This is a genomic window from Aquisalinus luteolus, from assembly GCF_009712425.2.
Lineage (GTDB): Bacteria > Pseudomonadota > Alphaproteobacteria > Caulobacterales > Parvularculaceae > Aquisalinus > Aquisalinus luteolus.
The window spans coordinates 342,143-399,336 of the sequence record NZ_VCJR02000001.1 but is presented as its reverse complement, the minus strand read 5'-3'; the positions used below and the strand labels follow the sequence as shown (position 1 = coordinate 399,336).

The window sequence follows — 57,194 nt, the reverse complement described above, 5'->3', positions numbered from 1 at the left end:
GCCTGATGGCATCCTCCGGGCGGTTCATCGCCAGAAGAATGGTATTCCTGCCCGGCCCGGATGCAAGGTCCAGCGCCTTGTCATACTCACCGAGCGTTGCCCAGATGAACGGCAGGAAATTGGAAAACCTATCGGTAAACGGGCCGTCGCCATCCTTTTCGAGCATATCGACCAGCGCTGCATAATTGCCTGTGACGACATGGTACCGGGCATAGCAGAATTGCAGTGATGGGCTGTCGGGTGAAATCCGCGACCAACGATCCAAGGCTGCCTTGGCCTTTTCGAACTCGCCATTGCCCAGATAGATCGCGAAGACATTATTGTTGGCATCGTCGAGCGCCGGGTCATGCTCCAGCGCGATCTCGAACTGTTCCATTGCCTTCTCGAGTTCACCCTGCCTCATATAGAGATAGCCGAGATCGTTACGGGCATAGGGGAAATTCGGGCGCTGAACGAGGGCCAGCCGATAGAACCGTTCTGCTTCTGCAAAATTATCCTCGAACAGATAGAGCCCGGCCCGGGCGAACAGCGCATCCGGCGATTTGGGATCAAGCTCGATTGCACGTGCGATGAGGGGACGCGCTGTCGCGCTTGCCTTATCGAATGGCGTTGTACCCGTGGCACCTTGTGCATCGGACATCATCAACTCGTAGTAGCTGCGCCAGGCGAGAGCCGGCACATAATCCGGGTCGATCCCGAGCGCCCGGTCCAGCGTCTCGGCGGCCTGGGCGAAAGTTTCCGTGATGGCGCCTTTTTCTTGCTGGCGAGCAAGCAGGTAAAGCTCATAGGCGTCGATATCGCTGGCGCGGGCAACCTGCACCGGTGCGTTTCCGGTCAGGCGCGGGACAAGCTCTGCCGTAATGGCAGCTGAAATCTCGTCCTGCACGGCGAAGATATCCGTCATGTCACGATCATAAGTCTCCGACCACAGATGATAGCCGCTATCCACCTCGATCAGCTGGGCCGTGATGCGCACCTTGTCGCCGGCCTTGCGCACCGAGCCTTCAAGGATATGCGCGACCTTCAGGATATCACCGATCTCTCTCAGATCCTTGTTCTGGCCCTTGAAGGCAAAAGCGGAGGTCCGCCCGGCCACCTGGAGGTCAGGCACCTGGGCCAGCACATTGAGCAATTCCTCGGCAATGCCGTCGGAGAAATATTCCTGGTCGCCGGTGGCGCTCATATCGGCAAATGGGAGGACGGCGATGGATGCCTCGCCCGGTGCCGTGGCGCCGGCCTGTTCTGAAACACCGGAGGGTGATGCAATCATCTGAAAGCCGACAAGCCCGATGACGAGAACCAGACCGGCGATGATGACATAGTCGAGCCGCTGGCCGGTCTTGGCCGTGATCGACTGGTCCGCAGGCACGGATTTGGTCGGCTTCATGCCCTCCGCCGTCATTTCAAACGCCCATGCGAGCAGCATGGCGACCGGGAAGCCGAGCAGCAGCAAGGTGACGACCACTGCGTCGAACCAGTCGGGCAGGCTGAGCGAGCTTTCAAGGACGGAGCTGATCTGGGCAATAAGCCAGCCAACGACGGCATAGACGCCTGCGACGCGGAAGACGTTACGCCGTCTCAATTCCCTGAAAAAATTATACAATCTACCGGCCCCCCGGGATATCCTGGAAGTTCCAGCCTATCACGCTTTCCGGTATTGCCAAACGCCAAGCTGTCAGGCCTTTTCGGCCTCGAAGTCGCGCCATTCGGGCTTGCGGCGCATTTCGGCGGCCACATAGGAGCAGGACGGCACGATTTTCCAGTCGCGCTCCTTCGCATCCGCCATCAGCTGCTCCAGCAGCTTGTAGGCAAGGCCCTTGCCGCGCTTACGATGGGGTACATAGGTATGGTCGGCAGTGATGGTGCCGTCATCATTGTAATGATAGGTCAGCTCGGCGACATCCTGGCTGCCGAACTCCGGGATATAATACCGCCCGCCTGTCTCGCATTCCTCGAACTTGATCTTCATCGGGCACCTCCTGCCCTTTCGAGCCTATTTGCTCAACACGTCATGCCATTCCGGATGCTTCTGGAACTGGGCCTTCACGAAGGGACAAAGGGGCACGATCTTGAAGCCCTTTTCGCGCGCGTCCGCTATAAGCCTGTCGACCAGCTGCTTGCCGACGCCCTGACCACGATAACGATCCGGCACGTAGGTATGATCTACAATGATCAATTTATCACTGGCACGGGAGAAGGTCATCTCGGCAATGTCGTCACCCGCCTCGGCATCCGGCAGGTAATACTGGCCGCCTGATCCGGTCTCTTTCAGCTCGACGCTCATGCCGGTCTCCTCTCTCGCTGCTTGGCTATTGTGCCGATTGCAGCAGGAGCAGGCAAGCGGCAAGCACACCGGACAACATGATGCGCCTCACCCCGAACGGTTCGCGCAGCAGGAAAGTTGCAAGCAGTGCCCCGAAAACGACGCTGGTCTCGCGCAGGGCCACCAGCGGTGCGACGGGGGCCAGCGAAAAGGCATAAAGCGCCAGCCCGAAGGAGGTAATGCCGATGAAGGAGGTCGGGAGTGCAACCTTCGCCTCGCGCCAGAGATTCGCCCGCAGGCGCTTGCGGGACAGCGTCATCGCCACGATGGAAATGGGCAACGATACGAAAGCAAAGAACCAGATGATATAGGCAAAGGCCGATGGCGCGGTGCGCGTGCCCGCCGCATCGTTGACGCTGTAGCCGGCAATCAGTACGGCGGAGATGAGCGCATAGACAAGAGCGCTGGACGAGACCGGCGCCCGGCGGTTCGGCCAGGCAAAGGCGATGAGCACCATGCAGATACCGGCGAGTGCCAGAAGCTGCCATGGGCCCAGAACTTCCCCGAGGAACAGGAAAGCGATAACGCCCGCCAGAGCCGGGGCAAGGCCGCGCATGATTGGATAGACGACGCCCATATCCGCGCGCTCAAATGCCGCGATGGTAGTATAGAAGTAAGCCCCATGGATGAAGACCGAGACGAAGAGAAACCGGTATGTCTCCCATGACGGCAGGCCAACGAGAGGCAATAGTGTCAAAGCCATCAGGCCGGAGGCCCCGAGGAAGGTGGCACGAAACAGTACCTTGTCCTTGCTGCGCTTGGTCAGGGCGTTGAACAGGGCGTGGGAGAAGGCAGAGACGAGCATCAGCCCTGCCGCGAGAAACATCGTATTCATCACCTTGCCCTTTCACGCAGGCATTAGGCGCATTTCGCCCAGACCACAAGGATACGACTGTGCGATCCCGCGCAAATGGATCGTACACTTACTGTTTCTGGTGGTTTCGCGCAATTAGAGAGAGCAGTGCGACAGCAAGCTTGTCGACTCGGCGCCTGGAAGGGTGATAGAAAAAGCCTGAGAAGATACGGGTTCAATGGAGGGTTGCATGAAGAAACGGATTTCACTGCACACAGGCGCGGCTGTTTTCGCGGGGCTTGCAGCACTGGCCGGCGCCGCGAATGCACAATGGACCAATCATTACCCGAAGCTCGATGATTTCGGTCACCAGGTCTATCTTGAGCAATATGAGCTGCCCTTCCTGTCTGCCGGGCCGACGGCGCCTGCCCCCTCCCCCGATGGCCGCAATATCGCTTTTGCGGCAAAGGGCTGGATCTGGCTGCTGGACATCGAGAGCGGTGTCGCCGAGCGCCTGACCTATGGCGCGGCCATGGACAGCCGCCCGCGCTGGTCGCGCGATGGCGACCGGCTCGCCTTCGTGCGCGACAGCGGCAGCGACACGGCGGTCATCATCCGCGACATGGCCGACGGCCGCGAGAGCGTGATTGATTCCCCCGGCATCGAGCTCGACCCGGAATTCTCCGCCGACGGTACCTATCTCTATTACACCTCGGCGCAGGATGGCGTGCTGAGTATCTGGAAGCGTCATATCAATGCGGGGACGGAAGAAAAGCTGACCGATTTGCGACAGGTCGAGCGCAACGCCCGCCTGCTGGCGGACGGCTCGGGCCTCGTCTATCTGCACAGCGCCTATCCGGTGAGCAGCCTGCGCCTGCGAGACTTCATGGCGGGTACGGATGAAGCCCTGACGGAGATCAACCTGCCGCCGCTTCTGGCTGCCGATGTGCACCCGAGCGAGCGAACCCTCGTCTATACCGCACCGCAGGCGGACGATCATCACCTGATGCTGGCCGATCTCGACAGACCGGGCATCACCCGCCAGCTGACCAGTGGCGAGACATACGCGCTGATGCCGGCCTTCAGCGCCGATGGCACGATGATCTATTTCGTCATGCCGGACGAGGAGCAGCAATTCGGCCTGATGCGCATCCCCACCGCCGGTGGCAAGCCGGAGGCTGTCGAGATCACCGAATGGGATTACGGCCAGCCGACCGGCGACATGGTGGTGACGACCACGGATGAAGACGGCAATCCGATGCCAGCGCGCCTGTCGATCACCGACGCCAATGGCCACCCGGTCGCAAACCCGGAGGGGCCGACCTATTTCGATCCACAGCATGGCCGCGTCTATTTCTACTCCGATGGCAGCGTCGACCTAGGTGCTGTCCTGCCCGGCCGGTATGAGATCACTGCCGTGCACGGTCCGATGTCAACGCCGGTAACGAGCACTGCTCGCGTCAATCGAGGCAGCGCGGCTGAACCGAGCCTGAGTATCGAAACGATCTGGGATGCAGAGGCGGCAGGCTATGTCTCCGCCGATCATCACATCCATCTCAATGCCGATGGCCCGCACCGCATGGCACCGACAGACCTGCTGCCGCTGATGGCGGGAGAGGATCTCGACCAGGTCGCGCCGATGGCGTGGAACCGATACAGCCGCCAGGTTGACGAGTTCATGGTCGGCGAGCGTGCTACGCAAGGTGATATGACTGTGGCGATGTCGCAGGAAGTGCGCTCCAACTTCCATGGTCATGTCGGGCTGATCGGCGTGGGCGAGCCATTCTACCCCTGGTATTTCGGGCCTGATACGCCGCGCTTCGGCTCCCCCGACCGGACAAATGGCGATGTCATCGCCTATGCGACGGAAACCGGCGCGCTGCCGACCTATGTCCATTCCGTCGGCAGCCATGACGATCCGTTTGCGGAGGATGTACCGCGCGGCATCCCGCTGGAGATGATTTCCGATACGGTATTGTCGCCTGAGACAGGCATCGAGCTTGTCTGCATGTGGACGAGCCCGCTGGGCACAGCCGAGGTCTGGTATCGCCTGCTCAATATCGGCCAGCCGACACCGGCGACGTCGGGCACGGACATGATGTCCGACTTTGCCCGCGCCCCGGCGATCGGCACGGCGCGGGTCTATGCCCGCGCCGAAGAGGGCACGGATTTCGATGCGGTGCTGGATCAGGTGCGCGCCGGCAAGACCTTCCTGTCGACCGGCCCTGCCCTGTTGTTCGAGATCGCTGGCGCTGAACCGGGCGAAACGGTCGCGAGCGGCGAGCAGGACTGGAAAGTCACGCTGGCGAGCGCTGCGGCGGTCGAGAAACTGGAGATCATCGTCAATGGCGAGATCGTCGAGACGCTGGACGGCGTCGGCGCAGGCGAGACCCGTGTCTATGAGGGCAGCATCACCCTGCCGGAAGGCGGATGGGTCGCGGCACGCGCCCATGGCGGTGAGCCCGCCTGGCCGACCATGGCAGTGACGCGCTTTGCCCATTCCTCACCTGTCTGGATCGGCGAGATCGGCAGCACTGATCCCGCGGCACAAGCGGCGGCAGCCTCCGACCTGCTCCGTGCGCTGAATGGTGCAGAGGAGCGCGCGAAGCGAGCCTATGACGATACACCGACGCCGAAGCTGATGGCCCGTTTTGAAGAGGCCCGCCAGAAGCTGCAGGGGATGACGGGCGCAGAATGATCGAATTCCCGACATAGCCGTCCCGGAGAACCAGTTTCGCCATAATTGTGCGGTCATATGCTCCCGGAACGACAGAACGAGGGAATTTTCATATGGCACGCAAGCTGCTGATCGGCGCGGCACTGATTATCGGTGCGCTCTGGCTCAATAACAACTCATTGTTCTCCAGGCCTGCCGCAGGGACGGAGCCGAAACTGATCGCTCATCGCGGGGTCGCGCAGACATATCACCGAGAAGGACTGACAGATAAAACCTGCACGGCGGAGCGCATCGACCCGCCGACCCATCCCTATCAAGAAAACACCATCGCCTCGATGCAGGCGGCGTTCGAGGCTGGCGCAGCCGTGGTCGAGATCGATATTCATCCGACCCCTGATGGCCACTGGGCCGTCTTCCATGACTGGACACTGGATTGCCGCACCGAAGCGAACGGCGTGACACGACAGACCCCGATGAGCGTGCTGAAGACCCTCGATATCGGCTATGGCTATACCGCCGATGGTGGGCAGACCTATCCCTTCCGCGGCAAGCATGTTGGCGAGATGCCAACGCTGGCCGAAGTGATGGATGCCCTGCCGGAGGGACGCTTCCTGATCAACTTCAAGGGCGGGCCAGCCGATGATGGCCTGTTGCTCGCCCGGGCTGTCGCACAGAACCCTGCATGGGCGGATCGCATCTGGGGCTATTATGGCGCTGCAGGCCCGACAATCGCAGCGGCCACGGCAACCGACCTGCCCGGCGGTACCAAGCCGGTGATGAAGGAATGCCTGCTGCGCTACATCGCGACCGGCTGGAGCGGGCACATGCCGGAGGCCTGTCGAGACACGATCGTTTTCGTCCCGCAGAACTATACCCCACTGCTCTGGGGCTGGCCGCACAAATTCACCGCGCGGATGGAAAAGGCGGGCACGGCCGTGGTGCTGCTCGGCGCTCATGAAAAAGGCGACCCGGGCACGACAGGCATCGATTCGGCAGAACAGCTGGGTGATGTGCCCGACCGCTTCGGCGGCTATGTCTGGACCAACCGGATCGAGATGATCGGTCTGTTGTCACGGGATGTATCGAGAGAAGAATAATCGGTCAAAAAGCCTTTGAGTACGCCACTGCAAACCATTGCAACATTGGCGGGCCGGGGCTTGCCTGTAATGTACCCCTGACCAAAAAGAGAAACGTCAGGGAAACTCAATGTTCAGAAATTCTATCGCCGCGCTTGCCGCGTTCGCCACCATGTCCGCCGCAGGCGCCCTCTCCGTCGCCGCGGCACAGACAGACATCAAGATCGACCGCGATGCACCGATCGGCACGATCCAGCCGGAGGTCTATGGCCAGTTCCTGGAGCATCTGGGCACTCAGGTCTATGATGGCATCTGGGTCGGCGAGGACAGCGACATTCCGAATACGGATGGCATTCGCAACGACGTGTATGGCGCGCTGGACAGGCTGGACATTCCGGTCATCCGCTGGCCCGGCGGCTGTTATGCCGACATGTATCACTGGCGCGATGGTATCGGCGATGAGAGAACCCCGCGTGTGAACATGAGCTGGGGCGGCACGCCGGAACCGAACGGCTTCGGCACCCATGAATTCTTCAACCTTGCCGAAAAGCTTGGCGCGAAAACCTATCTCAACGTCAATCTCGGCTCAGGTACGATCACCGAGGCCGCCGACTGGCTGGAATATATCACAGCGACCGGCGACTCCGCGCTGGCGCAGGAGCGCCGCGCCAATGGCCGCGAGAACCCGTGGAAAATCGATTACCTGTCCATCGGCAACGAGACATGGGGCTGTGGCGGGAACATGCGCCCGGCCTATTACGCCGATCTCTATGCCCAATGGGCGACGCTGCTGAAGGTCGAGGGCGAGATGCCGGTGCGCATCATCTCCGGCTCGCACGAAGGCAATATCGATTATTCCGACGAGATCCTAGACCACCCGGCCATGGGCAATCTCAGCGACGGCATCTCCGTCCATTACTACACCCTGCCGACCGGCGACTGGGGTGAGAAAGGCGATGCGCTGGACTTCCCCGAAGAAGAATGGATCTCGACGCTTTCGCGCACGATCAAGATGGACGGCATCATCGAGGAACAGCTCGCCATGATCGACAGCCATGATCTGGGCGAGGAGAAGCTGGGCCTTTATGTCGATGAATGGGGCATGTGGGTCGATGGCGAGGAAGGCGCGCCGGCGCTGAACCAGCAGAACACGATCCGCGACGCCGTCGTTGCCGCGCTGAACTTCGACATCTTCCACAAGTATGCAGACCGGGTGCCGATGACCAATATCGCCCAGATGGTCAACGTGCTGCAGGCGATGATCCTGACTGACGGGCCGGAGATGATCCTGACACCGACATACCATGTCTATGAAATGTATGTCCCGTTCCAGGGCGCAACGGCGCTGCCAGTCAGCTTCGACAGCCCGGATTACAGCCATGGCGGCGAGACCATCCCCGCCCTGAGCGTTTCGGCGGCGATTGCCGAAAATGGAGACATCCTTATCTCGGTGGTGAATGCCGATGCCAGTGACGCCCATGACGTAACCCTGCCGGCCTTCGGCGCCGCTAGCGCGACCGTGCGCCAGCTGACCGGTGACAGCATGGATGCTCACAACTCGTTCGATGATCCGGACGCGGTGACACCGGTTCAGTTCGACGTGCCGGTCACCAGTGGCAAGCTGCGCATGCGGCTGGAGCCGCGCTCGGTCAGCGTTCTGCGTATCGAGCAATAGTCATCTTCGAAGCGTCAGGAAGGGCTGCACTCTGTCGTGCCTGACGCTTCAAATGATCCATTGCGCTGAAAACATCACAAAGCCAGCGATAGCTAGCCACAGTCCGGCCTCAACACCGTTATAGTAGAGGATCAATCCCGCAGCGATTACGAACAAGTATACCAAGTTTAAAACAACACGTCGCATGGGTGACCTTTGCATTATCTCTCTACAGAAAATAGTCTGAGCGATCGCTATCGATAGCGATGCCGAAAACCAAATCAGGATTCTCCGCGTCGCCCCATTCCTCGCCCTCGCGCAAGTGCCTTGACGATGCCGCGCATCAACTGGGTATCGGCGCGGGTGAAGCCCGCCCGCTTGATCGTCGTGCGGATGTTCCGCTCCATGACCTCGCGTTTCTCGGGCGGAAAGAAAAAGCCTGACGGTTCCAGTTCGGCGAACAGATGGTTGATCAGCCCGTCCGTGTCGGCCTGGGTGGGGACCTCTGCTGCGTCCATCCTGGAGTCAAAGCGCTCGCCCTTGCCCGCGACCTTCGACCATTCCCATGCAGCGAGCAGCACGGCCTGACCGAGATTGAGGGAGGAGAAATCCGGGTTCAACGGCACGGTCAGGATGCCGTGGCACAGGGAGATGTCATTGGTGTTGAGGCCGGATTTCTCGCCACCGAACAGGATGGCGCAGGTCTGGCCCGAATCGATGCGCGGCTTGACCTCGGCCATCGCGTCCTCCGGTTCATAGACCGGCAGGTACAGCTCTCGCTGGCGAGCTGTGGTAGCCAGAACATAGGTGCAATCAGCGGTCGCGTCCTCGACGCTGTCGAAGACCCGCGCATTGTCGACGACACTGGACGCACCGGCGGCCATCGCGCCGGCCTTCGGGTTGGGCCAGCCATCGCGCGGACGCACCAGCCGCAGGCCGGTCAGCCCGAAATTCAGCATCGCCCGGGCCGCTGCGCCGATATTCTCGCCCATCTGAGGGTCGACCAGGACGATCACCGGACCGGGACCAAGCCCGTATTTTCTCTTGTCTGTCATAATGCATGTCCGCCCGCGCCGGGCGCCTTATGTCGTCGGTATGTCTGACGGTTGTAGCCCCTGCCCCTTGTGCATCAAAGAGGGCCAATGCTATAGCCCTGCCGTAATCACCGAATTCAAGATCCGTCAAACCTCAGGGGTTAGAAATTTCCATGGATAAAATCAAAGTGAAAAACCCGGTCGTCGAACTCGACGGCGACGAGATGACCCGCATCATCTGGCAGATGATCAAGGACAAGCTCATCCACCCTTACCTCGATATCGACCTGCATTACTACGATCTCGGCATAGAGGAGCGCGACCGCACCGAAGACCAGATCACGGTCGATGCGGCAAACGCGATCAAGGAACATGGCGTCGGCGTCAAATGCGCGACCATCACCCCGGACGAAGCCCGCGTCGAGGAATTCGGCCTGAAGAAAATGTGGCGTTCGCCGAACGGCACGATCCGCAACATCCTTGGCGGCGTTGTCTTCCGCGAGCCGATCATCATCAAGAACGTGCCGCGCCTCGTACCAGGCTGGACCCAGCCGATCATCATCGGCCGTCACGCATTCGGCGACCAATATCGTGCAACCGACATGCTGTTCCCGGGACCGGGCAAGCTGACCCTGAAATGGGAAGGCGAGAACGGCCAGGTCGAAGAGCACGAGGTCTATGACGCGCCGTCCTCCGGCGTTTACATGGGCATGTACAACCTCGATGAGTCGATCAAGGACTTCGCCCGCGCCAGCTTCAACTACGGTCTGCAGCGCGAATACCCGGTCTACCTGTCGACCAAGAACACCATCATGAAAAAATATGATGGCCGCTTCAAAGACATCTTCATGGAAATCTTCGAGGCCGAGTTCAAGGACAAGTTCGACGAGAAGGGCCTGACCTATGAGCACCGCCTGATCGACGACATGGTCGCGGCCTGCATGAAATGGTCCGGCGGCTATGTCTGGGCGTGCAAGAACTATGATGGCGACGTTCAGTCCGACACGGTTGCGCAAGGCTTCGGCTCGCTCGGCCTGATGACCTCCGTCCTGCTGACGCCGGATGGGAAGACAGCCGAGGCGGAAGCAGCCCACGGCACCGTCACCCGCCACTATCGCGCCCACCAGCGCGGCGAGGAAACCTCGACAAACTCAATCGCGTCTATCTTTGCCTGGACGCGCGGCCTCGCCCGCCGCGGCAAGATGGACGACACGCCGAAGGTCGTGGAGTTCGCCGACAAGCTGGAGCAGACCGTCATCAAGACTGTCGAGAATGGCGACATGACCAAGGACCTGGCACTGCTGATCGGCGCCGACCAGGGCTGGCAGACGACGACCGGCTTCCTCGACAAGGTCGACGAGAACTTCCAGAAGGCAATGGGCTAAGTCTGAGGCCTTTCCGTCTTCATACAGACAAATAAAAAGCCGCCGGTCATTCCGGCGGCTTTTCTGTACCATCTGATATCAGGCCAGTAATCAGGATTGGGCAGCGAGTACCGTGGTCTCGGCAGCGGCGGCTGCTTCCTCTGCGCTTTCGTCAGCGTCAGTCTCTTCAGCCTCCCCGGCCTCTTCATCTTCAGGATCGGGTTCCTGAATGCCTGCCTGAGGGTCGTCTTCGATCTCATCTTCGTCCGGCATGGCCCCCTCCGGCAGCGCACCTTCCGGCAGCGCATCGACCAGCAGGGCGAGCGCATCCCGCTCTGCTCTCAGGCCCGGAAGCACCTCCTGAAAAAAAGTTTTGGTTTCCACACTGATCGCCGGGTCAGCGAGATAACCACGCAGGGTTTCGACAAGATAGCTTTCGCCGCTCAGCGCTTCGGCCAGCACAAGCTCGGCCCCCCCCTGCAGGGCATCGGAGATATTGACGATAGCGAAAAATCCATCCCCCTCTGCCGAAGCTGTAGTGCGTGCTTCCCCATCCAGATCGGCCACGCGTACCTGAACTTCCCTTGCGAGAGAGTTACGGGCATCGCCGAGCGTTTCATACAGTGACGGCGCCTCGCCGGCCCGAACGAGGTCTGCTGCAGCCTCGTTCCCGGCCGCAGCGTCATAAGACTGAGAGGCGGCGAGCAGGATAGCCGTCAGCTCGTCCAGCGCACGAAGGTCTGCCTCGCGCTGGTCGGCGGCACTGATCTGGTTTTCGGGGGCGTTGTCTGCCGTGGCAGGGCCTGCCTGATCGGCAGGGACTGTGGCGCAGCTGGTCGCAAGGACTGCTGCAGCGATGAGGGTAAATACTGTACGAACCATTCCACCGCCTGTTCTGATGAGAAGGGTGTCCCGGCCAAGCCGGAACACCCATCATATTTTAAAGCCGATCCGGATCTTCCATCTCGTCTTCGATGTCGTCACCGACTTCTTCCATCTCGTCGCCGGCATCTTCAACTGCGTCTTCGGTATCTTCAATCGCTTCTTCTACAGCATCGCCTGCATCGTCAGCGGAATCGTCCCCACAAGATACAGCAAAGAAACTGCCGAACATAATTACTAACAGCGCAAAAAGTTTCTGCATCGTCATTCTCCTTTGACGGTTGCTTCAGTGCTCCGGCACCTGCCGGCATACTGCTACAATCCCACACAAATACATTGCGTCGCAGCAAAGTTCCACTGTTTCTGTAATTTCCGTAACATTTACTTCATCTATTACTGATGGATAGCAATAGCCGCGCTGCATTGAGAACCGCACCATGAGCGGTTGTCTCCCGATTGGAATGATAATTCCAGGTTGGTATTTGCAGCGTGGCTCCCGTAAACTGACCTTGTGAGAGGGTGACAAGGCGGCCAAGCTCCGTGATCCCGAGCCCCTGTTCCGGTTCCCCTGCGGCTCTTGCCTTTTCGTTCGCCGCTTCGATGAAGGCATCCTTGAACAGGACTGGAATGCCAAGCTCTTCTGCGCCATTTGACAGCTGCGCCACCATGGCTTCATCGAAAGCCCCGTTGGCATCCTTGCGGCGCAGGACGACCGTGCCCCTTGCGGCCTCTGCACCGTCGGCGAAGGGCGAGGTATCGATCACCAGAAACTCGCTGAAGGACGACATTCTCTCGCCTGCCCATTGCAGGATATGCCCGGCGGAGCGTCCGATTTCCTCCTCGGCGGCAAAGACGATCTTGCCTGTCAGGCCCGCCTCGGCAGCGACCCTCAGCAGCGCGGCTGACAACGGGTTATCCAGCTGGCCGGAGACGAGGTTTTCCCCTTCACGCTGAACGGTACGGGCAAAAGCGACGGGCGTTCCTTCGGGCAAGAGCGGCAGGCCCCTGAAATGAAACCGTACGCGCTCATTGTCCGTATCGAGAATAACATCCTCGACATCGCCGTAGGCAAGGCGCCCGCCAGTCTGCCGGTCATAGGCAAACATTTCCTCGCCCCGATAACGGCTGGCGATCTTGTCGAACAGGGATTGCGAGGGAGCGGCCATCTGTCCGTATTTCTCGGTCTTGACCGCGAAGGCAGCAAAATTGCCATGCCCCTGCCCGTCCATGATCACACCATGGCGGTCGACATGGGCGCAATGGATCGGCCCCGCCGTGCCTGTCTCCACGATGGTCAGGTTACGGCGACGCGTGACGGCAAACCCGGCTGCGGAAAAATCACGCTCCAGATAGTCGAGGAATGGCGTCTCATGCCCGACGACACTCGGGAAATCGAGGTATTCAGCTGTCTTGGCGATAATCCTCGCCGTCAGGGTAAAATCATCCATCAGAAACCATCCATCGCGCCGTCCTTGCGGAAAGCACCATGAATAATTTGTGACGGCAGGGCGAGAGAAAAGTTGGGCGAGAGAAAAGTAGGCGAGACAATAATGGCGCGAGGTTACCCCCGCGCCATCAGCCTTCTGCCTAGTACTGGTTGACCAGGGCCGAGATGACCTGCGTTGCAGCCTCGATCAGCAGGATCTCGCCACTCGTCTCGGCGTAATAATAACCCTGCGGCGGACGGCGCAGGCCGTAGTCGCCATAGTCGCGCAGTACGCGATAGTCGCGGTCAAGACGGTCGCCGACACGCCATGCATTGCGCTGACCGTCGCGATAGCCCTGCTCATAGGCGTCACGCAGGCGGTCACGATCGCGCTGGCGATAATCGTCATTGACGTAATAGCCATAATCGGCGCTGCACCAGCCTTTCTTGGCATGGCCCGGCGGGCAATGTTTGGGATCGGCAGATGCCGGGGCGGCGAACAAAAGACCGCCAGCAATCGTGGACAGGAATAGTGCTCTTGTCAGCATGGGAACCTCCTTGTTGCCCTTGTTTAAACGGCTTTAACGCGGAGAAGTTCTGCTGGAGTCTGCGATTCCTTTTTCCTGCCTTATTTGGCTTGCCGAAACATCTCCAGTGGTCTTGTTCTCAGTGCGCCAAGGGGAGAACCCAGCTCCCCGGCGACCATGCCACCAAGCATCCATTGCACCGGTGCCAGACGAGAGACGGGCGACAGAAGGTGATCGCGCAAGGCTGCCACGATGCGGCTGTCTGATTGATAGAAGGGCGTAAAAACCAGGCTGATCAATTGATAGAGATGCACATGCAGCGCTCTCATGCGGGCATATTCACCGAGGGCTGTATCGAGATCGGGCTGCGCGGCCAGGGCTGTATCAACAGCCAGCGCATCGAGGAGCGCCATATTTGCCCCCTGTCCCAGCTGCGGGCTCGTTGCATGAAAACTGTCACCCATGTGGACAATCCGTCCACTGACGGGATTGCCGAGTGTCCGGTGGCGATAGCGTGCCATGACAAGATCATCATGCGCCGTAATCTGGTCGACAAAAGCAATTGCCTGGGGCCAGACCCTCAGCACCGCCTCTTTCCACTGATCTAAGGGCGAGCGATACCAGAGATCGTAGTCGTCCTGTTTCAGGCTCCAGAAAAAAGCTGTCTGCCTCGTATCGCGCCCTGCAGGCTGGCCGATCGGCAGCACACCGGCCATGCAGGAGGCATATTCATAGCGCTGTTCCAGCGTGTTCCCGTTGAAACCGCTGTCCGGCCAGTCCAGGCTGGCCCAGAGCGCACCGTAGGTCAGCTCGCGTCCACGGCCTGTGGAGAGTACGGACCGGGAGCCGAGGCAGTCGAGCACCAGGTCGAAAGGGCCATGGCGTTTGCCATCCACCATCTCCAGCCATTGGCCGCCCTTGCCATTCACTGCCGCAGCAATCGTCCTGTCATGGGTTATCGACACCCCTTGCACCTCGGCACTAGCGAGCAGAGCACGGAACAAGGTGTCTCGATGAACGGCGATGCCATGCTTGCCGGTACCGGGCGCACCGTAGCGCACATCGAGTACGATCCGGTTCGACGGCATGACGCGGCCAAACAGACGGTCGATCCGCGCGCCGTGATCCATAATGGCCGGAAGGCATCCAAGCTGGTCCAACACTGTCAGGCCGACAGGCTGCAGGATAAGCCCGGAGCCGACAGGTGCCGGTGCCGGCGACTTGTCGAATATCTCAACCCTGTGACCGCGCCGGGCCAGAAAAGCCGCAGCGGCAAGACCGGCGATGCCGGCTCCAGCAATCGCAACTGACAAAGTCATGACGTTCTGCCCCCGATAAGTGCGGTTCACTCTGGCGTGTTTCACCTGCTGCGCAAAGACCATGGAACGGGTCTGATCGTCGCAAAGGTAGCTGCTGTATTATCTTTTCTTGAACCGGTTGAACCAGATCACCCCGATCATAAACAAGACCTCTACACCGAACAGCACGTTGATCAGGATGACGTAATAGGTCGGGCTCATCGTGATCCTTGTCATGTGGGAGAGGAAGATGCACAGCTCGAAAACCATCATGTAGACAGGCCAGACCGGACCGCTGTTTTCACCCACGGGCCAGAAGTGAAGCTGGAAGAAGATATAGATCAGCGCGATGTTGATGATGATCTCGACCAGCAACGGGCTGTAATCATCGATCATCATGTGGATGACATTGCTTGTCACCCACGAAAATACGATGGCCAGCACCCCGATATGGATGCGCCTGTCCTTGACCAGCCACGCGCTGAGGATGAGAATCACCATCAGCGCGAGGAAGACGACTGTGATAAACGTCTTGAACACGATATCCCCGACCCGCAGCCCCCCGGTATCACATTCGATTCAAAAGGCCGGAATAGTCAAGGAAAACCGGGCGGTTAACCGTGGATTTGCGGTGAACGGACTAGCTTAGCCCGAGTGCGGAACCCAGGATACCGGAAAGCCGCATCAGGGTCTCTGGCTGCACAGTATCCTCCCCCCGCAGGGACAGGGGCACCAGCTCGCCAAAGGCGCTATGCGCCTCGGTCAGCGAGGCATAGAACTGCATCGCTGCTGCCATGATGGCTTCCTTGTCGCCGGAGCCGATTACGGCACTCAGGCCATCAAGACTGCCGGAAATATGCTGATAGGCGCCAGAAACTAGTTCATTTTCGCCAGTTGCCGCGATAAACTGATCCCTGGTAGTGTCCAGTTCCGCAAGTTGCTGCTGCCAGGTTGCAACAACCGCAACGGCGCCAGCACCTGCAAGTGCCTTGGCACCGGTGAATACCTTGCGCTCATAGGCGCGCAGGCTAGCTTTCATGGAAGATAGGGTCATACTCAGCCTCATTTCTGTTGACCAACCCGAAGTTGTTTCGAATTGAGGCTTTCAAATTTTGGTAAAAGGCTTTAAGAAACCGTGAATTGAGGGAATCAGCTGAACGATGTCCGATAGAGACGACAACGTTACTTATTTGCCGAAATGGCTGACGCATGGCCGCACCATCCGGGCGGACCAGAGCATTATCTATCGTGCGCTACGCAGCTATATGGATCGTCTCAACAAGACGTATCAGGAGAAGGAGGCTGTGTCTCTAGAGCCTCGAAAAGAGAACGAAGAGTAGACGACGGATCGTCGCGATACGACTTCAGAAACTCCATCAGTTTCAATAACTTGTCTGATTGAACTTCCCAATACTCATCGGGCAGGTCGTCATTTATCAGGTCGTCCAGCTTGCCCCTGCTTTTGAGGCTGGAGACGACGTCAGGCAGGTAAATCCGCAGGAGCGCTGACAAGGCCTCGGGCGTCATCGCCTCGCGCAGGCCATCCTTCTCGAAATGAACCGCCGGATGGGTGAACAGCCTGAACGCATCGATGTCGAAAATGCGCGCAAGACGATAGATCATCTCCGGCGTATATGGCGTTTCATTCTTCTCAAGGGCATCGAGCTGGTCGCGCGGGATATCCATCAACTCGGCAAGCTCTTCCTCTGTGAGGCCGCTTTCAAGTCGCCAGTCACGAATAAATATACGCGTAAAATCGCCCATTGGTCCAAACACTCCTGCCAGTTTTTCGAACAGGGCGGCTTTATTCTGCCCCAGGGATACGTTTCAAGGCAAGATGCCTTTGACAGTTCCCCAAGCCGGCTCCGGCCTTTCGTCAGCACTCGACTACATTTACGGCGAGTCCCCCCTCACTGGTTTCCTTGTATTTGCGATTCATGTCTACGCCGGTCTGCCGCATGGTCTCGATTACCTGATCGAGGGAGACCTTGTGCGGGCCATCGGATTGCAGGGCCAACCGTGCGGCGTTGACCGCTTTCACTGCACCGATGGCGTTGCGCTCGATGCACGGGATTTGCACAAGCCCGCCAACCGGGTCGCAGGTCAGGCCGAGATTATGCTCCATCCCGATCTCCGCAGCATGCTCGATCTGCTGTGGCGTCCCGCCCCAGACGGCGGCAAGACCGGCTGCAGCCATGGAGCAGGCAACGCCCACTTCGCCTTGGCAGCCCATCTCGGCGCCCGAGATCGAAGCGCGCTGCTTGTACAGGATACCGATGCCCCCAGCCGTCATCAGGAAGCGGCGGATCTTTTCCATTTCCGCCAGCCCGTCCATGGCACAATAGAACTTGATCACGGCCGGGATGATACCCGCAGCGCCATTGGTCGGCGCAGTAACGACCTGGCCGCCGGCGGCGTTCTCTTCGTTCACCGCCATGGCAAAGACGTTGAGCCAGTCGAACAGGGCCTCACGCTCGTTCAGGGGCCCGTGGCGGGTCAGCTTCGCATGAAGCGCTGGCGCCCGGCGATTGACGCGCAAGCCCCCCGGCAGGATGCCTTCGGTTCGCAGCCCCCTGTCGATACAGGCCGACATGACTTTCCAGATATTGTCGATCTTGCGCAGGGTCTGGGCGCGTGGCCGGAATGCGTCTTCATTGCGCGCGATCAGTCTGTAAACTGATATGTTATCCTTCCCGCATTGCTGGAGCAGTTCGGCGGCCGAGTTGAACGGGTACCGCACCTCAAGCGCATCGGCGATCTCGTCACGGCCCATCTCGCTCTCATGGCGAACGAAGCCCCCGCCGACAGAATACCACGTCTGCTCGAAAAGCTCTGATCCCTGATCGTCATGGGCGACAAGGCGCATGCCATTGGGATGCAATTCCGGCATGATATCGCCGCGCAGGTCGATATCACCCTTCACATCGAACATGATTTCCTTCTTGCCCAGCAAGCTGATGCGGCCTTCATCACGGATTTTATGCAGTTTGTCTTCGATGCCGAGCGTATCGATCTTTTCCGGTGTCTCACCGCAAAGCCCGAGCAGGACGGCCCGGTCCGTACCGTGACCGACGCCAGTCAGGGCAAGCGAGCCCTGAAGCTCGACCATCACCCGTGTCACAGCATCGAAATGCCCGGCTTCTTCGCAGGCCATCAGGAAACGCCGGGAAATGAGCATTGGCCCGACAGTATGGGAGGAGGATGGCCCGACGCCGATCTTGAAGATATCGAAAACGCTCAGCATGGGCGTCAGTCCTCATCCGTGACGGGCATGCCCTCGACCAGCTGTGGCTTCATTTCCTTTTGCTGCATGATCTCGTGCACCTTGAGGGCGACAGCATGGACGTCTTCCTTCACATAGCCGCGCAGCACGATAGCGACATTGCGCCCCTGCCCGGTCTTGCCCGGATAGCTGCCGATGGAAATGTCAGGGTGCGACGCCTGCAAGGCTTCAAGCGCTTCGGCGATCTCGCTTTCCTTCGCATTCCCGCGCACGGTGAAGGCGATGCGCGATGGCCCGCGCTCTATCTGGCCATCCACGGCATCCAGCATGGACTGGAAGATTTTGGGCACGCCAGCCATGACGAAAACATTCCCGATACGGAAGCCCGGCGCGCCGGAAACGGCATTGGCGATCAGGCTCGCGCCTTCGGGCACACGTGCCATGCGGCGGCGGGCGGGCGTAACCTCCTCACCGCGCGCATCATACCATTCCTTCAGGATCGCCAGCGCATCGTCGCGAACATCCGTATGCGCCTCGAATGCCTTGCCGATGGCAAGGGCGGTGATGTCATCATGGGTCGGGCCGATGCCGCCGGAGGTGAAAACATAATCCGCCCTGCCGCGCACATCGTTCACGGCACCGACGATCACTTCTTCGATATCCGGCACGATACGCACCTCGACCAGGTTGACGCCACGGGCGGTCAGCCAGTTGGCAAGGTAGTGCATATTGGCATCGCGGGTGCGCCCGGAAAGGATCTCGTCGCCGATGGCGACCATGGCGGCGGTGGGGTTGCGCTGTGTCATGTTCTCGTTCTCGCTCATGGAGCTACTCATAGACCGTCACTTAGAAGAATGCACCTTCTTGACAAAGGGTGGCTCGTCACACACCCCTGCCACATATCTCAGCAAGTCCAGTCACGACCGGAGACAGACCCCATGCGCTTTCCCTCTCCCCTGATCGAAGGCACTCTGTTGAAGCGATACAAGCGTTTCCTCGCCGATGTGCGCCTGAATACGGGCGAGGAAATCACCGTGCATTGCCCCAATCCGGGCGCGATGATGGGCGTTGCGCCTTCGGGTGCGCGCTGCTGGGTGTCGCTGAGCCCGAACAAGGCACGCAAGCTGCCCCACACGCTGGAACTGGTGGAGATCAGCGATTTTGGCAGGCCGGTCATCACCGGCATAAACACCGGCCATCCGAATAAAATCGCCGAGGAGGCGATCATGCGCGGCGTGATCCCGGAACTTGCCGGCTATGACAGCCTGCGCCGCGAGGTGAAATATGGCGAGAACTCGCGCATCGACCTGCTGCTGGAAAGCGAAAGGCGCAAGCCCTGCTATGTCGAGGTGAAAAACGTCCATCTGCGCCGGTCTGACACGCCGCTGGCGGAATTTCCGGACAGCGTCACCGCCCGCGGACTGAAGCACCTGAAGGAGCTGGAACAGGTCGTGCGTGACGGCAACAGGGCCGTGATGCTCTACATCGTCCAGCGCAGTGACTGTTTCACCCTGTCGCCGGCCTGGGATATAGACCCGAAATACGCAACGGGGCTGGTCGCGGCGGAAAAGGCCGGGGTCGAGCTGATCGCCTGGGACTGCGAGGTCACGACCAGCGAGATCGTGCTGCGCCGGGCGATGGAGATCGACCTGGACAACCGCCCCTGAAAAAGCCTCTGGTTCAAGGCCCGCTTGTTATCCCTCTGTTCAACCGCTAGATAGGCTGGATGACAGACGCAGCGATTACCGACACACCGCGCCGCACCGGCGAGATCCGCCAGCACGGGGAAGAAGGCTTTGAAGGCATGCGCAAGGCCGGTCGCCTTGCCGCCCGGTGCCTCGACCTGCTGGCAGAGCATGTGAACCCCGGTGTCTCGACCGAGGAAATAGACCGCATCGCGCGGGAATTCGTGCTCGACAACAACGCCCTGTCGGCGACGATCGGCTATCGCGGTTATCGCCATGCGACCTGCATCTCGCTGAACCATGTCGTTTGCCACGGCATTCCCGGCCCGAAACTGTTCAAGGATGGCGATATCGCCAATATCGACGTGACCGTGATCGTCGATGGCTGGCATGGCGACACCAGCCGCATGTATTACGCCGGTGAGCCGAAGGTCATCGCCCAGCGCCTGACCGATGTGACGTTTCAGGCCATGTGGAAAGGCATCGAACAGGTAAAGCCCGGCGCGACCCTCTATGACATCGGCAAGGCGATCCAGACCTATGCGGAGGCCGAGGGCTTCTCGGTCGTGCGCGATTTCTGCGGCCATGGCCTCGGCCAGGTTTTCCACGACGCGCCGAACGTTGTGCACTATGGCGAATATCGCGACCGCATGCTGCAGGTCCACAAGGCGCCGTCGATCCCGCTGAAGGAAGGCAATTTCTTCACCATCGAGCCGATGATCAATGTAGGCAAGCCGGATGTGAAGATTCTTAAGGATGGCTGGACCGCCGTGACCCGCGACAAGTCCCTGACCGCGCAGTTCGAGCATTCCATTGGCGTCACGAAGGATGGCTATGAGGTGTTCACCGCCTCCCCCAAGGGCCTCGACAAGCCGCCTTATTCCGCAGGCTGACGGCATGGCCGAGGGGGACGAGCTTTTTCCGGCCACGCCGGAAAAGAAAGCCAGAGTGGATGACCACCGCGCCGGCCACCGGGAACGCCTTCGCGCCCGTTTCGTCAAGGCCGGTGTCGATGGCGTGCAGGATTACGAACTGCTGGAGCTTGTCCTGTTCCGCGCCATTCCGCGCAAGGATGTGAAACCCCTTGCCAAGACCCTTCTTGATCGCTTCGGCTCTTTCGCCGATGTTCTCGCAGCCCCGCGCGAGCGGCTGAAGGAAGTCTCCGGCGTCTCCGACACGGTCGTGACCGAGATGAAGGTCGTGCAGGCGGCGGCGGTGAAGTTCGCGCAGGACAACATCCTTCATCGCACTGTGCTTTCCTCCTGGGCTGACCTTCTCTCCTACTGCCGCGCGGCAACCGCCTATGAGAAGATCGAACAGTTCCGTATCCTCTTCCTCGACAACAAGAACATTCTGATCGCGGACGAAAAGCAGCAGACCGGCACGATCAACCACACGCCGGTCTATCCGCGCGAGGTCGTCAAGCGGGCGCTGGAACTGGACGCTGCCTCGATTATCCTCGTCCACAACCACCCGTCCGGCGATCCGACGCCTTCACGCCCCGACATCGACATGACCAATCGCATTGTCGAAGCCGCCGGCGCCGTGGGCATCAAGGTCCACGATCATCTCGTCATCGGGCGGGGCCAGCACGTCTCCTTCAAGGGTCTGGGCCTGCTATAGACGCCGCTTGGGACGGTCCCATGACCTATCCTTCATGGTGTCTTTACCATTTTCAGGCTAATATCGGGCACGTTTTGCCTGCCCCATGGCGGGCGCCAGCGATTGCGGATCTGAACCATGACCGACAAACCATCCCATAGCCGCCTGCGGATCATGCTGGCGCAATTCCTGATCGAGAATCAAATCGACTTGGAAGATCTCTATGCAGCCCTTGGTGCCGACACCGAGGATTGCGACGAAGGTGCCCTGTCCCACATCGCCGGGGTGCTGGACGGGATGAATGTCGCCTCGACCCGTATCCGCCAACACGGTCTCGACCAGTGGACGAAGTCCTGAGCCTGAACCGGCATTATATGACCTGCCGAACGCGCCGTGACGGGCGCGTTTTGTGTTTTGGGCCGGCCACATGAAGAAACGCTCCGTCTCGATCTCCGGTCACCGAACCTCGATCTCCCTGGAAGAAGAATTCTGGGACCTGCTGAACGCAATCGCCCGGCAGCAGGATCGGCCACTCGCCCGCCTGATCGCGGAAGTCGACCGCAACCGGATCAAGTCAGCGGAGCCCGCAAACCTGTCATCGGCGCTGAGGGTCTATGTGCTGAAGCATGTGCTGGCCGAACACAGCGAAAAGTCGCCAGAAAAAGGCTGATTGCGCACGCCTTCAGGCTGTCTTGCCCAGCGAATAATGCTACGAGCGAAGCAGTGTCATGGTGAAACCGCATACAACGAGGGTCCGTCTGCTGCTCTGGCTGCGCCATGCGCGCCAACGGGCCTATCAGCTCGCCAATTACAAGGTCTGGATCCTCTCTGCGCTGATCGGCGTGGTCGTCGGTTACGGCGTGATCGGCTTTTCCCTCGCGATCGACTGGATGAGCGCCCTTGCCTATGGCGAAGGGCGGATCGCCATGGCGAGCGGCATCCGCGACCTGAACCCCGCTCGCGCCTGGATCGTGCCCGTCATCGGCGGCGTTGCCGTAGGCGCCCTTCTGTACATCGCCAAACATCTGAAATGGCTGCCTGAGGTCAAGTTCCAAGGCGTCGCCGAAGTGATCGAGGCACGCGCCGGACCGCCGGGCCATGTTTCCTTCCGTGCAGGGATGGTCAACACCGCCGCAGCAGTCGTCGCGCTCGGCTCTGGTGCCAGCGCGGGCCGTGAAGGCCCGGCCGTGCTGCTCGGCGGTGCAATCTCCACTGCGATGTCGGAACGCTGGGGCCTGTCCGGCAAGGATGCGCGCACGCTGTTGGGCTGTGGCGCGGCGGCGGCGGTCGCGGCAAGCTTCAACGCACCCATCGCCGGCATGTTGTTCGCGCTGGAAGTGATCCTTGGCAATTACGCCCTGTCGGTCTTCGGCCCCGTCGCCCTGTCGAGCATAACCGCCGCTGTAATCGCCCGTATCCACCTGAGCGATGTTCGCGCTTTCGTCATACCGCTCTATGGCGAGTCCGGGCCGTGGGACATCCCCTTCTCAGCAGCGCTGGGCATCGTCTGCGGCCTTGTCGCCTTCGGCTTCCTGCTGTTGACCTCTTCCCTCCAGCTATGGGTCCGGCGGCAGGTGGCCCGCTTCAAGGTCGAGCAAGCGTTACTCCCGCCGATCGCAGGAATGCTGATGGGCACGATCGCCCTGTTCTATCCGGAGGTGCTGGGTGTCGGCTATGAGGCGACGACCGAGGCAATCCAGGGCAGCTACACACTTGCCATGCTGACGATCCTGCTGATCATCAAGCTCGGCGCGACCGCCGTCTGTCTGTCCTGCCGGTTCGGTACAGGCGTTTTCTCAGGCGGTATCTTTTTTGGCGCGATCTCAGGCGCGGCATTCGGCGCGGTGCTGGGCATCTTCATTCCAGGCCTGTCGGCCGACCCGACCTTTTATGCCATGGTCGGCATGGGGGCCGTCTCCGGCGCCATTCTCGGCGCGCCGATCTCGACGACGCTGATCGTCTTCGAGCTGACTGGCGACTACCAGATGACCGTCGCGCTGATGATCGCCGTCGGCATCGCGACGCTGATCTCGCAGACCTTCTTCGGCTCGTCCTGGTTCCACTGGCAACTCGGACAGCGCGGCTATGACCTCTCCGAAGGGCCACAGGGGATGATCCTGCAAACGATCCGTGTACGCGATGTCATGCGATCAATGCCTGAGGACTCAAGTCCGCTGGAAGAGGGTGTGGCGCGGCTGCGGCCCGACCATTCCCTCGGCGAGGCTCTTGCCCGGATGCGCGACCATGACCGCGACGGAATGCCGGTGACGGATATAGACGACCGCTCGAAGGTGATCGGCTATATCACACAGGTCCGTGCCCTCGCCGTCTATAACCGGGCCCTGATCGAGAGCAATATCGAGCACCACCGCTAGCAACCGTGTGTTCCGGTCTGCTAGGCTGCCAGGATGATCTTCACCATCGGCCATTCCAACTATCCGATAGATGACTTTATCGACCTACTTCAGGGAGCCGACATTACGGCGCTGGCAGATGTACGCTCCGCGCCATGGTCGAAACGTTGGCCGCAATATCGCAGGGAAGAGCTGAAAAGCGCACTGACCAAGACTGGCATCGCCTATGTCTGGATGGGTGATGCACTCGGCGGCAGACCGAAAGACCCGGCCCTCTGGCGCGAAGGCAAACCCGCCCGCGATCTCATCGCTGTCTCGCCTGCCTTCAATATCGCCATCGAGCGCTTGACCACCGGCATGGAGACCCACCGCATCGCGATCATGTGCGCCGAGAAAGACCCACTCAACTGCCACCGCACCCATCTCGTCACACCGGCGCTCATCGCCCGCGGGATAGAGGTTTGCCACCTGCTCGCTGACGGTAGCATGATCGGACACGCACAACTAATCGCAGCGGATGAGCCGCCAAGTCCGGACCTCTTTTCCCGGCCTTCGACATAGAAAAAGCCCGGCTCGAAACTCGTAGCCGGGCTTTTTTACGCTACTGCAATGCGCGGGAGGGGATTAGCCGCGCAGGGCACCGTTCTGCCAGTAGGTGCGGCCATTGGCACCGTAGTAGTAATAACGGCCGGCAGACTGGTCATAATAGAGTTGCTGGCCGGCAGCATCCTGCTTCAGGCGCGTGCCTTCACCGGAATTGATGTCTTGCTGGCGGCCACGGGCAGCACCGGCAGCACCACCAACAACAGCGCCAATCGCAGCGCCGGTGCCGGCATCGCCGTCGCCGACATTGTTACCGATGACACCACCAACGACAGCGCCGATACCGGCACCGGCTGCGGTGTTACGCTCGACATTGCCTGTCGTGGTGCAGGCAGCAGCCATCAGGGCGATTGCCGAGATACCGCCGAAAACTTTGAATTTGCTCATTTTCTTTCTCCTCTGAACCGCCCTTTCGGGCATTAAGCGAACTCTGAACACAGCTTGCATTGTAACCGTTCGCTTGTGGCAATATGGTGAAGTAATTAAGGCAGGCACATCAGCTTTTCGTGAGCACTATAAAAAGCCGAAAGATAGCCGGAAACAGGGACTTGCGATCTTGCCATCGCTTGCCGGGGCGCGTACCACCCCGTTTTCAGGAACAGGAATGCCACAATCATGATCCCTCGTTATACCCGTCCCGACATGGCCGCCCTCTGGGAACCGCAGGCAAAATTCCGGATCTGGTTCGAGATCGAGGCCCATGCCGCCGACAAGATGGCAGAGCTGGGCATTATCCCGGCGGAAGCCGCGAAAACGATCTGGGACAAGGCGGGCGATGCCGAATTCGACGTCGAGCGAATCGACGAGATCGAGCGCGTCACCAAGCATGACGTTATCGCCTTCCTGACGCACCTCGCCGAGATCGTCGGCCCGGAAGCGCGATTCGTGCATCAGGGCATGACCTCGTCGGACGTGCTCGACACCTGCCTGTCCGTGCAGCTGACCCGCGCCGCCGACATGCTGCTCGCAGATATGGACAAGGTTCTGGCGGCGCTAAAGAAGCGCGCGCTGGAGCACAAGGACACCGTCTGTGTCGGGCGCAGCCATGGCATTCATGCAGAACCTGTCACCTTCGGCCTGAAAATGGCGCGTTTCTATGCCGAGATGGAGCGCGGGAAAAAGCGTCTCGAAGCCGCGCGCGAGGAAATCGCAGTCTGCGCCATCTCCGGTGCCGTCGGTACCTTTGCCAATATCGATCCGTCAGTCGAGGAACATGTCGCCGAGAAACTGGGCCTGAAGCCGGAGCCGATCTCCACCCAGGTCATCCCGCGCGACCGCCATGCGGCGTTCTTTGCGGCTCTCGGCCTTATCGCTTCGTCGATCGAGAACATCGCGACAGAAATCCGTCACCTTCAGCGCACGGAGGTTCTGGAAGCCGAGGAGTTCTTCTCCAAGGGCCAGAAGGGCTCATCCGCCATGCCGCACAAGCGTAATCCGGTGCTGACCGAGAACCTGACCGGCCTTGCCCGGCTGGTGCGCATGTGCGTGACCCCGGCTATGGAGAACGTCGCCCTGTGGCATGAGCGCGATATCTCCCACTCCTCCGTCGAGCGCGGCATCGGGCCGGATGCGACAATCCATCTGGACTTTGCCCTCAACCGCCTCGCCGGCGTGGTCGAGAACCTCGTCGTCTATCCGGAGCGGATGCTGGCCAACATGAACTCGCTCAACGGGCTGATCTTCTCCCAGCGCGTCCTGCTGGCGCTGACGCAGGCTGGTGCAAGCCGCGAGGATGCCTATTCTTTCGTGCAGCGCAACGCCATGCCGGCCTGGCGCGGCGAGGGGCTGTTCCTCGACAATTTGAAGGCCGACAAGGACGTCACCGACAAGCTGCCCGTCGACGAACTGGAAGCGCTGTTCGATCTCGACTACCACACCAAGAATGTCGATGTGATCTTCAAGCGGGTGTTCGGATAGACAGATGAGCGCAAGCCTCGACTATCCGGAACTCTTCGTCTCGCCTGACTGGCTGGCCGCCAATCTGGGCCGGGGCGATGTGAAGATCGTCGATGGCTCATGGCACATGCCGTCTGCCGGGCGCGACGCGAGGGCCGAGTTCAAGGCCGGTCATATTCCGGGTGCAGTCTTTTTTGACATAGACCGCGTTGCCGACACCTCCCTGCCCCTGCCGCACATGCTGCCCGAGCCGGAAATGTTCGCCGATGCGGCCGGTGCGATGGGCATCAGCGAAGATGATACAATTATCATCTATGACAGCGTCGGGCTGTTCTCCGCCGCCCGGGTGTGGTGGACCTTCTCCATTATGGGTGCGGAGAATGTGCGCATCCTCGAAGGCGGCCTGCCCGCATGGAAGGCAGCGGGGTTCGAGGTGACCGATGCAACGCCGCTAACCAAGCCCGCCAATTTCCACCCGGTGTTCAACGCCCGCCACGTGCTGGACCTCGCCGACATGCGCCACGAGATCGCGAAGGGCGATGCGCTGATCCTCGATGCCCGCCCCCGCGGCCGGTTCGAGGGGCGTGACCCGGAACCGCGCGAGGGCCTGCCTTCCGGCCACATGCCGGGCGCGGTCAGCCTGCCCGCCAGCGACCTGATCGAAAACGGAGCGCTCGTCTCCCGTAACAAGCTGGACCTGCTCTTTGCCGCTACCGGGGTAGCCGGGCGCAAGCCGGTCATCACCACCTGTGGTTCCGGCGTCACCGCCGCGATCATCTCGCTGGCTCTCGCCGCCGTGGGCCACGACAACCGGGCGCTGTATGACGGCTCCTGGACCGAATGGGCCGGCCACAAGGACAGCGAGATTGTAAAAGCTGAATGAAAAACACGATAAAAGGCGGATACTGGAGGGCGGTACCGTTCCTCATCACCTTTATCGCTTTTTGCGTGCTTACTTGGCTCCATCCCTCTCCAGAGATATCCAAAGAATTACGTCGTACACTGTATTGGTATGCAATGGCCTTTCAGGCTCTGACCATCGGTTTCATCGTTCTTGACTGGATGCTGATGAGAAAAGTCGCGCGCGTCCCAGACACATCTTCATGGACAGGCAGCAGAATGGTTCTTCTATCTGCTGCCCTGATGTGCCTTCTTGCATTGGTTGGACTGGGTGAAATGTGGCTGACACGTGATCTGGAAACCTATGCACAGTGGTCATCAAGCCCGCTCTACTCTCGCTGGTCACATTACAGTAATGGTTTCTTCTTTTTTCTTTTTGCTTTCTTTTTCACGCAAATCCTCAGGCCAGTTAAACGCGGCGAAAAATAGCTTCGGCGAACCGCAAGCTATTTTCCAACGCGCCCCGCCGTCATGCCGCCATCGATGCGGAATTCCGACCCCGTGACGAATTTCGCCTCGTCGCTGGCCAGATATACCACCATGTGGCCGACTTCCTCAGGCTCGCCGAGGCGCTTCATCGGGATACCGCGGGACAGCTTGGCTTCCCCCTCCTCGCCGCCGCCGCCCATCTGCACGATCGGATCGATCATCGGTGTGCGGGTGAAGACCGGATGGACCGAGTTGCAGATGATCTCATAGCCTGCCTTTGCACAATGCAGCGCGACGGATTTCGACATCATTGCGACACCGGCCTTGGCGACATTGTAGGACAGCAGGTTCGCATCGGCCATCAGTCCGGCTACGGAGGAGATGTTGATGATCGAAGCTGGTGAATTTTTCTTCAAGTAGGGCAATGCCGCTTGTGTGCCGATGAAGATCGAATCGAGGTCGATATCCATGACCTTGCGATAGCCTTCCCAAGTCTCCGCCTCGATATTCGCCATGGTGCCGATGCCGGCATTGTTGACGAGCACGGAGATGCCACGCATCGCCTCATTGGCTTCTGCGAGCACAGATTTCCACTGGTCGTGATCGGTGACATCATGCTCGAACGCGAAGGCAGCGCCGGGGAAGTCCTTGTTGATCGCCTCTGCAGTCTCGGCGACCTTGTCACCCTGCACATCGGTCAGCGCGACGAGTGCGCCCTCTTCAGCGAACATGCGCGCGAAACAGGCACCAAGCCCCTGCGCTGCGCCGGTGATGAATGCCTTTTTCCCGTCGAGACGACCCATATCCTGATCCCTTCCAAGTTTTCTTGCCCTCCGGTCATAAACCGGAAGCGTGCGCGACTGAACGGTTTTTGTCAGTCGCTACTGCAAGAGATGGAAATGGATCAGCCGAGGGCAGCGCGGATCGCGTCGATGGCCTTGGCCGCTTCGCCGCCATTGGGGCCACCGGCCTGGGCCATGTCCGGGCGGCCGCCGCCGCCCTTGCCGCCGATGGCTTCTGCGCCGGCGCGAACGAGATCAACGGCGGAAACTTTCTTTGACAGCTCCTCGGTAACGCCGATGGTGATCGCAGCCTTGCCGTCATTGACAGCGATGAAGGCCGCGACACCCTCACCAAGCTTCGACTTGGCCTCATCGACCATGCCGCGCAATTCCTTTGCGGGCACGCCGTCGAGCACGCGGCCGACGAACTTTATGCCGCCGATGTCCTCGGCTTCCGATGAAGCACCATTGGAAGCGCCACCATCCCCCATTGCAGAGGCGAGGGCGACCTTCTTGCGCAGCTCTGTGACTTCGCGTTCCAGCTTGCGACGTTCATCGGCGAGAGCCTTGGCGCGGTCAGCCAGCTCGCCCGGCGTCGTCTTCAGGGCGTCGGCGGCCAGCTTCGCCTTGCGCGCCTCGTCCTTCAGATATTGCCGCGCGCCTTCGCCGGTCATCGCCTCGATCCGGCGGATACCGGCGGCAACACCGCCCTCATTGACGATGGTGAACAGCGCGACATCGCCAGTACGCGAGACGTGGGTGCCGCCGCACAGCTCCATCGAATAGGGCTTTCTGGCATCTTCCAGGTCATGACCCATGCTCAGCACACGGACATCGTCATCGTACTTCTCGCCGAACAGGGCCATGGCCCCGGCCTCGACTGCATCGTCATAAGGCAGGATACGGGTCTCGGCAGCATCGTTCTGGCGGATGACGCGGTTGACCTCCGTCTCGATACGCTCGATCTCGTCATCGGTGAGCGGTGCATTGTGGGAGAAATCAAAGCGGAACCGATCCGGCAGGACCAGAGAACCCTTCTGGGTAACATGATCGCCCAGCACATTGCGCAGCGCCCGGTGAACGAGGTGCGTGCCGGAGTGATTGGCGCGGATCGCGTCGCGGCGTTCTGTGTCGATGACAAGGCGCACGGCTTCACCCTTCGCCAGCGACCCCTTGACGATCTTGCCGCCATGACCGTGCAGGACACCGGCGCGCTTGCGTAGGCTCGTCACCTCGATTTCGGCACCATTATCCGTATACGCCCTGCCGGTGTCGCCAGTCTGGCCACCTGATTCGGCATAGAACGGCGTCTGGTTGACGACGAACTCGATGTCGTCACCCTCGCCTGCTTCCTCGACGATCTCGCCGCCTTTGACGATCGCCTTGACGATGCCTTCGGCGTCCGTGTGCACGTAGCCGATGAATTCCGTCGGACCAGCCTCGGCGCGGATGTCGAACCAGACTTTCTCCGTCGCTTCCTCACCGGACCCGGCCCAGGAGGCACGGGCGGCGGCGCGCTGGGCGTCCATGGCCTTGGTAAAGCCTTCCTCGTCGACACCGAAGCCCTCGCGGCGCAGCGCATCCTGCGTAAGGTCGAGCGGAAAGCCGTATGTGTCATAGAGCTTGAACGCGGCCTCGCCGGGCAGCTTGTCGCCCTTGCTCATGCCGGCGGTTTCCTCGGCGAGGATCTTGAGGCCGCGATCGAGCAGCGAATGGAATTTCTCTTCTTCCGAGCGCAGCGTCTGCTCGATCAGGCTCGACGCGCGATGCAGCTCGGGGAAATGGTTGCCCATCTCTTGGCGCAGCACCGGCGCGAGGCGGGCCAGCAGCGGCTCTTTCGCGCCCAGATGGTGCGCATAGCGCATGGCGCGGCGCATGATCCGGCGCAGGACATAGCCCCGGCCCTCATTCGACGGCGAGACGCCATCGGCGATTAGGAAGGACGAGGCGCGCAGATGGTCGGCGACGACACGGTGCGCGGCGGTGAACTCGCCATCGACCGGCTTGCCTGTCAGTTCGGCCGAGGCCTCAATCAGCGTACGGAACAGGTCGATGTCATAATTATCATGCACGCCCTGCAGCACGGCGGAGATGCGCTCCAGCCCCATCCCGGTGTCGATGGATGGCTTGGGCAGGTCTGTCTGCTTGCCACCCTCATGGCGTTCGAACTGCATGAAGACGAGGTTCCAGATCTCGATGAAGCGGTCGCCATCTTCCTCCGGCGATCCGGGCGGGCCGCCGGGGATGTCCGGGCCGTGGTCGTAAAAGATTTCAGAGCATGGCCCGCAGGGGCCGGTATCGCCCATCGACCAGAAATTGTCAGAGGTCGGAATGCGGATGATCTTGTCATCGCCGAACCCGGCGATCTTCTTCCACAGGTCGGCGGCTTCGTCATCGGTATGGTAGATGGTAACAAGTAGTTTTGCCGGGTCGAGACCGAATTCCTTCGTGATCAGCGTCCACGCGCTTTCGATCGCCTCTTCCTTGAAATAGTCGCCGAAGGAGAAGTTGCCGAGCATCTCGAAGAAGGTGTGGTGACGGGCGGTGTAGCCGACATTGTCGAGGTCGTTGTGCTTGCCGCCGGCGCGGACACATTTCTGCGATGAGGTCGCACGCGAATAATCGCGCTGCTCGGCGCCCGTGAAGACGTTCTTGAACGGCACCATGCCGGCATTGACGAACATCAGCGTCGGGTCGTTCTGCGGCACGAGCGGCGCAGACTGAACCTTTTCGTGGCCGCGGCCGGCGAAGTAATCAAGAAAGGCGGAGCGAATGTCATTTACACTTGTCATAGCGCCCATGATTTAATCGGGCGCGGGACGACAAGCAATAGTTCTCTTGTGGTTATAGCCAGCACATCTAGCCGGGTGTACCTCGACGCTCCTCCCGCCAGACGATCCATGAATAGACGAGGGAAAAGCCGGCAATAGCGATCGACCCGCCGAGAAAGATCGAGAGCGTGACCCAAGGCGGTGCAAGGAAGGCACTGACCGCGCCAAGAATGCCGATGGCGACGAAGAGACGCCCGCCGGCGCGATTGGTCTTGTTCCAGGACCGCTCGCTCGACAGGGTCCATGGCGTCCTGACCCCGACGGTGAAATTGCTTTTCGACTTGCCGATGACGTCACCGAGCGCGACAAGCAATACGCCGACGGCGGCACCGATGATGCGGGCGACCGGCACGTCCTGGCCAAGTGCCGTCGCGACAATGACACCGTGACCGATGGCGAGCATGCCGAGTGTGCCGAGCCAGGCGATGCGATAGGCGGGACCCGAGCGTTCGATATTGGCGCGGCGCGGGTCGACTTTCCCGGCAATCGCCAGGATTGCAGAGATGGCCAGCGCGACCAGTGGCAACGAGACGAGAGCGTTGAGCCTTGAAGCATAGCGGTCCGGTTCACCGGACAAGCCCCAGTGGACCGGTACCTCGTGGGGGCCAGGCTGGAAGAAGGCCCAGACACTGGCCACTGCCATTGCGACGATAACGATCCCGGTGATGATGAGGCTGCCACGTATATTCACGACGACACCTCCCCTGTCGAGTTGGGGCGGCCCTTTCCCTTGGCAGGCTTTTTCGTGGCGTCACGGGTGCCGACAATGTCCAGAACAGCAGCGATGATCTCTTCACTGACGGAGATATTGAGCTGGTAGACGATGCTCGTGCCCTGGCGCTCTGTCGTGACGAGGTCCGCCTCCTTCAGGATGGCGAAGTGACCAGACAGGGTCGGCTTGGAAAAGTCGAAATGGTCGGCGAGTTCACCGGCGGTCATCTCCCGCTCGCGCAACAGCGAGAGGATCTTGCGGCGGGCCGGATGGGCCAGGGCTTTGAATGCGGTATCCATAGGCAAATAACTAATTAGGGCAATTCCTAATTATGTCAAGTATGCCCCCGAAAATGAAAAGGCACCCGCCCTGCCGGACCGGTGCCTTGATAGTTCAATCAATGCTTGGAAATGATCAGGCTTCGGCTGCCTCGTCATCCTCGCCACCCGGTTGGACCAGCATGTCCTCGGCGATAAGGCCGGCATTCTGGCGCACGGCCCGTTCGATCTGGTCGGCGATCTCCGGATTCTCTTTCAGGAACTGCTTGGCATTCTCGCGGCCCTGGCCTATGCGCTCGGAATTGTACGAATACCAGGAACCGGATTTCTCCACGACATTGGCAAGCACGCCGAGATCGACAAGCTCACCTGTCTTGGACACACCCTCGCCATACATGATGTCGAACTCGACCTGCTTGAACGGCGGGGCGACCTTGTTCTTGACGACCTTCACCCGTGTCTGGTTGCCGACAAACTCGTCGCGCTGCTTGATCGAGCCGATGCGGCGGATATCGAGACGGACGGAAGCGTAGAATTTCAAGGCATTGCCGCCGGTCGTCGTTTCCGGCGAACCGAACATGACGCCGATCTTCATCCGGATCTGGTTGATGAAGATGACCATGCAATTGGATTTGGAGATCGAGCCGGTCAGCTTGCGCAGTGCCTGGCTCATCAACCTTGCCTGAAGGCCGGGCAGCGAATCGCCCATTTCGCCTTCCAGTTCCGCCCGCGGCGTCAGCGCAGCGACGGAGTCGATGATCAGCACGTCAACCGCGCCGGACCGCACCAGCGTATCGGCGATCTCCAGCGCCTGCTCGCCCGTATCTGGCTGCGAGATAAGCAGATCTTCGAGACTGACGCCGAGCTTGCGGGCATAGATCGGGTCGAGCGCGTGCTCGGCATCGATGAAGGCAGCGACACCGCCCTTTTTCTGGGTCTCGGCAGCGACATGCAGTGCCATGGTCGTCTTGCCCGAGCTTTCCGGCCCATAGATCTCGACGATCCGGCCCTTGGGCAGGCCGCCAATGCCGAGCGCAATGTCGAGGCCAAGGGAGCCGGTCGAAATCGATTCGATCTCGACGATCTTGTCCTTCTCGCCCAGCCGCATGACCGAGCCCTTGCCAAATGCCTTGTCGATCTGTGACAGGGCTGCGTCGAGCGCCTTTTTCTTGTCCATATCCCCGCCTTCAACCACTCTCAAACTGCTTTTAGTCATATGCCGCCTCTTCTCTCATGACTTGTGTTGACGCTCAAACTGTTTCTTTTTGTACCAGCTTTGTTCTCATTTTGCAAGAGGCGTAAACCACTGAAAATATTTAGTTTTGCTGATTTGTTCTGTTTGTGTTTCGATTTGGTCGACTATACGAAGACGGGTACTATGATTCTCGGGCCGAAGTGCTAAATACCCCCGCAGACAAAAAGGAATTTCCAGATGGGTATCAACAAGCAAAGCGATGATGAAGCCGACCTGCAGATCGGCGCGACTGACCAGGGCATGGTCCGGCTCTATATATCCTCCAGCACTATCGACCTGCCGATGGACTTCGAGCCTGACGATGCCATCGAAATCGCTGAGGAAATCATGGCCGCTGCGGAACAGGTACGCGGCGCCAGCCGTAAGCGTAAGTAAATAGCGTTTCTGAGGCGGCGCGTTTGCTGTCACAATAGCGGCACAGTTGCGCCCTAGATGGAAGACATCAGGCGGATTTGAGAGGAACAGACAATGCGCAAGATTCTCGCCGGGCTCGGCGCCCTCATCGTTCTCATCGTGATCGGCCTGCTGGTCGCGCCGATGTTCATTCCTGCCTCGGCCTACAAGGACAGGCTGGAGCGCGAGGCGAGCAACATGCTGGGCCGCGAGGTCACAATCGGCGAAGTGCCGAAGGCGGCGCTGTTCCCCAACCCGGCCTTTACGGTCGACAATCTTACCATCGCCAATGCCGAAGGCATGACCGATGAATATTTCGTCTCCGTCGGCAGTGCCGATATCGGCGTGAAGCTGTTCCCGCTGTTCTCCGGTAATGTCGAGATCGACCGCTTCGTACTGACCGAGCCGGAAATCTATCTCGAGCGCCGCGCCGATGGCGAGGTCAACTGGGCGCTTGGCGCGGAAGATGAAGCAACCCCTGCCGAGGAAGAAACAACGTCAGATGACGAAGGGCCGCTAAAGGATATCCGCCTCGGCGATGTGCGCATCATCGACGGCGTAATCGTCTATCGCGACCGGGCCAGCGACCAGACCTTCGAGGCACGCGACGCCAATATCGAGATCGAGCTGGCTTCCCTGGACGAGGCACTGTCCGCAGACGGCACGATGACCTTCCAGGGCCGCCCTGCGACGCTGGACGCGACCATCACCACACCGCGGAGCCTGATGAACAATGCCGCGACGGTGATCGGCCTCGACTTTTCCGTTGAGGACAATGTCGTCGATGCCGATATCAATCTTGCCGGCGGCGAGCTGTCTTATGACGGGCAGCTGGATATCGATGCGCCGTCCCTGAAGAGCCTACTGGCGACGCTGGGTATGGGGATCGATGTCGACCAGGGCTTCGACCGGCTAAAGGTCAGTGGCGATGTGGCGGGCACGGATGAACGCCTGTCCTTCTCCAATGCCGATATCACGTTTGATCAGATCACAGGCAATGGCGATCTCGACTTTGCCTGGGGTGGTGCCAAGCCGACCGTGACGGGTGATATCGCCCTCTCGCAGATGGACCTGACGCCTTACCTGCCGCCTGAAACCGAAGCGCAGAAGGCCAACCGCGAGGACAAGGATGCCGGCTTCCCGGCCTGGCCGACGACGCCGATCGATTTCTCGGCACTGAATGCCGTCAATGCCGACATCACGGCGACGACGGAGGGTATCACCCTGCCGACGATGAAGTTCGGCCGCAGCCAGCTGGGCCTGCGCATCAATAATGGCGTGCTCAACGCCAATCTCAACGAGGTCAATCTCTATGATGGCGGCGGCAGTGCGTCAGTCATGGTCAATGCCGCCGGCAATACGCCACGCGTCGAAAGCGTGCTCGACCTGAAGGGCCTGAACGCCCAGAGCTTTGCCCGCGACGTCATGGGCCTGAACCGCCTGACCGGCATTGGCGGCGTGCAGGCGAACCTCTCGACCGGCGGCAACAATGTCGCCGCCATGATCAGTGCTCTGAACGGTCAGGGTACCATTGCGCTCGACAAAGGCGCGATGGAGGGTATCGACCTCGGCAAGATCATCCAGACTGCCTCGACCCTAATCTCCGGCCTGTCGGCAGAGAACGGCCAGTTCAGCTTCAACCCGCAAGTGCTGGTCACCGCCGTGTCCGAAGCTCGTGGCCCAAGTTCGGAGACGCAGTTCAATGAGCTGCAATCGCCCTTCTCGATTTCCAACGGTGTCGTCAGCTCCCAGAACATCATGCTGCGCGGACCGCTCTACATGATCTCCGGCGATGGCACGGTGAACTTGCCGACCCAGACGATCGACATGGCTTTCGTCCCGACCGTGTTCCAGAGCCTGCAGGACGAGACAGGGCGGCAGCTGAACCTGCCGCTGATGATCGGCGGCACGTTCAACGAGCCGACCGTCGGCTTCAATACGCAGGTGCTGCTGCAGGAAGTCGCCTCGGGCCGGATCAAGAACCTGCTGAACAAGAACGGCGTCGCCGTTGGTGAAGGCGAGAGCGTTCAGGACGCGCTGCAGAACCGCGCCCGGTCCGAACTGGAAAAAGCCCTCGGAATCACCCGGCCCGGCGCCGCACAGCCGGCGACGGACGCCGAGGAATGCACCGCTGAGGATCCCGCCGATTGCGTGACCGACGAGGAAGCAAACCTCGCGCCTGAAGAAGAGGAAAAGTCAGTCGAGGACCAGCTGAAAGAGCGGGCCCTCGATGCTATTTTCGGCGGAAGAAAGAAAACGGACCAGACTGAGGACGAGTAGACCCAGGCTTGGTATTGGTTTTGCGCGTCATCTCCAGCTCCTTTGCATCATTGGAGCTGGAGGTTTCTGCTGGCGCAGAGCCACCTTCCCGGAATTCCGGCAGCACGTAATCCTTGAACATCTCGCGCAGCCTGGTCTTCAGCACCTTGCCGGTCGCGCCAATGGGGATTTCCTTCACGAATTCCACAGCATCCGGGCAGGAGATTTTCGGCACCTGCTTGCAGACAAACTGGCGCACTTCCTCCGCATCCGGCGTGGTGTCAGGCGCGGGCTGACAGATCAGCAGCGGGCGCTCGTCCCATTTAGGATGAGCGATGCCGATCACGGCAGCGTTGACGACCTCAGGGTGCGAGAGTGCCGCATTCTCGATATCGATAGTGGAGATCCATTCGCCACCAGACTTTATCACGTCCTTGGCCCGGTCGGTGATCGACATCATGCCTTCCGGATCGATGACGGCGACGTCGCCCGTGTCGAACCAGCCGTCCGGCGTCAGCGTGTCGCCCTCGTAATTGTAATAGGCCGACAGGATCGATGGACCACGCACCTGAAGGTGGCCTGACGTCTCGCCGTCATGGGGCAGGATCCTGCCTTCATCGGAGACGAGCCGCATTTCCACGAATGGCAGCGCCTTGCCCTGCTTGAGCTGTTTCGGGAGGCGCTCTTCCTGCGGCTGGTCGTAGAAGCCTTTTTCCTCGAAATTGACGGTGCCGGTTGGCGACATTTCCGTCATGCCCCAGCCTTGGCGCACGCGTACGCCATGGGCCTCGTAGCCCTTGACGATCTTCTCCGACAAGGCTGCGCCGCCGACGAGGGTGTATTTCATGGTACTGAACGTCTTGCCTGCGGCATTGACATAGCCGAGCAGGCCGAGCCAGATCGTCGGCACACCGAGGGAATAGGTCACCCCCTCTTCCTCGATCAACGTATGCAGGCTCTCGCCATCCATGCCCGGCCCAGGCAGGACCAGTTTCGCCCCGCCCATCAGCGCCGAATAGGGCACGTTCCAGGCGTTGACGTGGAACATCGGCACGACCGGCAGGATGGTGTCGGTATGGTCTGCGCCGAAGGAGGTCGCGAGCGAGGTGACGAAGGTCTGGATTACCGTGGAACGATGGGAATAAAGAACGCCCTTGGGCTGGCCCGTCGTGCCGGAGGTATAGCACATGCCGCTCGCCGTGTTCTCGTCGAACAGCGGCCAGTCGAATGTCTTCTCCTCACCCGCGATGAGCTCTTCATAGGTTTCAGGGTTCAGTTTCGATTCCGGCGCATGGTCCTTGTCGGTCATCACGACATACTTCTCGACCGTTTTCAGGTGCGGTCCCAGCGCCTCGACCAGCGGCGCGAAGGTGATGTCGTAGAACATGAACTTGTCGCCGGCATGGTTGATGACGAAACCGGCATTTTCCGGCCCGAGGCGCGGATTGATGGTGTGACAGACAGCGCCGATTGAGCTGATCGCGTAATAAAGCTCAAGCTGGCGATGGGTATTCCAGCCGATGACGCCGACCCGGTCGCCCATTTTCACGCCCATTTTCTGCAGCGCATGGGCGAGCTGGCAGATGCGCTCTTCGGCCTGTTTGTAGGTATATCGGTGCTTGCCGCCTTCGACGAGGCTGGTCACGATTTCCTGGTCGGCGAAGGTGCGCACGGCATGCTTCAAAATCCCCGAAATCAACAGGGGGGTGTCCATCATCAGGCCTTGCATGTGGGTCTTCCTTCCTATGGGTCGTCTTTTTGGCTTGTTTCGGGGCATAGTCTGTCGCAGACAAAGGGTCCCTGCAACCGTTATGCACAGTGCGATTGAAGCGAAACCGGTGTAATGTCAGAGCCTTACCCATCATCACAGACAGTTGATCGCAGCAGCGCAGGCCCCGCCGTTTCGGTGCTGATCGTCAGCTACAATACCGGTGCGCAGCGGCTCTCGCGGTGCCTTGCGGCCCTGTCGTCGCAGACCTTCAGGGACTTTGAGATCATCCTGCTCGATAATGGCTCTGAAGACGGCTCGGTGGCGGCGCAGAGCCTGCCGGACAATGCAACGGTGATCAAGACAGGGGAAAATCTCGGCTTTGCCGGGGGTATGAACCGTGCGGCGCAGGCGGCGAAGGGCAAATGGCTCGCCCTGCTCAACCCCGACACCATGGTGCGCCCGGACTGGCTGGAACGCCTGGTGGCGGCGACGGAGCGGCACCCGGGGGTGAAGCTGTTCGGTTCGGTGCAGATCGATATGGCTGACCGCGACCGGCTCGACGGCCTCGGCGATGTCTATCACGCCAGCGGCATCGCCTATCGCGGCGGCTATGGTGCGTCTACGGCGCTGATCCCTATGCAGGACGAGGAGATTTTCGCACCCTGTGCTGCAGCGAGCCTCTATGACGCTGCGTTGTTCAGAAAGCTGGGCGGGTTCGCGGAAAGCTTTTTCTGTTACAATGAAGATGTCGATTTCGGCTTCAGGGCCCGGCTGATGGATGAACGCGCCGTGCTGGTGCATGACGCGACGATCCTGCATGAAGGCTCGGGCATCACCGGGCGGCGCAGCGCCTTCACCGTCTATCACGGCACCCGCAACCGTATCTGGACCTTCATACGCTGCATGCCCTCACCGTTGATCTGGCTGATGTTTCCCATCCATGTGCTGGCGAACCTGTTCTTCCTTGCCCGCGCCGTGCCACTGGGCGTCGCCGGGGCGTATTGGCGCGGCATGATGGATGCGTTCTTCGAGGCGCAGGATGCCTGGGCGGCACGAAAGGAGCTGCAGGAACAGCGCATCATGTCATGGCGGGCGATTGCCGGGATGATGACGTTTTCCCTCGGAAAGCTGCTGACCCGTGCGCCGGATATGCGGCCGCTGCCCGTGGATGAGGATTAATCGTCCGCCTGCTGAACGGCTTTCTGCCTGATCGCCGCAAGCGACATGTCGTCAACCGGGAAATCGCGCTCGATCCATAGCGCCTCGGCTCGCTTCAGGGCTGCACCGAGATCGGGGCCTGGCTCCAGACCATCATCGATCAGCTGCTGCGCGGCGATCGGCAAATCCGGCACATGCCAGTTATCGGCCAGCGCCAGCGCTGCATGCCAATTGTCATAGTCGGCCTCTGCTGCCTCACCAAAGCGGGCCATGGCAATGAGCGCCCCGTCGCGGAAGGCGCGGGCGCCGAAATGATAGACGAGCACGCGGGCCTGTCGCTCGTCTGGCGCCAGGTCGGTGAAGGCTGAGGCCGCTTCCAGCGCGTCGCGTCGCCTTGCATTCTGGGCATTGGACAGGCGTAGTGCCGCGCCGATACCCCCGGGGTCGGCGGATGGCCACAGCCCGGCCAGCATCACTTCCGCCGCGACCGCCTCAGGCATTTCGGTAAGGCCCGAGACGACATTGATATCCGCCGGATGCGGCCAGACGCGCTCGAGGATGCCATCGGCCTCCATGGCGGGCAGGATGAAGCCGCGTCGTGGCCCGGAGAGGATCTTCATCATCTCCTGCCCGATACGTTCCTTGGAAATCATGTCCAGCCCTTCGCGCAGGGCGCGACAAGCGGCGGAGCCGGTCTCATCCAGTTCATCGGCATAGCGGGCAGAGAAGCGGTAAAAGCGCAGGATACGGAGGTAATCTTCCCTGATGCGTTCTTCCGCCTCGCCGATGAAGTACACCGCCTTGCGCTCCAGCGCGTCGAGACCGCCAGCGGGGTCATAGAGCTGCAAATTCGGCGTCAGGTACATCGCGTTGATGGTGAAGTCGCGGCGGCGCCAGTCCTGATCCCAGTCGGTAGTGAACTCCACCTCGGCATGGCGGCCATCGGTGGTGATATCGGCCCGAAGGGTGGTTATCTCGGCGACCATGCCCTTGTTGACGCCCGTGATCGTGCCGTGCTCGATGCCCGTCGGCACAGCCTTTGTGCCAGCGGCCTTCAGCGCTTTCACCGTTTGATCCGGCGTCAGCACCGTAGCGATGTCGATATCGTTGCGGGCGTCGGGATCGTCGAAATCAGGTGGCATGCCGTAGAGACTGTCGCGCACACACCCGCCGACGAACATCGGTGCCCCACCTGCCGCGTCGAGCGCCTTCAGAATCTCTTGCAGGGGCTTGTGTGCAACCCAGGAAAAAGATGCGGTGGCCTTCTCTGGCAGGGATATGAGAGACGGCAGGGACAAATCAGGCCTTCATCACCCGCATCAGCGTGTGCACGATGCCGGCAGTCAGTCCCCAGATGTGCCAGTCCTGATAGGGCACGGCGAACATTGAATAGTCTATATCACCGAATCTGCGCTGCTCGATGATGTGGTTCGCCTCGTCGGCGAGGTGGTCGAGCGGCACCTCGAACAAATCATGGACCTCGTCAGGACAAGGCATGAAGGACGTAGACGGATGAATGATGCCGACAACAGGCGTGACGGCATAGCCCTGCCCGCCGAAATGGACGCCCATCTCGCCGACGACCTCGACCCGGTGGGGCGGGATGCCGACTTCCTCATGGGTCTCGCGCAGCGCGGTCGCGACCATGTTCTCGTCCGCCTCCTCTACCCGTCCGCCGGGAAAGGAAATCTGCCCGGCATGGGAGGGAAGATCCGATGAGCGCAGGGTGAACAGCACTGTCGGCGCTTCCGGCCTGTCGATGATCGGGATCAGCACCGCGGCCTCGCGAAATGTCTTCGGCTTTTCCTTCAGGATCGGCGGGAATTCCAGATGGGGATTGAGTTCCTGGAACAACATCCGGTCCTCGCGCGCCACTTCCTCGGCCATGCCTGCGGCCAGCTGCGTGCGCCAATGGCCGGGCCGGGGCGCGGGCTGCTGCCGCTTGGTTGATGGCCTTCGTGGCGAAGAAGGTGTGAGCGTCATGTCAGGGCTTCCGGGAATCGCTTTCCTCATAAGGGAATACAGCACCCGCGCTGCGCAGGAAAGGCGGATCGCCCTGCAGGAGCGTGACAAAATCATAATAGAGCGTGCGCGTCAGCCGCGCCTGCAGTCCGCTTCGCACCTCGACGTATGGTACGAGAGCCCCCTCCTCAGTCCTTTCCTGTACATCGCGGCGAAAGGTGATCGGATGATCTGGCCCGGCGACAACTTCGTCGCCGACATTGGTCCGGAAACGGAGGGTCCGGTCCTCGCCTTCCCCTTCTACCTCCATGCCGACGGCAAGGAAGGGCACATCCTCCACCGCCAGCTGCAACTTTTCCACCGGCGTGACGAGGAAATAGTCATCACCTTCGCGCTTCAGCACGGTTGAGAACAGCCGGACGAGTTTGGGGCGGCCGATGGGCGAGCCTTCATGCACCCAGACGCCGTCGCGGCGGATCGTGATATCGATCTCACCGCAATGGTCCGGGTTCCACTTCTCGACCGGCGGCAGCGGGCCATCGCCCTGCAGGTCGGACATGGAAGCGGCGAGTGCGAGCAAGTCAGTCATATAATAGAACTGGGGCCGGAAATGGTTTTGTCCATCCCGGCCCCGACATGATTTCCGATTTCGTCAGCAGACGCTAGAGTTCGCACTCCAGACAACGAACGTAGAGATTGTTCGGATCATTGTAAGCCTCGTAATAACGAGCCTCGTCAGCGACCTTCTGGATCATCTGCTTCAGTGCAGGCTGCTGGTAATCGGCAAGATAGCTGCCGAACATTTCAGTGTCGTCATAGGCCTGGCCGTTGAACAGGGCCTTGCTTTCGGCGGCGAGATTTTCAAGGAACTTCTCGAAGCGCGACTTGCTCTCATGCATCTCGACGAGATCATAATCGCCTTCGATACCGGCAAGTGCGGCAGCGGAAGCAACGGCATCGTCGAGCGAGCCCAGATTGTCGACCAGACCGATATCCAGTGCCGTCTCGCCGATCCAGACGCGGCCCTGGCCAATGGCATCGACTTCCTCCTTGGTCAGGTCACGACCGGTGGAAACGACATTGAGGAAGCGGTCATAACCGTTTTCGGTCGAACGCTGCATGATCGCGCCGAACTCTTCCGGCAACGGCCCGATGCCCGCAGCGATGATCGGCGACAGGTCGGTCGTGCCGACACCATCCGTGTAGACACCATATTCGCCGACCGTGTTCTCGAAGGTCTGGACGAAGCCGAAGATACCGATGGAACCGGTGATCGTCGTCGGTGCGGCCCAGATCTCGTCCGCATTGGCGGAGATCCAGTAGCCACCGGACGCGGCGAGCGAGCCCATGGAGACGACGACAGGCTTGCCGGCTTCCTGTAGCGCAAGCACTTCGGTCCGCATCACTTCAGAGGCAAAGGCAGAACCGCCCGGGCTGTCGACACGCAGGACGACGGCCTTGACGTTCTCGTCTTCGCGCGCCTGTTTCAGGTAACGGGCGATCGTGTCACCGGCAGCGACACCAAACGGCAGGTCACCGTCGACGATAGTGCCGGCGGCTGTTACGACGGCAATATCCGGCGCAGATGTGTTCTCCGGCGCAGCAGCAGAGACGAGATAGGTGCGGAACCCGACACCCTTGAAGCTCTTGCCTTCGCGATCCTTGCCGACAAGGTCGATCAGGTATTGCTTCTGGCCTTCGCGGTCACGCAGCTCATCGACGAGGCCGACATTCACGGCGGCCATGGCGAGGTCGCCATCGGCAGCATCGATGATCTCGACCGCATCGTCGGCATAGCTGGCGATCGTACCGGCAGGCAGGCCGCGGGCAGCTTCGATACCGCTGGTATATTCACGCCACAGTACGCTGAGATAGGCGCGGTTGGCTTCCTTCGCGGGCTCAGACATGTCATCGCGGGTATAGGGCTCCAGCGCGGACTTGTAGGTACCGACGCGGAACTCGTGATTGGTGACGTTGAACCGCTCGAACAGCGATTTCAGGTAGGTGCCATAGCTGCCATAGCCATAGATCAGCAAGCTGCCATAGTCGTGCAGCATGATGTGATCGGCATGGGAGGCAAGCAGGTATTGCTCTTGGCTGTAATAGTCGCCGACTGCCACGACCGTTTTGCCGCTCTCCTTGAAGGCGTCGATCTCGGCAGCGATGTCATGCAACTTGGAAGCGGCATAGGAAGGCACGTAGAGCTGGCCGAGGTCGAGGACCATGGCCTTGATACGGCTGTCGTCCTTCGCGGCGCGAATGACGCGGATGATATCGTGGACCTCGACTTCCGGCGGCTGACCGGCGCCATAGGCCTCGGCCAGGGCCTGTTCGACCGGGTCGATCGCGGCAGCCTGCTCGACCAGCACGCCAGCCGGGTTCAGGACGAGGGCTGCGCCTTCCGGCACTTTCAGGGACGGGCCCTGCTGGTTGCCGCCGCCACCCATCTGGGTCGCAACACCACCGATAAAGGCGACGAAAATGATCATGATGAAAATGAAAACCATCGCCTGCAGGAACAGGGCGATGCCAATGACCGCTTTGATGATCGTCTTGAAGAAACCCCAGAAGGTCAGTTTATTATCGCTGTCAGCCATTTAGCCCCTCACCATACGAATACTCTTTGTATAATCTTGGCCAGACGAGGTTAATATTCAATCCCTCAAGATGACGATCTGTCCATTTACGGTACTTTTCGTTGTCAAATTGCATCATACGGGGGAAAACCGGTGCTCCCGGATCAGGCGCAAGTCTAATACGGGATTTCTCAACAGTTTCAGGAGCTAAGGCGAGCATATGGCAGTTGACGGCGGACAGGCAGACGACATTCTGGAAGAATTCGAACAACTCTCCGTCAAGCTGCGCACCGTGCGCGGATCGCTGGGCGAGGTGATTTTCGGCCAAGAAGACGTGATCAACGAGGTTCTGACCGCCCTCGTCGCCGGCGGCCATGCGCTCCTGGTCGGGGCGCCGGGCCTTGCCAAGACCCTGCTCGTCACCTCCATGGCCAAGGTTACCGGCCTCGCCGACAAGCGGGTGCAGTTCACCCCCGACCTCATGCCCGCCGACGTGCTTGGCGCAGAGGTTCTGGAAGAATCCCAGACCGGCGAGCGGTCCTTCCGCTTCATAAAGGGGCCGATCTTCTGCCAGCTGCTGATGGCCGACGAGATCAACCGCGCCAGCCCGCGCACCCAGTCGGCACTGCTGCAGGCGATGCAGGAGCATCACGTCACAATCGCAGGCGAACGCCGCGACCTGCCAGAGCCCTTCCATGTGCTGGCAACCCAGAACCCGATCGAGCAGGAAGGCACTTATCCGCTGCCGGAAGCCCAGCTCGACCGCTTCCTGTTGCAGGTCAATGTCGATTACCCGTCCGAAGCCGCCGAGCGCCAGATGCTGGCTGCGACCACCGGCACGGTGAAGAAGGAACTGACCGCCGTCATGGGCCCCGCCGACCTGATCGCCGCACAGGCCATGGTCCGCAAGATGCCTATTGGCGAGAAGCTGGTCGATGCGATCCTGCGCCTCGTCCGCGCCGCCCGCCCGACCGGCGACGGCTCCGGCAAGATGGGCGACACCATCGCCTGGGGGCCCGGCCCGCGCGCGACCCAGGCCCTGTCGCTCGCCATGCGCGCCCGCGCCCTGATCGACGAGCGCGAAGCGCCGAGCCTCGATGACCTCGCTGCCCTCGCCGCGCCGGTCCTGCGTCACCGCATGGCGCTGACCTTCCGTGCCCGCGCCGAGGGACTGACGACCGACAAGGTCATTGCCGATCTGGTCAAGCGGGAGGTCTAGGCCCTCTTTATGGCCCCAAACCCACAGGACAGACTGCACCACCTGCGCGGCCAGGCCGAAACGCTGGCCAGTGCCCTGCCGCCGCTGCTGCTGGAGGCAGAGCAGCTGGCCGCGACGGTGCTCGCCGGGGTACATGGCCGCCGCCGCGCCGGGCCCGGCGAGACCTTCTGGCAATACCGGCCCTACGTGCAGGGCGACAGCTATTCACAGATCGACTGGCGCCAGTCCGCCCGCGTCGCCGACCGGCTCTATGTGCGCCAGCAGGAATGGGAAGTCGCCGCCACGCTGTGGATCTGGTGCGATGCCGGGGCGAGCCTTGACTATGCGTCCTCGGACGCGATCCCGACCAAGCGCTGGCGCGCGCAGATACTGGCGACGGCCCTCGCCTCCCTGCTGGCCCGCGCCGGCGAACGGATCGGCCTCGCCGGGTCCGGCCGCCGTCCCTTCATCGGTCGCCGCGCGCCTGAACTGTTCGCGGAGAAACTGCTCGGCATGCCGCAGGACGATGACGGCCTGCCGCCGCAGATCGAGACGCCGGGCCACAAGCGCTATGTGCTGATCAGCGATTTCTATACGCCGATCGAGGCGCTGGAAGAGCGGCTGAAGAGCCTCGCCCTCGACCATGCCCGTGCTCACCTCATTCAGGTCGTCGATCCGAATGAGGAGGATTTCCCTTTCTCGGGCCGCACGGAGTTCCTGCCTACACGCGGCGGCGAGAGCCCGCTGCTGTTCGGCAATGCCGGGGCCATCGCCAATGACTATACCCGGATTTACAAGGCCCATCGCGGCACGATTTCCGACCTGTGTACCCATTATGGCTGGACGTTCTCCACCCACCGCACCGACCACCCGGCGCAGACGGCGCTTGCCGCGCTTTATCGCGCGCTGATGCCGGAGGTGGTGTAGATGATCGGCTCCCTGAGTTTCGCTGCACCTTTAGTGCTGGTCGCACTCGCTGTCCTGCCCGTGCTGTGGCTGCTGTTGCGCGCCGTGCCGCAGGCACCCAAACGCACACGCTTTCCCGGCCTGTTCTTCCTGCGCCAGCTGCGCAACAGGGAAGAGACGCCGAGCCGCACGCCATGGCCGCTTTTGCTGTTACGCATGCTGGCGCTGGCCGGGCTGATCATCGGCCTTGCCGGGCCGCGCCTGCATGCGCCGGAGGAAACTGGCGGCACAGGGCCGGTACTGGTCGTCCTCGATGATGGCTGGCCGGCCGCTGACACATGGCAGCTGCGCCGCACCGCCCTCGCAGCCATAGCCGCGGAAACTGCCGACACCGACCGGCAGATCTGGGTACTGACGACAACGCCGCTGGAAACCTCCCGCCAGGAAGAAGCCCTCCGTGGACCGATGACACCGGAAGATTTGTCGCGTTATGCCGATAGCGTCAGTCCGCGCGCGCTGGCACCGGAACGCGGTGAGACAATCCCGCTGCTGCGTGAGCTGTCCCAAAGTTTTGACGGCAGTGGCGATATTCGCTGGCTGTCCGATGGTGTCTATACCGGCAGCGATCTGCCGGAGCGCCAGTTCGCCAACAGGCTCGGCGAACTTGGCCGCGTCAGCATCTATCGCGAGCAGCTTGACGCGGTGCAACCTGGCGTGCAGGCGTTGACCTCCATCGCCTATCGCGCTGACCGGCTGGAAGCGGTGGTCACTCTTTCCGAACCCGCGCAAGCCGACTTGAGCGGTACACTGAACGTTAGCGCCCGCGATGGCCGTCTGCTGCAACAGGCGAGCTTTACCGTGGCCGAAGGCGCAACGACCACCCGCACCGATATCGACCTGCCGCTGACCCTGCGCAACGAGATCGGCGCGGTCAGGATCGCCGGGGAGCGCTCCGCCGGGGCGGTGCAACTGGCTGATGCCTCCTCCCGCCGGTCCCTCGTCGGTATTGCCGGGTCCGGCGAGCAGCTATCCGGCACCCTTCTCGATGGCAGCTTCTATATCCGACAGGCGCTGGCGCCCTATGCGCTGTTCACCGATGGCACGATCGGCGATCTGGCCGCCTCCGACGCGACCGTGATCTTTCTCGACGATATCGGCCGCCTGCGCCCCGGCGACGCAGAGGCACTGGGCCAGTGGGTCGAGGATGGCGGCGTGCTGATCCGCTTTGCCGGGCCGACGCTGGCCGATGTCGCGCAGGACGCGAGCCGCGCGGCGGAGAGTGAATTGCTGCCCGTGCCCCTGCGCGGCGGCGGCCGGGCATTCGGTGGCGCCCTGACATGGGAAGAACCGCAGAGCCTTGGCGGCTTTGCCGAGGACAGTCCGTTCGGCGATATGGAGATCGACCCTGAGATCGTCGTGCGGCGCCAGATTCTCGCCCGCCCTGGCGCAGACACAGCAGAGCGCAGCTGGGCGTATCTCGCCGATGGCACGCCGCTGGTCACTGCCCGCCCGCGCGGCGAAGGCATGCTGGTGCTGTTCCATGTCACAGCGAGCCCGAGCTGGTCTGAACTGCCCGTGTCTGGCCTGTTCGTCGAAATGCTCCGCCGTCTGACGGCCCTGTCAGTGACGGAGGCAGCAAGCCTCGACCCGGACCAGACTTTCGCCCCTTACCGGGTGCTGGATGGCTTTGGCACGCTGACCGACCCGGCAGACACGGCAGAGCCCATCACCGCAGCGCAAGCAAGCGAAGGCGCCAGCGCTGACATGCTGCCCGGCCTCTATGGCAGCCCCGATACGCCGCTCGCGGTCAATGCCGTTACGGCGCAGACCAGTCTCGGCCCGCTCGCTGCCATCGGCGCCTATGGCAATGCCCGCCCGCGGCTTTATCAGGAGCGCCAGCCGGTGACGCTTGCGCGCTGGTTCTTCATCGCCGCGATCCTGCTCGTCATCGCTGAAATGCTGTACACGATGCTGTTGCAGAACAAGCTGATCCCGGGGCTCAAGAGAGCGGGCACGGCAGCAATCATATTGGCTGCCTGCGCGATCACCATCTCCCCGACAGGAGACGCAATGGCGCAGGAGCGCCCGCCCATCGACCGCAAGGCAATCGAGTCGGCGCTGAACACCCGCCTTGCCTATGTCATCACCGGCGACCGTGAAATCGACACGCTATCGGATGCCGGCCTGCGCGGCCTGTCCTTCGAGCTTGCCCGCCGCACAGCGCTGGAACCGGCGGACCCTGTCGGGATCACTCTGGCGACGGACGACCTGTCCCTCTACCCGATGCTGTACTGGCCGGTGACGGCGACAACGCCTGTGCCTGCCGAGGATGTTCTCGCCCGCATCGAAGCCTTCATGGCCAATGGCGGGTTGATCGTGTTCGACACGCGCGACGGCGAACGCGTCATCGGCAATTCGCAAACGCCCGAGGGGCTGGCCCTGCGCAATATCCTAGAGCTGATGAACGTGCCGCCTCTGGAACCGATGCCGAGCGGGCACGTGCTCGGGCGCTCCTTCTATCTGATGGACGACCTGCCGGGGCGCAGCGACCAGGGCCCGGTCTGGGTCGAGGCACAGGGCGCCGTCGGCAATCTCAATGACGGGGTCACGCCGATCATCATCGGCGGGCGCGACTGGGCCGCCGCCTGGGCGGTCGACCAGTATCAGCGGCCGTTGCGCCCGATGGGTCCCGGCGGGTATCGCCAGCGCGAACTTGCCTTCCGTGCCGGGATCAACATGGCGATGGTCGCCCTGACCGGGAATTACAAGGTAGACCAGCTACAGGCCGAAGCCCTGCTGGAACAACTGGGAGAGGAGGCCGATCAATGAGCGGTCTCGTCTTCTCCCCCATGATCCCGCTTACCTGGTTCTGGGCGCTGGCGGCGGTCAGTGGCCTCATCGCGATATACATGATCGTCCGCTCGCCGGTCGGGGGCCTGTTCCGCCTCGTTGCACTGGCCGGATTGCTGGTCCTGCTGGCCCAGCCGCGCCTGTTGCAGGAAACGACGACGCCCCTGCCCGATATCGCGCTGATCGTCACCGATGTGAGCGCCAGCCAGGAGCTGGATGCCCGCAATATCGTCACCGGCGAGACAGTGGAAGTCTTGCGCCAGCGACTCGCCAATCTGCCCGACATGGAAGTGCGTGAGGTCAGCGTGGAGGGCCGCCAGGAAACGCGCCTTGGTGAGGCGATCTCCTCCGGCCTTGCCGATGTGCCGCGCGGCCAGCTCTCGGGCGTCTTTGTCGTCACCGACGGCCAGAGCGCCGATGAAATTCCCACCGCCCAGAGTCTCGGCATCACCGCGCCCGTCCACCTGATGCTGACAGGACGAGAGGACGAACAGGACCGCGTCGTGGAAATTCTCAGTGCACCGCGCTTCGGCATCGTCAACGAGGAAGCGGAAATCCGCTTCAAGGTTGCCGACTATGGCTTCGATGGCCGGCTCGCCAATGTCTACCTGCGCGTCAATGGCGAGGAAGTCGTCAGCCGCACCGTGCAGGTCGGCGAGGAACTGACCCTGACCGCCCCCCTGCCCCGCCCGGGCAAGACGGTGATCGAGCTGACCGCGGACAGCGTCGATGGCGAGCTGACGACCCGCAACAACCGCGCCGTCATCCAGATCTCCGTCATCCGCGACCGGCTGCGCGTGCTGCTCGTCTCAGGCGAGCCCCATGCCGGCGAGCGCGTGTGGCGCAATCTGCTGAAGTCCGACCCCGCTGTCGACCTGATCCACTTCACCATCCTGAAGCCTGCGACCAAGCCTCGCGTCGCGCCGGTCGAGGACCTCGCGCTGATCCGCTTCCCCGAGAACGAGCTGTTCCTGGAAAAACTGGACCAGTTCGATGTGCTGATCTTCGACCGCTATACTTATCGCGGTGTTATGAGCCCGCTGCATTTCGACAATATCTCCCGCTATGTGGAGAATGGCGGCGCGATGCTGATCGCTTCCGGCCCGGAGTTTATCGGCGAATCCTCCCTCGCCGGCCGCCGCAACCTTGCCTATATCCTGCCCGCCCTGCCCAACGGTGCGGTCGAGAACGAGCCTTTCATCCCTATGCTGAGCGATGACGGGCAGCGCCACCCGGTCACCGCCACTTTGGACGATGCAGGAGACTGGGGCCGCTGGATGCGCGTCATCGGCGTGACGCCGCGCGGCGGACGCAGCCTGATGGAAACGCCGGATGGTGCGCCGCTGATGATCGTCGACCGGGTCGGCGAAGGCCGGGTCGGCCTGTTGCTCTCCGACCATGTCTGGTTGTGGGCCAGAGCCTTCGATGGCGGTGGCCCGCACCGGGAGATGCTGAGACGCCTGGTCCACTGGCTGATGAAGGAGCCGGAGCTGGAGGAAGAGTCTGTGGTCCTCACCGCCGATGCGGAGAATGGCCGCATCGCGATCACGCGCCGCACGATGGAAGACAACATCGAACCCGTCACACTGCGCTTGCCCAGCGAGGAAAGCGTGAGGCTGGAGCTGGAAGAAGACGGCCCCGGCGAGTGGTCGGCGATCTATGAAAACGCTGAACCTGGACTCTATACGGCGGCGACGGAAACATCGGACGGCAGGAACCTGTTCGACGTCACCGCCCTCGGTCTTGCCGCCCCGCCTGAATATGCCCGCGTCCTGTCTACGAATGAATTCCTGGCGCCGTTGGTCGAGGCAAGTGGCGGCGGTGAGTACGCCGTTCGTCAGGGAGGCAGCGTGCGCGTGCCATCTATCCGTCAGGTGCGTGAAGGCCGCCCGGCAACGGGGCGTGGCGACGACTCCGGCTGGGCCGGCATCATCGACCGCGATGCTGAACGGCTGGAGTCCGTTAGCGCCCGCCCCCTCGCACCCGCATGGGCCTGGCTGGCGCTGATCGGCGGGTTGTTCGTCATCGGCTGGCTGCTGGAAGGTCGCTCTTCGCTGTTCCGCCGCCCGGCACCTGCGGCTGAGTGATTTTCATCATTTGATCCAGTTTGGTGGTTGACAATGCGGCGTATGCTCGCCCCCCACCCGTCTTAACGCCGCTTAAACGAATGTTGCGATATCAATAAGGCTCACGTTTATAGCGGAGTATGTCGTGATCGGGAAAAAGCGCCAGGACAGTGCGGCAGCCCTGAAAACACCGGAACAGGAAGCCGAAGATGTCATGCGTTCGCTCGCCCGGGCGCTGAACAATCCGCTCAAATCCACCGAGAAACCTGTCCCCCGCCAGAGCCAGGATCTGCGCCATACGCTGCGCGCGATCGAAGCCTCTTTCTACCTGCTCGACCAGCTGCGCGATGTGATCGTCGAAGCCTGCCATCTGGTGCTGCGTGCCAATGTGATCGAGGATCTCGCCGGCCGTGCGCTTCTGGCCGAGCAATATGACGAGCTGCGCAACTCCATCGAACGACTGATCGCCGGGGCCGAGGAAGAAGCCTCAGCCCTGCTCGGCCCGACAGCGGAAGGCATCACTGCGAGCCTGAACGCGACCAGCACCTATACCGTCTTCCCGACCCGCCTCAGTGTCTCCGATGACAGCATCGACCTGCCGCCGCCGATCGAGGGCTTTGCCGATACGGCAGAGGTTGCCCGCATCCTCGGCAAGCTCGACAAGGCGCTCGACACGCTCGACCAGGTTTCGGCCTCCTATATGAAGGACGCCCAATACTTGATGACCAAGCTGGGCCAATAACCGGGCCAGTAATCAGGCGAGTAATCACCCTTCGGATTTGGATTCGCTTTTTTCCTTATCGTCTCCCGCCCGAAGACCTGCATAAGCAACATCGCCAGTCCCACGCCGTGATCGGTGCGTGTTCTTTTCCCCCATCCTGAACAGCCACAGGAAGATGACGTTCATCAGCACGATGCCGGCGAGTGATAATGCGAAGACTGGTAGGGAGACCTGTTCCTTCAGCACTGTCCAGACATATTGCACGATGCAGAGCGTGCAGACGATCAACAGCGTCGGTGCCCGCGGTAACCGGTTGACGACGATGGCACCAAGCGGCGCGCCCAGCGCCACGACCGGCGCGGCGGCGAGAAAATTCCACGCCACTTCCGGCGAGAGATAATACAGGCCGGGATTGATCCGTGACAGGATGATATTGGACAGGATTCCGATGACCGAGGTGACCGCCATGAGGATGACCGAGGTCGGGATCGCGATCTTCAGGTCCTCGCGATAGAACAGCACCAGCACGGCATAGATCATCATGTCGATGCCGACCCCGGTCAGCGAGGCGACAACCCCGCCGGTCACGCCGATGGCGAGGCCGATGGGGGTATCCAGTTTGCCATGGGGGTCGCGCGTGCCGTCCGGCTTCAGGATCGCGCGCAGTTTCAGGAAATGGATGACACCGAACCCAGCCCAAACGACAGCGAAGATCAGCTTGACCGTCAGGTCAGGGGCATAAGGCGCAATCAGCGCCGCGCCCAGCGGCGTGCCGATAAGCGTGCCGATAAGCGCCGGGCGCAGCAGGCGCAGGTCGATGGGCGTGCGCGACGACAGGATATAGATGGTCGCCGAGATCATGCCGACGGACTGGATTGCGAGGCCGAAATTGCGCCCCAGCGACGCAGGCTGGTCGAACAGCAAGACGAGGACCGGAAAACCGACCGTGCCGCCGCCCATGGGCGTAGACCCGGCAAAATAAGACCCGGCCATCATGGCGAGCGAAATCGGCCAGTGGCTGAGGACCTCGTCCCAGAAGCCGAAGCCGCTGACGACAATCAGCCACGTCGTATAGAACACGCAGAGCCAGGCGAGGAATGGCCACAGGCGCCGCCATCCTTTTTTCTCTGTCCTGCTGTGATCTTGCCCGTCCAAGCGAGGCCCCTGCCGCTGAAATCAAACGGCTATCCTATATTGATGCGGCCACATCGGGTCAATTGGGCCGTCTAGAAGGCCTGATGGAAAGGCTTAATGACGGGTTAACCACAAGCTGGTCTGATAACTTCATGAGCAGTGCCCGCCCCTTTGCCATCCTCCGCGCCGATTATGCCCGCTGGCTAGATACCGAGCGGCGGATGAGCCCGCGCACGGCGCGCAACTATCTGCACACGCTGGACCTGTTTTCGGATTTCCTGTCCGGCCATCTGGGCGAGGCAATCACCGGGACCACTTTCGGTGCGCTGGAGACACGCGACTTCCGCGCTTTTCTCGCCCTGCGCAAGGGCGAAGGGCTGACAGCGCAGACGCTGCGGCTCGACCTTTCGGCGATCAAGTCGTTCTATCGCTTCCTGCGCAAGGAGACGGGCATGACCAATCCCGCGCTCGCCGCGTTGCGCTCGCCCAAGCTGCCGCCGCGCCTGCCCAAGCCGCTGACACGGCCCGATATGGACGCGATGATCGGCAGCGCCGCCGATCCGGAAAAGGGCTGGGAAAATGCCCGCGACGTCGCAATGCTGACCCTGCTCTATGGCATGGGCCTGCGCGTGTCCGAGGCGCTGGACCTGACCTGGGCCGAGGGCGACATGGGCAACAGCCTGACCGTGACCGGCAAGGGCTCGAAGTCGCGCATGCTCCCTGTGCTGCCTCAGGTGAAACAGGCGATTGCGACCTATCGCAAGGCTGTGCTGGCCGACCAGACTGCCCGACACTTCATCGCGCGCTGGGACGGGCAAGTGCCGCCGCTGTTCTGGTCCAAGACCGGCCGCGCGATGACGCCGCGCATGGCACAGGAACTGACGGCGACGCTGCGCCGCGGTCTCGGCCTGCCGGCGACCGTCACGCCCCACGCCCTGCGCCACTCCTTTGCGACACATTTGCTAGGCGAAGGCGCCGATTTGCGCGCGCTGCAGGAACTGCTCGGCCACTCTTCGCTCGCCGCCACCCAGCGCTACACACAGGTCGACACGGATACGCTGCTGAAGACCTATCGCAGCGCGCATCGGCGGGGTTAACCGAGAAGTTGACTATTTCAGCTCACGGACTTCATTGCGCTCACCCGCCGGCATGACGACGGAATCGCCGATGGCGATCAGCTTTTCCTCGCCCTCCTGCACGGCGAAGATGTCCGCGCGGACCACGACCTGCCGCTTCGAGCGGGAGACCATCTGCCCCCGGGCGATGAATTTCGCCCCGATGCCAGGCCGCAGGAAGTTCACCGAATATTGCGCCGTCAGCACGTCCCCGACCACCGTCGCGGCGGTGTAAGCGCAGACATTGTCGACAAGGAAGCCGATCATCGCCCCGTGCAGGAAACCGTGATGCTGGGCCATGTCCTCGCGCCGGAACGGCATTTCCAGTTCGACCAGTCCGTACTCGACCCTGTTGACCGTTACGCCCGTCCAGTTAGAGAAGGTCTGCTGCGAAACCACATAGGACAGCGCCTCGCGGCTGACGAGCGGCTCTGGCTTACCTTCCGGCGTATCGCTCACTTGGTCGCATCCAGATGCGGCGGGAACTGGATCGCCGTCTTGGCGATGAATTTCTTGTCGAGCTTATCAGTCGAGCCGCGCGGCAGTTTCTGCGGCGATATCCAGATCTTCTCCGGCACCTTGAAGCCGGCGACATGCTGCAACAGGAAGTCGCGCAGCGCCTGTGGATCGATTGTCTTGCCCTCACCGGCATAGACGACTGCGCCGACGACTTCGCCCATCTTCTCATCCGGCACGCCGAAAACCGCTGTTTCCTGCACACCATCGAACTTGTAGATCTCGTTCTCGACCTCGAGGCAGGAGACATTCTCCCCGCCGCGGATAATCAACTCCTTCAGGCGGTCGACGATATAGAGGAAGCCCTCCTCATCGATCTTGCCGAGGTCGCCAGTGCGGAACCAGCCATCTTTCGTCAGGGCCTTTTCTGTTTCTTTGGGCATCGCCAGATAGCCGCGGAAGGTGGCGGGGGACTTGACGCAGATCTCACCAACCTCACCGGGCGGCATCTCTTCCATCTTGTCGTTGAAGATCTTGAACTCCGTCACCGGCGGGATAGGACGGCCAGCCGAGTCCGGCTTTGCAAGATACTCGCTGAGGCCATTATGGCAACCAAGGGCATTCGTCTCCGTCAGTCCGTAGCCGGAGGATGCCCGCACTGCCGGAAATTTATCCGTCATCTCGGCGACATGATGGGCGGGGCGTTTGGCACCGCCCGTGACGATATCCGTCACGGTGTCGAGATCGCCCGGCTTGGCATGTTCGATGACCTCGTGGGACTGGGTCGGCACGACGGCGAGATTGGTGATCTTTTCCTGCTTGATGAGGCGCAGTGCCTCATCCACATCCCAGCGATACATGAACACGATCTTGCGCCCGGTCAGCCATGACAGCAGGAAAACCGAATGCGAGGCGGTAACATGGAACAAAGGCAGCGACAGCAGGATCACCGCATTTTCCACGATGATCTTTGCATCGGGCCGCAGCTCGTTGACCACCTGCTGCAGGAACGACCAGGACAGGACGGCGTTGATGACGCTGCGATGGGTTAGCATCGCGCCTTTCGGCCTGCCGGTAGAGCCCGACGTGTACAGAATGCAGAAATCGCTGTCGGCATCGATGGCGACCTGCGGCATGTCCGCCGACGGGGCATTGGCGATCAGGTCCTCAAGGTCGGCATCGGCATGCTCCGACGGTTCGCGCGCTGCGATGAAGGTCAGGCCCATCTCTTCCTTGACCGGCGCGAGATAGCCGAGGCGTTTGGCATCGCCGATCACGAGTCTTGCCTCGCAATCGCGCATACCGTAATGCAGCTCTTCCTCCCGCCACCAGGCGTTCAGCGGCACGACGGTCGCGCCCGCAGCGATGATGCCCAGATAGGCGATGCACCATTCCGGATAGTTCCGCATGGCGATGACGACCCGGTCGGCGGGCTTGATGCCATAGTCGCCAATCAGCACCTGCGCCAGGCGGCAGGCCTTCTGCCAGACCTCGCCGATCGTGTAGCGCTCATCCTCATAGACCATGAATTCGGCGTCCTTGAACTCGGCTGCCTTCATCGCCATCAGGTCGCGCAGGGACATGTTCGAAGCGGCGAAGACGCGCGGGTATTCGACTCCGCGCACGGTGATCGGCATGGTGGCGAACAGGCCGCCCTCGGCCAGTTTGGCGTCAATCTTTTCCTGCAATTCAGGGCCGGTAATCGGTGCAACTGTCATTGTGGTCTTTCACGGTATGTGGGGGATTTTGTTATCGTTGTCCCCACTCTAACCGACCGGCCCGCCGCACAAAACGGTTTAACGCAGTTGCATAGCAGCAATCACCCGCGACATTGTGGGCCAGACAAGGCCCTCGCCAACCATATCCGGGCTTGCGCCTCGTTTATCTGGCGCTATGGTGCGCGCGACTTCCCCGATTTTCCGAAAGATACCCGAAATGGCCCATCTGTCCGCCACCCTCAACGTCATGATCACCGCCGCCCGCGAGGCCGGCAAGTCCCTGCGTCGCGACTTCTACGAGGTCGAGGCCCTGCAGGTCAGCCGCAAGGGCGCCGCGGACTTCGTCTCCGCCGCCGACCTGCGCGCCGAGGAGATCATCTTCCAGTCCCTGTCGAAGGCCCGCCCGAAATACGGCTTCCTGATGGAAGAGCGCGGCGATGTCGAAGGCAGCGACAATTCCAACCGCTTCATCGTCGACCCGCTGGACGGCACAACCAACTTCCTGCACAACGTGCCGCACTGCTCGGTCTCGATCGGCCTTGAGCGCGACCGCCAGCCATATGCGGGGGTTGTGTACAATCCGATCACGGACGACCTGTTCTATGCCGAGAAGGGCGAAGGCGCCTATCACAACGACAACCGCATCCGGGTGTCGAACAAGAAGGATTTGACCGAGTGCCTGTTCGGCTGCGGTCTGCCCTACAAGGGCAAGCTGAATTGCGGGCCGGTCCTTGAAGAGATCGACCGGGTGACGAAAGAGACCGCCGGTGCCCGCCGCATGGGCTCCGCCGCCCTCGACCTCGCCTATGTCGCCAAGGGCCGCTACGATGCCTATTGGGAACGCGGCATCAATGCCTGGGACGTGACCGCCGGAATCGTGCTCGTGCGCGAGGCAGGCGGCATGGTGACCCATCTCGACGGCACGGACGACAAGCCGCACCTGACTGGCGCCGTCCTCGCCACCAATGGCGAACTGCAGGACGCCGCCCGCAAGATCATTCTGGGGCGGTAGTCAGCCCTGCCAAGAGGGCGCAGGCGCTGCCATTCTCTTTTGACAGATATTCGGCAAGCCACGCACCCGTCATGTTGGGTGAGTTCTGTCGGTACCAGTCGAGCCGCCGGATCTCCTGCGGCACGCCTCTGCCCCGCCCTGCGAAGAGCAAGGCAGATATTTTCGGCTTTACCTTGGCTATTTGCCTGATCTCGTCAGGCCGTGGCGGATCGATGAAAATATCGGTGCTGCTTCTCGTCGTGTCGACGTCGTAAAACTCTGCTGCGCATATACCCACGATATTGCCCTCGATTTCTCACAGCAGTGTGCGCTGGCGTGATGGTGGCAGGGTCCACGGATAATCGACATAGGTCTG

At 61.1% G+C, this 57,194-nt stretch carries 55 protein-coding genes (2 of these 55 running past the window's edge); 24 read left to right on the top strand and 31 right to left on the bottom strand.

The features are described 5' to 3' along the window. From FF098_RS01730 to FF098_RS01715, 4 genes are all read right to left on the bottom strand, one after another. A protein-coding gene (locus tag FF098_RS01730; protein WP_205967334.1) for a tetratricopeptide repeat protein crosses the window boundary here: on the bottom strand, nt 1-1,603 show its 5' portion. Its footprint begins 518 nt before the window's first position; only the first 1,603 of its 2,121 coding nucleotides appear in the window; its start codon is at nt 1,601-1,603; its stop codon lies off the left edge, out of view. A 72-nt stretch (nt 1,604-1,675) separates the two neighbouring features. Then, nucleotides 1,676-1,969, bottom strand: a complete 294-nt coding sequence (locus tag FF098_RS01725; RefSeq protein WP_155136498.1) for a GNAT family N-acetyltransferase — start codon at nt 1,967-1,969, stop codon at nt 1,676-1,678. A 24-nt stretch (nt 1,970-1,993) separates the two neighbouring features. Further along, complete coding sequence (locus FF098_RS01720; protein ID WP_155136495.1) at nt 1,994-2,284, bottom strand: GNAT family N-acetyltransferase; 291 nt, start codon at nt 2,282-2,284, stop codon at nt 1,994-1,996. Nucleotides 2,285-2,309: 25 nt separating this feature from the next. Further along, nucleotides 2,310-3,158, bottom strand: coding sequence for a DMT family transporter (locus FF098_RS01715; RefSeq protein WP_155136493.1), 849 nt, complete (start codon nt 3,156-3,158; stop codon nt 2,310-2,312). A gap of 208 nt (nt 3,159-3,366) precedes the next feature. On the opposite strand from FF098_RS01715, the gene FF098_RS01710 reads away from it, so the two are divergent. The 3 genes from FF098_RS01710 (at nt 3,367) to FF098_RS01700 (ending at nt 8,544) form a co-directional block, all read left to right on the top strand. Beyond that, complete coding sequence (locus FF098_RS01710) at nt 3,367-5,814, top strand: CehA/McbA family metallohydrolase (RefSeq protein WP_166426271.1); 2,448 nt, start codon at nt 3,367-3,369, stop codon at nt 5,812-5,814. Between the two features lie 92 nt (nt 5,815-5,906). Next, nucleotides 5,907-6,890, top strand: coding sequence for a glycerophosphodiester phosphodiesterase family protein (locus FF098_RS01705; protein ID WP_155136487.1), 984 nt, complete (start codon nt 5,907-5,909; stop codon nt 6,888-6,890). A 109-nt stretch (nt 6,891-6,999) separates the two neighbouring features. Next, nucleotides 7,000-8,544, top strand: coding sequence for an alpha-N-arabinofuranosidase (locus tag FF098_RS01700; RefSeq protein WP_155136484.1), 1,545 nt, complete (start codon nt 7,000-7,002; stop codon nt 8,542-8,544). A 260-nt stretch (nt 8,545-8,804) separates the two neighbouring features. On the opposite strand, the gene FF098_RS01695 is transcribed toward FF098_RS01700, so the two are convergent. Continuing rightward, nucleotides 8,805-9,578: an RNA methyltransferase gene (locus FF098_RS01695; protein ID WP_155136481.1), complete on the bottom strand. Its 774-nt coding sequence runs from the start codon at nt 9,576-9,578 to the stop codon at nt 8,805-8,807. A 152-nt stretch (nt 9,579-9,730) separates the two neighbouring features. Here FF098_RS01695 and FF098_RS01690 point away from each other — a divergent pair, with 152 nt between their 5' ends. After that, nucleotides 9,731-10,942: an NADP-dependent isocitrate dehydrogenase gene (locus FF098_RS01690; RefSeq protein WP_155136478.1), complete on the top strand. Its 1,212-nt coding sequence runs from the start codon at nt 9,731-9,733 to the stop codon at nt 10,940-10,942. A 90-nt stretch (nt 10,943-11,032) separates the two neighbouring features. Here the strand turns inward: FF098_RS01690 and FF098_RS01685 are convergent, their stop codons facing one another. The 10 genes from FF098_RS01685 to FF098_RS01640 all read right to left on the bottom strand — a co-directional run bounded on the left by FF098_RS01685 (nt 11,033) and on the right by FF098_RS01640 (nt 19,101). Beyond that, nucleotides 11,033-11,803, bottom strand: coding sequence for a ferritin family protein (locus FF098_RS01685; RefSeq protein ID WP_155136475.1), 771 nt, complete (start codon nt 11,801-11,803; stop codon nt 11,033-11,035). A 58-nt stretch (nt 11,804-11,861) separates the two neighbouring features. Then, nucleotides 11,862-12,065 carry a hypothetical protein gene (locus FF098_RS01680; RefSeq protein WP_155136472.1) on the bottom strand — a complete coding sequence of 68 codons (204 nt, stop codon included), beginning with the start codon at nt 12,063-12,065 and terminating at the stop codon, nt 11,862-11,864. Nucleotides 12,066-12,189: 124 nt separating this feature from the next. Further along, nucleotides 12,190-13,251, bottom strand: a complete 1,062-nt coding sequence (locus FF098_RS01675) for a zinc-binding metallopeptidase family protein (RefSeq protein WP_155136469.1) — start codon at nt 13,249-13,251, stop codon at nt 12,190-12,192. A gap of 139 nt (nt 13,252-13,390) precedes the next feature. Further along, the gene (locus FF098_RS01670) at nt 13,391-13,777 is read right to left on the bottom strand and encodes an RcnB family protein (protein ID WP_155136466.1); all 387 of its coding nucleotides are present in this window, start codon (nt 13,775-13,777) and stop codon (nt 13,391-13,393) included. Nucleotides 13,778-13,857: 80 nt separating this feature from the next. Further along, nucleotides 13,858-15,075 (bottom strand): FAD-dependent oxidoreductase, encoded by a 1,218-nt coding sequence (locus FF098_RS01665; RefSeq protein WP_188544042.1) that lies wholly within the window; start codon nt 15,073-15,075, stop codon nt 13,858-13,860. A gap of 99 nt (nt 15,076-15,174) precedes the next feature. After that, a complete protein-coding gene (locus FF098_RS01660) occupies nt 15,175-15,594 on the bottom strand; it encodes a hypothetical protein (RefSeq protein ID WP_155136460.1) in 420 nt (139 codons plus the stop codon). Between the two features lie 100 nt (nt 15,595-15,694). Further along, a complete protein-coding gene (locus FF098_RS01655; RefSeq protein WP_155136457.1) occupies nt 15,695-16,108 on the bottom strand; it encodes a hypothetical protein in 414 nt (137 codons plus the stop codon). Between the two features lie 221 nt (nt 16,109-16,329). After that, nucleotides 16,330-16,818 carry a helix-turn-helix domain-containing protein gene (locus tag FF098_RS01650; protein ID WP_155136454.1) on the bottom strand — a complete coding sequence of 163 codons (489 nt, stop codon included), beginning with the start codon at nt 16,816-16,818 and terminating at the stop codon, nt 16,330-16,332. Between the two features lie 112 nt (nt 16,819-16,930). Further along, nucleotides 16,931-18,298 carry an L-serine ammonia-lyase gene (locus FF098_RS01645; RefSeq protein ID WP_155136451.1) on the bottom strand — a complete coding sequence of 456 codons (1,368 nt, stop codon included), beginning with the start codon at nt 18,296-18,298 and terminating at the stop codon, nt 16,931-16,933. 5 nt (nt 18,299-18,303) lie between these two features. Continuing rightward, nucleotides 18,304-19,101, bottom strand: coding sequence for a competence/damage-inducible protein A (locus tag FF098_RS01640; RefSeq protein WP_155136448.1), 798 nt, complete (start codon nt 19,099-19,101; stop codon nt 18,304-18,306). A gap of 114 nt (nt 19,102-19,215) precedes the next feature. On the opposite strand from FF098_RS01640, the gene sfsA reads away from it, so the two are divergent. The 7 genes from sfsA (at nt 19,216) to FF098_RS01605 (ending at nt 24,479) form a co-directional block, all read left to right on the top strand. Further along, entirely contained in the window at nt 19,216-19,944 is a 729-nt protein-coding gene (gene sfsA, locus FF098_RS01635; protein ID WP_155136445.1) for a DNA/RNA nuclease SfsA, read from the top strand. A gap of 59 nt (nt 19,945-20,003) precedes the next feature. Next, nucleotides 20,004-20,855, top strand: a complete 852-nt coding sequence (gene map, locus FF098_RS01630) for a type I methionyl aminopeptidase (protein WP_155136442.1) — start codon at nt 20,004-20,006, stop codon at nt 20,853-20,855. Nucleotides 20,856-20,859: 4 nt separating this feature from the next. Then, on the top strand, nt 20,860-21,585 hold the full coding sequence (radC, locus tag FF098_RS01625) for a RadC family protein (protein ID WP_155136439.1): 726 nt from the start codon (nt 20,860-20,862) through the stop codon (nt 21,583-21,585). Nucleotides 21,586-21,702: 117 nt separating this feature from the next. After that, the gene (locus FF098_RS01620; RefSeq protein ID WP_155136436.1) at nt 21,703-21,921 is read left to right on the top strand and encodes a hypothetical protein; all 219 of its coding nucleotides are present in this window, start codon (nt 21,703-21,705) and stop codon (nt 21,919-21,921) included. Nucleotides 21,922-21,991: 70 nt separating this feature from the next. Continuing rightward, nucleotides 21,992-22,234 carry a ribbon-helix-helix domain-containing protein gene (locus FF098_RS01615; RefSeq protein WP_155136433.1) on the top strand — a complete coding sequence of 81 codons (243 nt, stop codon included), beginning with the start codon at nt 21,992-21,994 and terminating at the stop codon, nt 22,232-22,234. Nucleotides 22,235-22,292: 58 nt separating this feature from the next. Then, on the top strand, nt 22,293-23,939 hold the full coding sequence (locus FF098_RS01610; protein ID WP_155136430.1) for a chloride channel protein: 1,647 nt from the start codon (nt 22,293-22,295) through the stop codon (nt 23,937-23,939). A gap of 33 nt (nt 23,940-23,972) precedes the next feature. Next, nucleotides 23,973-24,479: a DUF488 domain-containing protein gene (locus FF098_RS01605; protein ID WP_155136427.1), complete on the top strand. Its 507-nt coding sequence runs from the start codon at nt 23,973-23,975 to the stop codon at nt 24,477-24,479. 63 nt (nt 24,480-24,542) lie between these two features. Here the strand turns inward: FF098_RS01605 and FF098_RS01600 are convergent, their stop codons facing one another. Then, nucleotides 24,543-24,908, bottom strand: a complete 366-nt coding sequence (locus tag FF098_RS01600; protein ID WP_155136424.1) for a YMGG-like glycine zipper-containing protein — start codon at nt 24,906-24,908, stop codon at nt 24,543-24,545. A 228-nt stretch (nt 24,909-25,136) separates the two neighbouring features. On the opposite strand from FF098_RS01600, the gene purB reads away from it, so the two are divergent. Genes purB through FF098_RS01585 form a run of 3 tightly spaced genes read left to right on the top strand, consistent with a single transcriptional unit; the run spans nt 25,137 to nt 27,746 of the window. Beyond that, nucleotides 25,137-26,438: an adenylosuccinate lyase gene (gene purB / locus FF098_RS01595; protein ID WP_155136421.1), complete on the top strand. Its 1,302-nt coding sequence runs from the start codon at nt 25,137-25,139 to the stop codon at nt 26,436-26,438. Between the two features lie 4 nt (nt 26,439-26,442). After that, complete coding sequence (sseA, locus tag FF098_RS01590; protein WP_155136418.1) at nt 26,443-27,300, top strand: 3-mercaptopyruvate sulfurtransferase; 858 nt, start codon at nt 26,443-26,445, stop codon at nt 27,298-27,300. Further along, complete coding sequence (locus FF098_RS01585; protein WP_155136415.1) at nt 27,297-27,746, top strand: hypothetical protein; 450 nt, start codon at nt 27,297-27,299, stop codon at nt 27,744-27,746. The genes sseA and FF098_RS01585 overlap by 4 nt, the downstream gene beginning before the upstream one ends. Nucleotides 27,747-27,763: 17 nt before the next feature. Here the strand turns inward: FF098_RS01585 and FF098_RS01580 are convergent, their stop codons facing one another. From FF098_RS01580 to recA, 5 genes are all read right to left on the bottom strand, one after another. Next, complete coding sequence (locus FF098_RS01580; protein ID WP_155136412.1) at nt 27,764-28,549, bottom strand: SDR family oxidoreductase; 786 nt, start codon at nt 28,547-28,549, stop codon at nt 27,764-27,766. Between the two features lie 101 nt (nt 28,550-28,650). After that, the gene (alaS, locus tag FF098_RS01575; protein WP_155136409.1) at nt 28,651-31,320 is read right to left on the bottom strand and encodes an alanine--tRNA ligase; all 2,670 of its coding nucleotides are present in this window, start codon (nt 31,318-31,320) and stop codon (nt 28,651-28,653) included. A gap of 67 nt (nt 31,321-31,387) precedes the next feature. Beyond that, a complete protein-coding gene (locus FF098_RS17900; protein ID WP_155136406.1) occupies nt 31,388-32,050 on the bottom strand; it encodes an SdpI family protein in 663 nt (220 codons plus the stop codon). Beyond that, nucleotides 32,047-32,370: an autorepressor SdpR family transcription factor gene (locus FF098_RS01565; protein WP_155136404.1), complete on the bottom strand. Its 324-nt coding sequence runs from the start codon at nt 32,368-32,370 to the stop codon at nt 32,047-32,049. Before FF098_RS01565 ends, FF098_RS17900 begins: the two co-directional genes overlap by 4 nt. A 115-nt stretch (nt 32,371-32,485) precedes the next feature. Next, nucleotides 32,486-33,565, bottom strand: coding sequence for a recombinase RecA (recA, locus tag FF098_RS01560; protein ID WP_155136401.1), 1,080 nt, complete (start codon nt 33,563-33,565; stop codon nt 32,486-32,488). A 216-nt stretch (nt 33,566-33,781) separates the two neighbouring features. Between recA and FF098_RS01555 the strand changes: the two genes are divergently transcribed. Beyond that, nucleotides 33,782-33,979 carry a DUF6324 family protein gene (locus FF098_RS01555; protein WP_155136398.1) on the top strand — a complete coding sequence of 66 codons (198 nt, stop codon included), beginning with the start codon at nt 33,782-33,784 and terminating at the stop codon, nt 33,977-33,979. 93 nt (nt 33,980-34,072) lie between these two features. Continuing rightward, entirely contained in the window at nt 34,073-36,277 is a 2,205-nt protein-coding gene (locus FF098_RS01550; RefSeq protein WP_155136395.1) for an AsmA family protein, read from the top strand. On the opposite strand, the gene FF098_RS01545 is transcribed toward FF098_RS01550, so the two are convergent. Further along, complete coding sequence (locus FF098_RS01545; RefSeq protein WP_235925576.1) at nt 36,231-37,973, bottom strand: long-chain fatty acid--CoA ligase; 1,743 nt, start codon at nt 37,971-37,973, stop codon at nt 36,231-36,233. The genes FF098_RS01550 and FF098_RS01545 overlap by 47 nt on opposite strands. 126 nt (nt 37,974-38,099) lie before the next feature. Here FF098_RS01545 and FF098_RS01540 point away from each other — a divergent pair, with 126 nt between their 5' ends. Next, complete coding sequence (locus FF098_RS01540) at nt 38,100-39,146, top strand: glycosyltransferase family 2 protein (protein ID WP_155136389.1); 1,047 nt, start codon at nt 38,100-38,102, stop codon at nt 39,144-39,146. Here FF098_RS01540 and FF098_RS01535 read toward each other — a convergent pair. The 4 genes from FF098_RS01535 to sppA form a co-directional block, all read right to left on the bottom strand. Then, nucleotides 39,143-40,306 (bottom strand): CCA tRNA nucleotidyltransferase, encoded by a 1,164-nt coding sequence (locus FF098_RS01535; protein ID WP_155136386.1) that lies wholly within the window; start codon nt 40,304-40,306, stop codon nt 39,143-39,145. The two genes, FF098_RS01540 and FF098_RS01535, sit on opposite strands and share 4 nt — an antisense overlap. A gap of 118 nt (nt 40,307-40,424) precedes the next feature. Next, nucleotides 40,425-41,108 (bottom strand): CoA pyrophosphatase, encoded by a 684-nt coding sequence (locus FF098_RS01530; protein ID WP_166426269.1) that lies wholly within the window; start codon nt 41,106-41,108, stop codon nt 40,425-40,427. A gap of 1 nt (nt 41,109) precedes the next feature. Continuing rightward, on the bottom strand, nt 41,110-41,676 hold the full coding sequence (locus FF098_RS01525) for a DUF1285 domain-containing protein (RefSeq protein ID WP_155136380.1): 567 nt from the start codon (nt 41,674-41,676) through the stop codon (nt 41,110-41,112). A gap of 73 nt (nt 41,677-41,749) precedes the next feature. Next, on the bottom strand, nt 41,750-43,684 hold the full coding sequence (gene sppA, locus FF098_RS01520) for a signal peptide peptidase SppA (protein ID WP_155136377.1): 1,935 nt from the start codon (nt 43,682-43,684) through the stop codon (nt 41,750-41,752). Between the two features lie 199 nt (nt 43,685-43,883). On the opposite strand from sppA, the gene FF098_RS01515 reads away from it, so the two are divergent. The 5 genes from FF098_RS01515 to FF098_RS01495 all read left to right on the top strand — a co-directional run bounded on the left by FF098_RS01515 (nt 43,884) and on the right by FF098_RS01495 (nt 51,425). Further along, nucleotides 43,884-44,882, top strand: coding sequence for an AAA family ATPase (locus tag FF098_RS01515; RefSeq protein WP_155136375.1), 999 nt, complete (start codon nt 43,884-43,886; stop codon nt 44,880-44,882). Between the two features lie 9 nt (nt 44,883-44,891). Beyond that, nucleotides 44,892-45,788: a DUF58 domain-containing protein gene (locus FF098_RS01510; RefSeq protein ID WP_155136373.1), complete on the top strand. Its 897-nt coding sequence runs from the start codon at nt 44,892-44,894 to the stop codon at nt 45,786-45,788. Continuing rightward, entirely contained in the window at nt 45,789-48,596 is a 2,808-nt protein-coding gene (locus tag FF098_RS01505; RefSeq protein WP_155136369.1) for a DUF4159 domain-containing protein, read from the top strand. Further along, nucleotides 48,593-50,704, top strand: coding sequence for a hypothetical protein (locus FF098_RS01500; RefSeq protein WP_155136366.1), 2,112 nt, complete (start codon nt 48,593-48,595; stop codon nt 50,702-50,704). The genes FF098_RS01505 and FF098_RS01500 overlap by 4 nt, the downstream gene beginning before the upstream one ends. A 124-nt stretch (nt 50,705-50,828) precedes the next feature. Next, a complete protein-coding gene (locus tag FF098_RS01495) occupies nt 50,829-51,425 on the top strand; it encodes a hypothetical protein (RefSeq protein ID WP_155136363.1) in 597 nt (198 codons plus the stop codon). A 24-nt stretch (nt 51,426-51,449) separates the two neighbouring features. On the opposite strand, the gene FF098_RS01490 is transcribed toward FF098_RS01495, so the two are convergent. Next, nucleotides 51,450-52,559, bottom strand: coding sequence for a sulfite exporter TauE/SafE family protein (locus FF098_RS01490; protein WP_155136360.1), 1,110 nt, complete (start codon nt 52,557-52,559; stop codon nt 51,450-51,452). A 131-nt stretch (nt 52,560-52,690) separates the two neighbouring features. Here FF098_RS01490 and FF098_RS01485 point away from each other — a divergent pair, with 131 nt between their 5' ends. Then, nucleotides 52,691-53,635, top strand: coding sequence for a tyrosine-type recombinase/integrase (locus tag FF098_RS01485; protein ID WP_166426268.1), 945 nt, complete (start codon nt 52,691-52,693; stop codon nt 53,633-53,635). Between the two features lie 12 nt (nt 53,636-53,647). Here FF098_RS01485 and FF098_RS01480 read toward each other — a convergent pair whose 3' ends face one another. Together FF098_RS01480 and FF098_RS01475 are read right to left on the bottom strand one after the other, a co-directional pair. Then, complete coding sequence (locus FF098_RS01480; RefSeq protein WP_205967333.1) at nt 53,648-54,112, bottom strand: PaaI family thioesterase; 465 nt, start codon at nt 54,110-54,112, stop codon at nt 53,648-53,650. Beyond that, entirely contained in the window at nt 54,109-55,827 is a 1,719-nt protein-coding gene (locus FF098_RS01475) for a class I adenylate-forming enzyme family protein (RefSeq protein ID WP_155136354.1), read from the bottom strand. The genes FF098_RS01480 and FF098_RS01475 overlap by 4 nt, the downstream gene beginning before the upstream one ends. A 217-nt stretch (nt 55,828-56,044) precedes the next feature. Between FF098_RS01475 and FF098_RS01470 the strand changes: the two genes are divergently transcribed. Continuing rightward, nucleotides 56,045-56,839 (top strand): inositol monophosphatase family protein, encoded by a 795-nt coding sequence (locus tag FF098_RS01470; RefSeq protein ID WP_155136351.1) that lies wholly within the window; start codon nt 56,045-56,047, stop codon nt 56,837-56,839. Here FF098_RS01470 and FF098_RS01465 read toward each other — a convergent pair. Both FF098_RS01465 and FF098_RS01460 read right to left on the bottom strand, forming a co-directional pair. Continuing rightward, nucleotides 56,823-57,116: a hypothetical protein gene (locus FF098_RS01465; RefSeq protein ID WP_155136348.1), complete on the bottom strand. Its 294-nt coding sequence runs from the start codon at nt 57,114-57,116 to the stop codon at nt 56,823-56,825. The two genes, FF098_RS01470 and FF098_RS01465, sit on opposite strands and share 17 nt — an antisense overlap. An 18-nt stretch (nt 57,117-57,134) precedes the next feature. Further along, on the bottom strand, nt 57,135-57,194 hold the 3' portion of the coding sequence (locus FF098_RS01460; protein ID WP_155136345.1) for a hypothetical protein. 534 nt of this gene lie beyond the right edge of the window; 60 of the gene's 594 nt are visible here — the last part of the coding sequence; its start codon lies beyond the right edge, outside the window; the stop codon is at nt 57,135-57,137.

Excerpts from the sequence above, each read along its gene's own strand:
- recA (WP_155136401.1), bottom strand. The coding sequence starts at position 33,565 with ATGACTAAAAGCAGTTTGAGAGTGGTTGAAGGCGGGGATATGGACAAG.
- FF098_RS01665 (WP_188544042.1), bottom strand. The coding sequence starts at position 15,075 with ATGACTTTGTCAGTTGCGATTGCTGGAGCCGGCATCGCCGGTCTTGCC.
- FF098_RS01645 (WP_155136451.1), bottom strand. The coding sequence starts at position 18,298 with ATGCTGAGCGTTTTCGATATCTTCAAGATCGGCGTCGGGCCATCCTCC.
- map (WP_155136442.1), top strand. The coding sequence starts at position 20,004 with ATGACAGACGCAGCGATTACCGACACACCGCGCCGCACCGGCGAGATC.
- FF098_RS01500 (WP_155136366.1), top strand. The coding sequence starts at position 48,593 with ATGAGCGGTCTCGTCTTCTCCCCCATGATCCCGCTTACCTGGTTCTGG.
- FF098_RS01715 (WP_155136493.1), bottom strand. The coding sequence starts at position 3,158 with ATGAATACGATGTTTCTCGCGGCAGGGCTGATGCTCGTCTCTGCCTTC.
- FF098_RS01505 (WP_155136369.1), top strand. The coding sequence starts at position 45,789 with ATGATCGGCTCCCTGAGTTTCGCTGCACCTTTAGTGCTGGTCGCACTC.
- radC (WP_155136439.1), top strand. The coding sequence starts at position 20,860 with ATGGCCGAGGGGGACGAGCTTTTTCCGGCCACGCCGGAAAAGAAAGCC.
- alaS (WP_155136409.1), bottom strand. The coding sequence starts at position 31,320 with ATGACAAGTGTAAATGACATTCGCTCCGCCTTTCTTGATTACTTCGCC.
- sppA (WP_155136377.1), bottom strand. The coding sequence starts at position 43,684 with ATGGCTGACAGCGATAATAAACTGACCTTCTGGGGTTTCTTCAAGACG.
- FF098_RS01675 (WP_155136469.1), bottom strand. The coding sequence starts at position 13,251 with ATGGATGATTTTACCCTGACGGCGAGGATTATCGCCAAGACAGCTGAA.
- FF098_RS01540 (WP_155136389.1), top strand. The coding sequence starts at position 38,100 with ATGTCAGAGCCTTACCCATCATCACAGACAGTTGATCGCAGCAGCGCA.
- FF098_RS01655 (WP_155136457.1), bottom strand. The coding sequence starts at position 16,108 with ATGACCCTATCTTCCATGAAAGCTAGCCTGCGCGCCTATGAGCGCAAG.
- FF098_RS01610 (WP_155136430.1), top strand. The coding sequence starts at position 22,293 with ATGGTGAAACCGCATACAACGAGGGTCCGTCTGCTGCTCTGGCTGCGC.
- FF098_RS01510 (WP_155136373.1), top strand. The coding sequence starts at position 44,892 with ATGGCCCCAAACCCACAGGACAGACTGCACCACCTGCGCGGCCAGGCC.
- FF098_RS01515 (WP_155136375.1), top strand. The coding sequence starts at position 43,884 with ATGGCAGTTGACGGCGGACAGGCAGACGACATTCTGGAAGAATTCGAA.
- FF098_RS01710 (WP_166426271.1), top strand. The coding sequence starts at position 3,367 with ATGAAGAAACGGATTTCACTGCACACAGGCGCGGCTGTTTTCGCGGGG.
- FF098_RS01565 (WP_155136404.1), bottom strand. The coding sequence starts at position 32,370 with ATGGATACCGCATTCAAAGCCCTGGCCCATCCGGCCCGCCGCAAGATC.
- FF098_RS01615 (WP_155136433.1), top strand. The coding sequence starts at position 21,992 with ATGAAGAAACGCTCCGTCTCGATCTCCGGTCACCGAACCTCGATCTCC.
- FF098_RS01555 (WP_155136398.1), top strand. The coding sequence starts at position 33,782 with ATGGGTATCAACAAGCAAAGCGATGATGAAGCCGACCTGCAGATCGGC.
- FF098_RS01650 (WP_155136454.1), bottom strand. The coding sequence starts at position 16,818 with ATGGGCGATTTTACGCGTATATTTATTCGTGACTGGCGACTTGAAAGC.
- FF098_RS01525 (WP_155136380.1), bottom strand. The coding sequence starts at position 41,676 with ATGACTGACTTGCTCGCACTCGCCGCTTCCATGTCCGACCTGCAGGGC.
- FF098_RS01605 (WP_155136427.1), top strand. The coding sequence starts at position 23,973 with ATGATCTTCACCATCGGCCATTCCAACTATCCGATAGATGACTTTATC.
- FF098_RS01720 (WP_155136495.1), bottom strand. The coding sequence starts at position 2,284 with ATGAGCGTCGAGCTGAAAGAGACCGGATCAGGCGGCCAGTATTACCTG.
- FF098_RS01700 (WP_155136484.1), top strand. The coding sequence starts at position 7,000 with ATGTTCAGAAATTCTATCGCCGCGCTTGCCGCGTTCGCCACCATGTCC.
- FF098_RS01530 (WP_166426269.1), bottom strand. The coding sequence starts at position 41,108 with ATGACGCTCACACCTTCTTCGCCACGAAGGCCATCAACCAAGCGGCAG.
- FF098_RS01640 (WP_155136448.1), bottom strand. The coding sequence starts at position 19,101 with ATGAGCGAGAACGAGAACATGACACAGCGCAACCCCACCGCCGCCATG.
- FF098_RS01485 (WP_166426268.1), top strand. The coding sequence starts at position 52,691 with ATGAGCAGTGCCCGCCCCTTTGCCATCCTCCGCGCCGATTATGCCCGC.
- FF098_RS01705 (WP_155136487.1), top strand. The coding sequence starts at position 5,907 with ATGGCACGCAAGCTGCTGATCGGCGCGGCACTGATTATCGGTGCGCTC.
- sseA (WP_155136418.1), top strand. The coding sequence starts at position 26,443 with ATGAGCGCAAGCCTCGACTATCCGGAACTCTTCGTCTCGCCTGACTGG.
- FF098_RS01470 (WP_155136351.1), top strand. The coding sequence starts at position 56,045 with ATGGCCCATCTGTCCGCCACCCTCAACGTCATGATCACCGCCGCCCGC.
- FF098_RS01545 (WP_235925576.1), bottom strand. The coding sequence starts at position 37,973 with ATGATGGACACCCCCCTGTTGATTTCGGGGATTTTGAAGCATGCCGTG.
- FF098_RS01685 (WP_155136475.1), bottom strand. The coding sequence starts at position 11,803 with ATGGTTCGTACAGTATTTACCCTCATCGCTGCAGCAGTCCTTGCGACC.
- FF098_RS01550 (WP_155136395.1), top strand. The coding sequence starts at position 34,073 with ATGCGCAAGATTCTCGCCGGGCTCGGCGCCCTCATCGTTCTCATCGTG.
- FF098_RS01725 (WP_155136498.1), bottom strand. The coding sequence starts at position 1,969 with ATGAAGATCAAGTTCGAGGAATGCGAGACAGGCGGGCGGTATTATATC.
- FF098_RS01580 (WP_155136412.1), bottom strand. The coding sequence starts at position 28,549 with ATGGGTCGTCTCGACGGGAAAAAGGCATTCATCACCGGCGCAGCGCAG.
- FF098_RS01600 (WP_155136424.1), bottom strand. The coding sequence starts at position 24,908 with ATGAGCAAATTCAAAGTTTTCGGCGGTATCTCGGCAATCGCCCTGATG.
- FF098_RS01475 (WP_155136354.1), bottom strand. The coding sequence starts at position 55,827 with ATGACAGTTGCACCGATTACCGGCCCTGAATTGCAGGAAAAGATTGAC.
- FF098_RS01695 (WP_155136481.1), bottom strand. The coding sequence starts at position 9,578 with ATGACAGACAAGAGAAAATACGGGCTTGGTCCCGGTCCGGTGATCGTC.
- FF098_RS01680 (WP_155136472.1), bottom strand. The coding sequence starts at position 12,065 with ATGCAGAAACTTTTTGCGCTGTTAGTAATTATGTTCGGCAGTTTCTTT.
- FF098_RS01535 (WP_155136386.1), bottom strand. The coding sequence starts at position 40,306 with ATGTTCGTCGGCGGGTGTGTGCGCGACAGTCTCTACGGCATGCCACCT.
- purB (WP_155136421.1), top strand. The coding sequence starts at position 25,137 with ATGATCCCTCGTTATACCCGTCCCGACATGGCCGCCCTCTGGGAACCG.
- FF098_RS01620 (WP_155136436.1), top strand. The coding sequence starts at position 21,703 with ATGACCGACAAACCATCCCATAGCCGCCTGCGGATCATGCTGGCGCAA.
- FF098_RS01670 (WP_155136466.1), bottom strand. The coding sequence starts at position 13,777 with ATGCTGACAAGAGCACTATTCCTGTCCACGATTGCTGGCGGTCTTTTG.
- sfsA (WP_155136445.1), top strand. The coding sequence starts at position 19,216 with ATGCGCTTTCCCTCTCCCCTGATCGAAGGCACTCTGTTGAAGCGATAC.
- FF098_RS01585 (WP_155136415.1), top strand. The coding sequence starts at position 27,297 with ATGAAAAACACGATAAAAGGCGGATACTGGAGGGCGGTACCGTTCCTC.
- FF098_RS01690 (WP_155136478.1), top strand. The coding sequence starts at position 9,731 with ATGGATAAAATCAAAGTGAAAAACCCGGTCGTCGAACTCGACGGCGAC.